The organism is Odoribacter sp. AF15-53 (assembly GCF_003479425.1).
Classification (GTDB): Bacteria; Bacteroidota; Bacteroidia; order Bacteroidales; family Marinifilaceae; genus Butyricimonas.
Genome location: NZ_QUHC01000001.1, coordinates 1,095,759 through 1,153,429, shown reverse-complemented (window position 1 = coordinate 1,153,429; position 57,671 = coordinate 1,095,759). Strand labels below are relative to the sequence as shown.

The 57,671-nt window shown below is 42.5% G+C and carries 48 protein-coding genes (1 of these 48 only partly in view); 29 read left to right on the top strand and 19 right to left on the bottom strand.

Annotation, left to right across the window (positions count from 1 at the left end; genetic code table 11):
• Positions 1–6: 6 nt before the first annotated feature.
• Complete coding sequence (locus DWW52_RS04660) at positions 7–1,143, bottom strand: restriction endonuclease subunit S (protein WP_118714244.1); 1,137 nt, start codon at positions 1,141–1,143, stop codon at positions 7–9.
• Positions 1,130–2,677 carry an N-6 DNA methylase gene (locus tag DWW52_RS04655; protein WP_118714243.1) on the bottom strand — a complete coding sequence of 516 codons (1,548 nt, stop codon included), beginning with the start codon at positions 2,675–2,677 and terminating at the stop codon, positions 1,130–1,132. The genes DWW52_RS04660 and DWW52_RS04655 overlap by 14 nt, the downstream gene beginning before the upstream one ends.
• A 485-nt stretch (positions 2,678–3,162) precedes the next feature.
• Here DWW52_RS04655 and DWW52_RS04650 point away from each other — a divergent pair, with 485 nt between their 5' ends.
• The 15 genes from DWW52_RS04650 to DWW52_RS04575 all read left to right on the top strand — a co-directional run bounded on the left by DWW52_RS04650 (position 3,163) and on the right by DWW52_RS04575 (position 23,925).
• A complete protein-coding gene (locus DWW52_RS04650; protein WP_118714242.1) occupies positions 3,163–3,369 on the top strand; it encodes a helix-turn-helix domain-containing protein in 207 nt (68 codons plus the stop codon).
• 66 nt (positions 3,370–3,435) lie between these two features.
• The gene (locus DWW52_RS04645) at positions 3,436–5,175 is read left to right on the top strand and encodes a DUF262 domain-containing protein (protein ID WP_118714241.1); all 1,740 of its coding nucleotides are present in this window, start codon (positions 3,436–3,438) and stop codon (positions 5,173–5,175) included.
• 696 nt (positions 5,176–5,871) lie between these two features.
• Positions 5,872–6,189, top strand: a complete 318-nt coding sequence (locus tag DWW52_RS04635; protein WP_008764677.1) for a helix-turn-helix domain-containing protein — start codon at positions 5,872–5,874, stop codon at positions 6,187–6,189.
• A complete protein-coding gene (locus DWW52_RS04630) occupies positions 6,182–7,282 on the top strand; it encodes a type II toxin-antitoxin system HipA family toxin (RefSeq protein ID WP_008764678.1) in 1,101 nt (366 codons plus the stop codon). Before DWW52_RS04635 ends, DWW52_RS04630 begins: the two co-directional genes overlap by 8 nt.
• A gap of 55 nt (positions 7,283–7,337) precedes the next feature.
• The gene (locus tag DWW52_RS04625) at positions 7,338–10,931 is read left to right on the top strand and encodes an ATP-dependent RecD-like DNA helicase (protein WP_008764679.1); all 3,594 of its coding nucleotides are present in this window, start codon (positions 7,338–7,340) and stop codon (positions 10,929–10,931) included.
• Positions 10,932–11,113: 182 nt separating this feature from the next.
• The gene (locus DWW52_RS04620) at positions 11,114–11,539 is read left to right on the top strand and encodes a hypothetical protein (RefSeq protein WP_022042444.1); all 426 of its coding nucleotides are present in this window, start codon (positions 11,114–11,116) and stop codon (positions 11,537–11,539) included.
• A 130-nt stretch (positions 11,540–11,669) separates the two neighbouring features.
• Entirely contained in the window at positions 11,670–11,990 is a 321-nt protein-coding gene (locus DWW52_RS04615; protein ID WP_008764680.1) for a helix-turn-helix domain-containing protein, read from the top strand.
• A gap of 120 nt (positions 11,991–12,110) precedes the next feature.
• Complete coding sequence (locus tag DWW52_RS04610) at positions 12,111–13,484, top strand: ATP-binding protein (protein WP_008764681.1); 1,374 nt, start codon at positions 12,111–12,113, stop codon at positions 13,482–13,484.
• A 29-nt stretch (positions 13,485–13,513) separates the two neighbouring features.
• Entirely contained in the window at positions 13,514–15,736 is a 2,223-nt protein-coding gene (locus tag DWW52_RS04605) for a hypothetical protein (protein WP_008764682.1), read from the top strand.
• 152 nt (positions 15,737–15,888) lie between these two features.
• The gene (locus tag DWW52_RS04600; RefSeq protein ID WP_032588293.1) at positions 15,889–16,152 is read left to right on the top strand and encodes a helix-turn-helix domain-containing protein; all 264 of its coding nucleotides are present in this window, start codon (positions 15,889–15,891) and stop codon (positions 16,150–16,152) included.
• A gap of 43 nt (positions 16,153–16,195) precedes the next feature.
• Positions 16,196–19,024, top strand: a complete 2,829-nt coding sequence (locus DWW52_RS04595; protein WP_008764685.1) for a type I restriction endonuclease subunit R — start codon at positions 16,196–16,198, stop codon at positions 19,022–19,024.
• A 13-nt stretch (positions 19,025–19,037) separates the two neighbouring features.
• Positions 19,038–19,742, top strand: a complete 705-nt coding sequence (locus tag DWW52_RS04590; RefSeq protein ID WP_008764686.1) for a GIY-YIG nuclease family protein — start codon at positions 19,038–19,040, stop codon at positions 19,740–19,742.
• Positions 19,743–19,746: 4 nt separating this feature from the next.
• A complete protein-coding gene (locus tag DWW52_RS04585; protein ID WP_008764687.1) occupies positions 19,747–21,300 on the top strand; it encodes a type I restriction-modification system subunit M in 1,554 nt (517 codons plus the stop codon).
• Between the two features lie 7 nt (positions 21,301–21,307).
• Positions 21,308–22,714, top strand: a complete 1,407-nt coding sequence (gene rhuM / locus DWW52_RS04580; RefSeq protein WP_199691951.1) for a RhuM family protein — start codon at positions 21,308–21,310, stop codon at positions 22,712–22,714.
• A gap of 5 nt (positions 22,715–22,719) precedes the next feature.
• The gene (locus DWW52_RS04575; protein ID WP_050443740.1) at positions 22,720–23,925 is read left to right on the top strand and encodes a restriction endonuclease subunit S; all 1,206 of its coding nucleotides are present in this window, start codon (positions 22,720–22,722) and stop codon (positions 23,923–23,925) included.
• Here DWW52_RS04575 and DWW52_RS04570 read toward each other — a convergent pair.
• Positions 23,918–24,571: a restriction endonuclease subunit S gene (locus DWW52_RS04570; protein WP_230589111.1), complete on the bottom strand. Its 654-nt coding sequence runs from the start codon at positions 24,569–24,571 to the stop codon at positions 23,918–23,920. The genes DWW52_RS04575 and DWW52_RS04570 overlap by 8 nt on opposite strands.
• On the opposite strand from DWW52_RS04570, the gene DWW52_RS04565 reads away from it, so the two are divergent.
• Positions 24,561–25,172: a restriction endonuclease subunit S gene (locus tag DWW52_RS04565; RefSeq protein WP_233556694.1), complete on the top strand. Its 612-nt coding sequence runs from the start codon at positions 24,561–24,563 to the stop codon at positions 25,170–25,172. The genes DWW52_RS04570 and DWW52_RS04565 overlap by 11 nt on opposite strands.
• On the opposite strand, the gene DWW52_RS04560 is transcribed toward DWW52_RS04565, so the two are convergent.
• Positions 25,165–26,316 (bottom strand): restriction endonuclease subunit S, encoded by a 1,152-nt coding sequence (locus DWW52_RS04560; protein WP_118714240.1) that lies wholly within the window; start codon positions 26,314–26,316, stop codon positions 25,165–25,167. The two genes, DWW52_RS04565 and DWW52_RS04560, sit on opposite strands and share 8 nt — an antisense overlap.
• Positions 26,317–26,374: 58 nt before the next feature.
• Here DWW52_RS04560 and DWW52_RS04555 point away from each other — a divergent pair, with 58 nt between their 5' ends.
• Together DWW52_RS04555 and DWW52_RS04550 are read left to right on the top strand one after the other, a co-directional pair.
• Positions 26,375–27,301 (top strand): site-specific integrase, encoded by a 927-nt coding sequence (locus tag DWW52_RS04555; RefSeq protein WP_008764693.1) that lies wholly within the window; start codon positions 26,375–26,377, stop codon positions 27,299–27,301.
• Positions 27,302–27,406: 105 nt separating this feature from the next.
• Positions 27,407–27,793 (top strand): hypothetical protein, encoded by a 387-nt coding sequence (locus DWW52_RS04550; protein WP_008764694.1) that lies wholly within the window; start codon positions 27,407–27,409, stop codon positions 27,791–27,793.
• 60 nt (positions 27,794–27,853) lie between these two features.
• On the opposite strand, the gene DWW52_RS04545 is transcribed toward DWW52_RS04550, so the two are convergent.
• From DWW52_RS04545 to mnmE, 9 genes are all read right to left on the bottom strand, one after another.
• Positions 27,854–28,381, bottom strand: coding sequence for a membrane protein (locus tag DWW52_RS04545; RefSeq protein WP_008764695.1), 528 nt, complete (start codon positions 28,379–28,381; stop codon positions 27,854–27,856).
• A gap of 4 nt (positions 28,382–28,385) precedes the next feature.
• Positions 28,386–29,597 (bottom strand): hypothetical protein, encoded by a 1,212-nt coding sequence (locus DWW52_RS04540; RefSeq protein ID WP_008764696.1) that lies wholly within the window; start codon positions 29,595–29,597, stop codon positions 28,386–28,388.
• Entirely contained in the window at positions 29,594–30,013 is a 420-nt protein-coding gene (locus tag DWW52_RS04535) for a hypothetical protein (RefSeq protein WP_008764697.1), read from the bottom strand. Before DWW52_RS04535 ends, DWW52_RS04540 begins: the two co-directional genes overlap by 4 nt.
• Positions 30,014–30,323: 310 nt before the next feature.
• Complete coding sequence (locus DWW52_RS04530; protein ID WP_008764699.1) at positions 30,324–31,394, bottom strand: AAA family ATPase; 1,071 nt, start codon at positions 31,392–31,394, stop codon at positions 30,324–30,326.
• Positions 31,395–31,396: 2 nt separating this feature from the next.
• Positions 31,397–31,771 carry a helix-turn-helix domain-containing protein gene (locus DWW52_RS04525; RefSeq protein WP_008764700.1) on the bottom strand — a complete coding sequence of 125 codons (375 nt, stop codon included), beginning with the start codon at positions 31,769–31,771 and terminating at the stop codon, positions 31,397–31,399.
• A 99-nt stretch (positions 31,772–31,870) separates the two neighbouring features.
• Positions 31,871–32,716: a hypothetical protein gene (locus DWW52_RS04520; RefSeq protein ID WP_008764701.1), complete on the bottom strand. Its 846-nt coding sequence runs from the start codon at positions 32,714–32,716 to the stop codon at positions 31,871–31,873.
• Positions 32,717–32,885: 169 nt separating this feature from the next.
• The gene (locus DWW52_RS04515; RefSeq protein ID WP_008764702.1) at positions 32,886–34,001 is read right to left on the bottom strand and encodes a site-specific integrase; all 1,116 of its coding nucleotides are present in this window, start codon (positions 33,999–34,001) and stop codon (positions 32,886–32,888) included.
• Between the two features lie 117 nt (positions 34,002–34,118).
• The gene (locus DWW52_RS04510; RefSeq protein ID WP_008764703.1) at positions 34,119–34,997 is read right to left on the bottom strand and encodes a helix-turn-helix domain-containing protein; all 879 of its coding nucleotides are present in this window, start codon (positions 34,995–34,997) and stop codon (positions 34,119–34,121) included.
• Positions 34,998–35,268: 271 nt separating this feature from the next.
• Positions 35,269–36,663, bottom strand: a complete 1,395-nt coding sequence (gene mnmE / locus DWW52_RS04505) for a tRNA uridine-5-carboxymethylaminomethyl(34) synthesis GTPase MnmE (protein ID WP_118714239.1) — start codon at positions 36,661–36,663, stop codon at positions 35,269–35,271.
• A 354-nt stretch (positions 36,664–37,017) separates the two neighbouring features.
• Between mnmE and DWW52_RS04500 the strand changes: the two genes are divergently transcribed.
• Positions 37,018–37,785: a LuxR C-terminal-related transcriptional regulator gene (locus DWW52_RS04500; RefSeq protein ID WP_118714238.1), complete on the top strand. Its 768-nt coding sequence runs from the start codon at positions 37,018–37,020 to the stop codon at positions 37,783–37,785.
• 111 nt (positions 37,786–37,896) lie between these two features.
• Positions 37,897–39,966, top strand: coding sequence for a UvrD-helicase domain-containing protein (locus tag DWW52_RS04495; protein ID WP_118714237.1), 2,070 nt, complete (start codon positions 37,897–37,899; stop codon positions 39,964–39,966).
• A 183-nt stretch (positions 39,967–40,149) separates the two neighbouring features.
• On the opposite strand, the gene DWW52_RS04490 is transcribed toward DWW52_RS04495, so the two are convergent.
• Both DWW52_RS04490 and DWW52_RS04485 read right to left on the bottom strand, forming a co-directional pair.
• Positions 40,150–41,100: a 3-oxoacyl-ACP synthase III family protein gene (locus tag DWW52_RS04490; protein WP_118714236.1), complete on the bottom strand. Its 951-nt coding sequence runs from the start codon at positions 41,098–41,100 to the stop codon at positions 40,150–40,152.
• Between the two features lie 16 nt (positions 41,101–41,116).
• The gene (locus tag DWW52_RS04485; protein WP_158582477.1) at positions 41,117–41,659 is read right to left on the bottom strand and encodes a TetR/AcrR family transcriptional regulator; all 543 of its coding nucleotides are present in this window, start codon (positions 41,657–41,659) and stop codon (positions 41,117–41,119) included.
• Positions 41,660–41,978: 319 nt separating this feature from the next.
• Between DWW52_RS04485 and DWW52_RS04480 the strand changes: the two genes are divergently transcribed.
• From DWW52_RS04480 to DWW52_RS04460, 5 genes are all read left to right on the top strand, one after another.
• Complete coding sequence (locus tag DWW52_RS04480) at positions 41,979–42,911, top strand: YitT family protein (protein WP_118714234.1); 933 nt, start codon at positions 41,979–41,981, stop codon at positions 42,909–42,911.
• Between the two features lie 548 nt (positions 42,912–43,459).
• On the top strand, positions 43,460–44,671 hold the full coding sequence (locus DWW52_RS04475; protein ID WP_118714233.1) for a hypothetical protein: 1,212 nt from the start codon (positions 43,460–43,462) through the stop codon (positions 44,669–44,671).
• Positions 44,664–45,149: an RNA polymerase sigma factor gene (locus DWW52_RS04470; RefSeq protein WP_118714232.1), complete on the top strand. Its 486-nt coding sequence runs from the start codon at positions 44,664–44,666 to the stop codon at positions 45,147–45,149. Before DWW52_RS04475 ends, DWW52_RS04470 begins: the two co-directional genes overlap by 8 nt.
• A gap of 12 nt (positions 45,150–45,161) precedes the next feature.
• On the top strand, positions 45,162–46,064 hold the full coding sequence (locus DWW52_RS04465; protein WP_118714231.1) for an anti-sigma factor: 903 nt from the start codon (positions 45,162–45,164) through the stop codon (positions 46,062–46,064).
• Between the two features lie 54 nt (positions 46,065–46,118).
• Positions 46,119–47,009 carry a hypothetical protein gene (locus DWW52_RS04460; RefSeq protein WP_148315327.1) on the top strand — a complete coding sequence of 297 codons (891 nt, stop codon included), beginning with the start codon at positions 46,119–46,121 and terminating at the stop codon, positions 47,007–47,009.
• Positions 47,010–47,179: 170 nt separating this feature from the next.
• Here DWW52_RS04460 and hydF read toward each other — a convergent pair whose 3' ends face one another.
• A complete protein-coding gene (gene hydF, locus DWW52_RS04455; protein WP_233556693.1) occupies positions 47,180–48,364 on the bottom strand; it encodes a [FeFe] hydrogenase H-cluster maturation GTPase HydF in 1,185 nt (394 codons plus the stop codon).
• A 285-nt stretch (positions 48,365–48,649) separates the two neighbouring features.
• Positions 48,650–49,801: a sigma-54 dependent transcriptional regulator gene (locus tag DWW52_RS04450; protein WP_118714228.1), complete on the bottom strand. Its 1,152-nt coding sequence runs from the start codon at positions 49,799–49,801 to the stop codon at positions 48,650–48,652.
• 313 nt (positions 49,802–50,114) lie between these two features.
• Between DWW52_RS04450 and DWW52_RS04445 the strand changes: the two genes are divergently transcribed.
• The 4 genes from DWW52_RS04445 (at position 50,115) to DWW52_RS04430 (ending at position 56,475) form a co-directional block, all read left to right on the top strand.
• The gene (locus DWW52_RS04445; protein WP_118714227.1) at positions 50,115–52,304 is read left to right on the top strand and encodes a patatin-like phospholipase family protein; all 2,190 of its coding nucleotides are present in this window, start codon (positions 50,115–50,117) and stop codon (positions 52,302–52,304) included.
• Between the two features lie 8 nt (positions 52,305–52,312).
• On the top strand, positions 52,313–53,302 hold the full coding sequence (locus tag DWW52_RS04440) for an FAD:protein FMN transferase (protein ID WP_233556692.1): 990 nt from the start codon (positions 52,313–52,315) through the stop codon (positions 53,300–53,302).
• Between the two features lie 35 nt (positions 53,303–53,337).
• Positions 53,338–55,239 (top strand): hypothetical protein, encoded by a 1,902-nt coding sequence (locus DWW52_RS04435; protein WP_118714319.1) that lies wholly within the window; start codon positions 53,338–53,340, stop codon positions 55,237–55,239.
• A gap of 102 nt (positions 55,240–55,341) precedes the next feature.
• On the top strand, positions 55,342–56,475 hold the full coding sequence (locus DWW52_RS04430) for a cation:proton antiporter (protein ID WP_118714226.1): 1,134 nt from the start codon (positions 55,342–55,344) through the stop codon (positions 56,473–56,475).
• A 136-nt stretch (positions 56,476–56,611) separates the two neighbouring features.
• On the opposite strand, the gene DWW52_RS04425 is transcribed toward DWW52_RS04430, so the two are convergent.
• On the bottom strand, positions 56,612–56,890 hold the full coding sequence (locus DWW52_RS04425; RefSeq protein WP_118714225.1) for a hypothetical protein: 279 nt from the start codon (positions 56,888–56,890) through the stop codon (positions 56,612–56,614).
• Between the two features lie 6 nt (positions 56,891–56,896).
• On the bottom strand, positions 56,897–57,671 hold the 3' portion of the coding sequence (locus tag DWW52_RS04420) for a penicillin-binding protein 1A (RefSeq protein WP_118714224.1). The gene runs 1,580 nt beyond the window's last position; 775 of the gene's 2,355 nt are visible here — the last part of the coding sequence; the start codon falls outside the window, past its right edge; the stop codon is at positions 56,897–56,899.

Here is a 57,671-nt window from a genome sequence, read left to right as displayed (position 1 = left end):
AGGTATTTATGAGTTCGCTGCTTTTTGTATCAATGCAGAACAAAGGGTTTTAAGTTTTTCTCTCGCCTCAGAAGCTATTTTCTTGGCTTCTTCCGAGCATTTATATAAATTCACAATAGAGTGTTGTATAGCAATGGATGGTATTGGGATTTTTACCCTGCATAATTCACTCCAATCAAAAGTTTCTCGTGCGCTTCCCCAAGAGTTGAATCGGGTATAGCGGTCAAACTCATTACGACTCAATAAAAGAAACAGATATTCTGGCATCAATTTATTATAGTCTTTACATCGGAAATTTATGTAAGAAGATGAAACTATATATGTTTGTTCTGTATCATTAATCGCTAATGATATTTTTCCACCGTTCCGTGATGTTACAGTTACATAACTAAATTCTCTCGGTTTTAATAATTTGTATGGAGTTAACGACACATCTTTCATATCAGCTTTGGTTGGTATAAGTTTCTTTAAGATTCCTATACCTCGTACATCTTCCAGTGTATACTTACCCTCGCTATTTCTTTCATCACAAAGTTCAATATAGTCATCACCAAGTTTGACTTCTTGACACTTATTTCTGCAATCAACGATAAATGCTTCACAAGCCTTGCCTAATGGTTCAATAAGTGCTTCGTTCTGCTCGGCAAGTGCTTTAAGCCCATTGTAAGTATCGATTAACTCTCTCTGTACATCAATATGGGGGAGAGGAATCAATAATTCGTGGAAAGATTTTTCTAGCAAATTACCCCTTATTGAACAATCTGTATGGAACCATGAGATGCGTCCAAACTCTTCTCGTGTTAATAGCATTTCTAAGTATTCGGGTAACAATTCTTTTATTTTGCTTTCTTTTATTCTGAATATATAGTATGCAGGAGATACAGCTATTGTTTTGGATGTATTATTATAAGCGATTGGAATTATTACATCTCGCCCAACATGCATAAGGTTACAAGCAAAATGATTTTGAGGTACAATTTTATACTTACTTTTATCTACCCCTGTCATATTCGCAACCGTGGGTATAAAGCCTTTTGCAATATTAACTCCACTTATTGCTATTGAAAGATTGGCTCCAACACGAGTTATATTTTCTTCAATATAATGACCAAGTTGTACCCATAAAGTTTTATTTGCACTCATATCCTAATTGTTTTAATGCATTGCGTAATGTTGTATCATTTTTTTTCTGACGTTTAAGTAGGTCTGATACTATAGATGCAGTTGCTGTTAAAACTTTATTATAGTCGATATCAGAATCACGGTCAACGAATTCAATGTAGCGACTTGGTATAAGAGAAAAATCATTCTCTTCAAGAGTCTTAATTCCCACTGAGCGGTACAATTCTGGTATAGCGTAGTTTGTGCCATCGGTGTCCTCTGCCTGCCATTTGAAGTATATTTCAGAAGCATGTTTAATCTGCTCGACTTTTAGTTCAACTTTCTTTTTCTGTTCTCCTTTTACAGGATTCTCAATCCATTGACGTAAGTCCATAAAGAGAATCTCATTTTCACGATTACGTAATTTACGCCCGTGCCATATACCACCCTTTTTATTTTGATTAAGAATCCATAAGGTTACAGATATATCTGTTGTATAGAAAAGTTCACGAGGAAGAACTATAATGGCTTCTATTTTATCATTTTCTATAAGTCTTTTACGAATATTTTGTGCATCTGTATCTCCCAATGCACCATTAGCAAGTAAAAAACCAGCTACACCCTTACCGGCTTTGAGCTTCGATAGTATGTGAAGAATCCATGCGTAATTAGCATTACTTTCAGGTGGTAAGGTGTAATCAGTCCAGCGAGGGTCGTTACTTAATGTACTGTCGTACCATTTTTTTAAGTTAAAGGGGGGATTGGCCATAATATAGTCAAACACCAATCCCTTGTGCATATCGTTTGTGAACGTAGAGGCATTCTTCTCTCCCAAATGGTGTGATATACCACGTACAGCTAGATTCATTTTAGCCAAACGATAGGTAGCGGGGTCACTTTCTTGGCCGTATACATTGACAGTTTTGATATCACCTTTCTTGGCCTCTACATATTTTGCACATTGCACAAACATACCTCCAGAACCACAACAAGGGTCGTAAAGTGTGCCATCGAATGGCTCAATAAAGGCTGCAATCAACTCTACTATATCGTGCGGTGTATAAAATTCGCCATCTTCTTTGGTAGCATTTACTGCAAAAGATTTCAAGAAGTATTCATACACGCGACCTATCAAGTCTTTCTCTTCGCCGAAGACTTTGTGAGAGATCTTATTAATCTCATCCACAACTTTTTTTATCACATTAGCTTCAAGATTAATAGATGAGAATAAGCCTAAACGTATGCAACCTCTGAGAGCATCACCACTATCATCAATTGCTTGAAGTGCATCATCTAATGTTACGTTGAGTTTGCTTGCCGGGACATTAATAAGTTTGCTCCAACGTGCGGCCTTTGGAACAAATGCAATATTTTGATAACGATTTGGACTATTTAAGAATGCTTCTATCGTAGCTTCGTCTTCGATACCGTTTTTTATACACTCTTTGCGCATACTATCTTGCGCATTTTCAAATTTCTCTCCAATAAAACGCAAGAAAACCAGCGTAAGGAGTAAATCACGTTTATCATTGAGTGTGGCATTACTACGTAGGTAGTCGCGACAATTAAATAATATAGATTCGAGATTGAGGTGTTTTTCCTCTTTTTTTTTTTTGTCTTTGCCATAAGGATTATTCTTTACTGTCTATAAGTTCTTTTGAGTCTACTTTTTTTATTCGATTCATGGGGTTTATTTATCGCTTTATTTTTTATTGCGTCAAATTGTTCACAAACATATAAAATTTTATGCTATATAAAGAAAAAGGAGAGGAAAAGTCTTCTTCTTAACTTTAAATAGTAGTTTGTTTATCTAAACATATTGGTGGTTGTGCATAATTAGGATGGCTCCCACTTTGTATGATTCTAAACCAAACGTATGTTTGTGTATCATCTTCCAATTCCCTCTCGGCTTCGCCGCATTCCCTTTATAAACAGAGATAGAGTTAAGTTACCTTGATTTATTATGTCAGAAGTTAGTCCTTCATATGGTCCAAAAGTATAAAATAATCCCGGATATTGAATATAATTCACTATATTTGCATTATAAAATCGTTTCAAATAATGAAGTTAAATAGAATAAAGGTAGTTCTTTTGGAAAAAGGTATTTCTCAAACATGGTTGGCGAAGAAACTCGACAAGAGTTTTAGCATGGTCAATGCATATGCTTGTAACCGGATTCAGCCTAATTTGAAAACCTTGCAACAGATTGCAGAGATATTACAAGTCGATTTGAAGGATTTGATAACCGATAAAAAAGATAGGTTATAATATAACATGTCTGTGCGATGGATCATATAGAGTTTAATTGATTAGATTATAAGAATAAGCAATAAGATGGCAAACTTAAATATAGAACAGAAAAAGGTAAAAAGCCTTTTTCAAGAATCAAAATACAATTTTCTCATACCTGACTACCAACGTCCATATGCGTGGGGTGAGGTGGAGTGTAAAACTTTGTGGGATGATTTGTTTTCATTCTCTTTCCCAAACGATGACTGCGACCAATTTATTGATGATGAAGAATATTTTCTTGGCCCTATAGTAACATTCAAGAATAAGAACCAAATGGAGGTGATTGATGGGCAACAACGTTTAACGACCATTATGCTTTTGTTAAGAGCTTTTTACAATAAGCTTGGTAGTATGAAAGACCCTCGCTCAAAACGGATGAAGGAAGATATTGAAAAATGTATTTGGAGAGCTAATGAATTTGGAGAGTTTGAAACATCCGCTTTAAAAATCAATTCACAGGTTGCTACGGATGAAGATAAAGAAGAGTTTATTTCGATATTGAAAGATGGACAAGGTATAGGTAAGAAAAGTCGTTACGCAAAGAATTTCAATTTTTTTGTTGAAAAGATTGATGTTTTTCTAAGTAATTATCCATCGTATTTTGCATATTTTCCAGCACGTGTGCTAAACAATTGTGTTCTTTTACCAATTGAGGCAGAGTCTCAAAATACAGCGTTGAGAATTTTCTCAACTTTGAATGATAGAGGAAAACCTCTTTCAGATGCTGATATTTTTAAGGCGCAACTTTATAAGTATTATTCATCGTTGGGTAAAAAAGATGAATTTATAGAAACGTGGAAAAGTCTAGATAAGATTACTAGTGAAGTGTTCCATCCAATTTACGGTACACCGTTAGATGAATTATTTACAAGATATATGTATTATGAACGTGCACTCGCAGAGATAAAATCATCAACAACAGAGGCTTTGCGTAAGTTTTATGAAGGAGATGGTAGCTATCCTCTTTTGCATCAGCCTAAGACATTGAATAATCTTGTAAGTCTTGCCAAATTTTGGCAAGATGTTAATAATCAAGAAGCGGAACGCTTCTCAGATAAAGTTCTAAAACGATTGTTTGTACTTAGTTATGCTCCCAATGGAATGTGGACGTATATTACTTCTGTGTATTTTATGTACCATCGTAATGAAAATGATGAAATAGAAGAGAATGCTTTTTGTCGTTTTTTGGATTGTATAACAGCATTCATATGGGCGTATGCTATAACTAATCCGGGTGTTAACTCTTTGCGTACTCCTGTGTATGCAGAAATGGTTAGAATAATCAAAGGTGAAGAAGTAACATTCTCTGACTTCAAATTTTCAGAAGAACGTTATCGTGCTCAAATAGCAAATTATGCATTCAATAATAGTCGTGCGATTACAAAATCAATGATTACTTGGTGGGCTTTTCAACATGATAATCAATCTTTATTATCATTAGAAACCCGGTTCGATATAGAACATATATATGCACGAAATAGACAGGATAAAGAAAAAGGGTTGTCAAATCCTCAGAATGTAGAAGTACTTGGAAATAAAGTTCTCCTTGAGAAAAAATTGAATATCAGAGCTTCCGATTATCGTTTTGTGGATAAAGTGAAGTATTATAAAGGATTTATTACTGCTAATGGTCAGGAAAAAAATGGTTCTCAAATTGTCGAATTGTCGGAGATAAGTAATTCGTATAGTGATTTTATTGAAACTGATATAATTAATCGTAATTCTAAAATAATTGATGCGTTTGTAGGTTTCCTTAGAACGAATCAATTATTGAAAGAATAAAATTATTGCTTTGATTATTATTCTATCTTTTAATATAACTTCCGATAATATACAGTATTGAGAATATGTCTCCTCAAGAAAAGCAAGAATAAAGAAAGACCAGCGGTTTGCAGATGTAGGTTGGGAGGTAATTATTTACCGATGCAGCATATTATGCCAATTGATTATCAATAGTTTACGGCTTAAAAGATAGACTGCTCAAAAATTTACTTGTTTTTCGCCGAAAATCGAAGATTTAACGTTTTTAACCTTAGTTTGTCTTCAAACGAAGGGAAAAAGAGAAAAATGGCTCTCTTTTGCTCCGAAACATCCGGTTCGCAAAGATAAGGCATATCGGTGATTATTTCGCCGATTCGAGTTGCAAAATCAGAGATGGTTTTACGGATTTTGGGGTTGGCTCTTGTGTCTTACAATGGCTCGAATCATGTCTGTTTTGTGAGCAGGATTTCTGTGTCTTTTGCAGCCAAAAAAAAGAAAGTCGGCAGATATAGTTCGGTTCGGCTTTGGCGAAGCCATTTTTTTTCTCTCCCTCTGTTAGCTTTACTTTAATGTACGTATATATGAATACGGAGATAAAGTAAAGTTGATTTTCATTTTGAGGTGCAAATAAATTCTGAATTTGGTGGTATATTCAGGAATAAGTCTTATTTTTGTATTGAATAATATTTTGTTTGTTGATTGGCAGATATGTAAACTATGAATAATATAATAGCTTTTAATGTTTCAAGTCCCAGTGATATTGCTTTGCAAATTGCAGCAAGAGTCAAGGTTCGGAGACTTGAATTGGACTTAACTCAAGAAGGATTGGCAGCAAGAGCAGGAGTCAAGTTTGCTACTTATCGCAGATTTGAGCAGACGGGAGAGATTTCATTAAGAGGATTGCTTCAAGTAGGCTTTGCTTTGAATGCGCTTTCTGATTTTGATGCTCTTTTTGCGCAGAAGCAATATCAGTCATTAGATGATGTATTGAATGAGCAAAGTGTTATACGTAAAAGAGGGAAGAAAAATGAATAGCATAAAGCGGATAGAGGTAATATATGATAATAGACTGGTTGGCAGATTGGCTTTAACCAAAGAGAGTTTATGTGCATTTGAATATTCGGCAGAGTGGCTCAATTCTGGTTTTTCTATATCTCCGTTTGAGTTACCATTGCGCAGTGGGGTATTTATAGCAAAACCTCGTCCGTTTGATGGTGGATTCGGTGTTTTTGATGATTGTTTGCCTGATGGGTGGGGATTGCTAATTCTTGATAGATACTTGCAGCGGAACGGGGTCAATCCACGAACACTGTCACTACTTGACCGTCTTGCGTTGGTCGGTTCTACTGGACGCGGTGCATTGGAATTTCGTCCAGACAAGAGTGTTGTATCAAAGCAAGAATACGCAGATTTTGAAAAATTGGCATTGGAGGCGGAACAGATTCTTGATAGCGACAATTATAACGGAGAGGGAATTGAGGAGTTCCAGTATAGAGGTGGTTCTCCGGGTGGAGCCCGCCCCAAAATCTTTACTCGTTATGATGGGAAAGAATGGTTGGTGAAGTTCCGGGCAAAGAGAGATTCCAAACATATTGGTGAGGATGAATACCGTTATTCGCTTCTTGCCAAAGAGTGTGGAATAGAGATGCCTAAAACACGACTTTTCGAAGATAAATATTTCGGAGTGGAGCGTTTTGACCGTACCTCAAACGGTAAATTACACGTTGTAAGCATTGCCGGACTTATCGGGGCAGACTATCGTTTGCCAAGCATAGACTACACTCACATATTTCAAGTATGCGCAACTTTGACGCATAGCGTGGCAGAAATGTGGAAAGTGTATCGTCTTATGGTATTCAACTACTTGATTGATAACAAAGATGACCACGCAAAGAATTTTGCTTTCATCTATCGTGATGGCAATTGGCATTTCGCTCCGGCATTCGATCTGTTGCCAAGTGATGGCATAAATGGCTTCCGTACGACTTCTATCAATGATCGCATTGAACCTACAAAAGAAGATTTATTTGCTGTGATGGTAAAAGTTGGGTTAAATGAAAAGGAGGCAGTGGAAATTTTTGAGGAAATACAAGGTATATTATCAATGACATTTGACCAGAGTTTCTAAATGACCTTGGCTTGATTTAATAATTGTTTATTGGAATCTATTTATATTATAACAAATGAAACATATTTCTATACGTGTTCCTTGGCACGATTCTAATTGGAATGGCCATGTATGCAAGAATCCTGCTTGTAATACATTTTGTAAGGTTCTCCCAAGAATATCCATGTCGCGGGATACTGCTGATTGCTTGCATGCTTCTGAGGATTGGAGTTTACTTCCACAGCATGAACGTCCCGTTTGTGCAAGCGAAAACGGTGGTTTTATGAATCAGCACTCATATAAACGGGAATTTAAGCACGTGTATGCGGGCAAAGGAGGGCGACATGACGTTTTAAAGCCAACAACAATTGAAATCCCTGCATATTCTGCTTTAGCTATTCCATTTAGATATATGTCTCTTGATTCTCAATCGTGGTTGAGTGATAGACATCCGGAGTTTCATGACGTGGAAAAATCCCCGTTCAATTCATCGTGGCTATATGGTGCAGAGCGTCAACTCGATATTCTGAAGTGGTTTCGTGGGAATATTGAAGCCAATGAGTCAATCTGTGTCTTTTATTGTAAAAACGGTAATCCTGTAGATGATGAAGGCCGCCGTATGATTGTCGGTATGGGAGAGGTAACCTCTGTGGCATCTATAAAATTATACGATACAGAGGCCGATTACACATATCCTTTATGGGAAATGGTTGTACAACATTCTATAAGGCAGGAATTACAGGACTCCAAAGGCTTTCTATTGCCATACAACCAATATCTGGAATTTGATGAGGACTATATTCAAAAGAAGACAGGATTAACAAAAGAGGAAGCCCTTGACGAAATTAAAATCTCTCTTGATAAGCTTGGAAATACAGAACGTATCTTCAATGAACTATCTTACGGTTGTGAATTCATTAGCAATCAATCAATGCTCATCATCCTTGAAAATGCAAGGCGGGCATTGGAGGCCGTTATGAAGCATGGATTAGTGGGAGGCGACTGGCAGTTACAATTACGCTGGATAAATGACAGCATAGCCAAGGTTAAGTCTTCGATTTCGCCATTCCCTTCATTTGCAGAATGCCTCAAAGCGATAGGCGTAAACTATTCATATCTGATAGAACGGGATATTCTGACTGCCGGATGTGGGAAAAAAGACAATCCGTGGAGATACTACAATGACTTAATGGCAGGGAAGCTACCTGTTCCCAATACAGTTTATTTTTCAGAACTACCCGCGTATAAGAAATCTTGGGAGTATCGTTCAGATGAAGGGAAAAGAGTGCTTGAGCTACTTTCCCGATTTGAACTCGATGCAGATATCATAGGGCAATATGCCAACAATGCTGAGACTTATGAAAAACTTTTGACTAATCCCTATATCATAAGCGAAAAATGTGCTCAGGATTACGATAATCGTGTGAACACACAAACTATCGACTTTGGTGTGATTCCTGATGTAGACATTCAAGGTGAAAACATTCCAACGGCACCGTTTGCTGTTCGTACTTTGATAGATGAACGCAGATTACGTTCCATGACTGTTGAACGTCTTTGCTCTGCTCTTGACGATGGAGACACGTTACTATCCATTGCCGAGTTGGAACAATATGTAAGTGATACTCTTTCTGATACAAATTCTTTATTACCAAACGACTATTTCTTAACCGTCCGAGGTTTTTTCTCCGATGAGTTGGTCTATCTCCCTGACGACAATCCTAAGGCACTACAGCTAAAAGAATACGCAGAAATGGAGCGTTGGTTGAGCAAACGATTATTGGCCAGAGCCAAAAGCTCTGTGCGTAATAAGTTGAACGTTGACTGGGAAACTCGTGCCATGTCATCATCACATTATGACAAAAATAACGAGAATAGTCGTGAAGCAACGAGACAGCAGATTGAAGCGTTGGAGATGATGACGGATAGAAAACTCTCTGTCTTAACAGGTGGTGCCGGTACCGGCAAAACAACCGTAGTAGAGACATTTCTTTCCTGCTCACAAATAAAAAACGAAGGCGTGCTTTTACTTGCCCCTACAGGAAAAGCGAGAGTTCGATTAGGCAAAATGGGTAAGGGTGTTGAAGCCCAAACCATTGCTCAGTTCCTCGTTCGTCAAGGTTTCTTTGATTGGGATAGAATGTTAGCTATTGACAATCCGAACGGAAGACAGTATGCCAATGCTGCCAATGTGATTATTGACGAATGTTCTATGCTGACAACGCGAGATTTGTATATTCTTTTAAAAGCGTTAGATCTCGCTAAGATTAATCGTCTTATATTGATTGGTGACCCTTGCCAACTTCCTCCGATAGGGGCAGGCAGACCATTTGCTGATTTGTGCTACCGCCTTCAAAACAAGGACACTGTTCCTGTATTAAATTCAGCAATCACATCGCTCGAAACGGTAGTACGTACAATTACTACCGGCGAATCTGATATTTTAACACTTGCATCATGGTTTAGTAGCAAGAAACCAAAGAAAGGGGCTGATGAAATATTCAATAAGATGGCTACCGGAGACCTTAATGGAGATTTGCAGGTAATGACTTGGACAGACGAAAGCGACCTTGAAAAGTGTCTGATGGAAGCATTATGTATTGAATTGGGGTGTACTGAAGATAATCTATCTGCCGTTCTTCAGCATCGGTTAGGTATTGACTCCATCAAATCGCTTGCGGCAAATCCTAACACGATTGAGTCTGTGCAAGTCCTCACCCCTGTCCTGAATCCTATCTGGGGGTCATTGCATCTTAATGAATGTGTTCAGAAATGGATAGGAACATACGACAAGGAATTTATACAATTCTCAACACAGAAGATTTATCCCAAAGATAAGATAATGCAACTTAAAAATGAGAAAGTGGAAGCATACCCATCCCATCAAAAATATCAGTTATCTAACGGTCAAATTGGTTTTGTGCGATCTATTTATAAAGGATATGCGAATTTGATTTACGCCGGTATTCCCAATGAATCTTTCGGTAAAAGAGGCGTGTCTGGAGAAGATAGTGAAACTCCAATAGAACTTGCATATTCTATCACGATTCATAAAAGCCAGGGTAGCGATTTCAACACTGTGGTGCTGGTATTGCCTAAGTTTGGTCGCATTCTCACACGTGAGTTAATTTACACTGCATTGACGAGAGCTAAAAAGAAACTGATTCTACTCATACAAGATAATGTCTATTGGCTTTGGGAAAAAACGAAGCCTCAAGCCTCTATTCTTGCGCAAAGAAATTCAAATATGTTCGAACAACTTGTGGCAAGAGAAAATAAGTCCTCAATCCCTTATGTTGAAGGCCTGATACATCGGACAAAAAATCCCAACCTTATGGTTCGTAGTAAGTCAGAGGTAATTATCGCAAACGAACTTATCTCTGCCGACATCAAGTTTAAATATGAAGAAATGTTTAATAGAGATGGACATCAATGCCTTCCCGACTTCACTTTTGTAGACCTTTCTGATGAGATTATTATCTGGGAACATCTGGGTATGCTTACAGTTCCAGAATATAAGACTTCATGGGAAAAGAAATTGAAATTCTATAATTCTATAGGTTTCATAGAAGGTGAAAACCTTTTCACGACTCATGACCATGAAAATGGGTCTATTGACACTACTGAAATCATGAAGGTAATTGACAAGATTAAAAATCTTGTAGAATAAATACCAAGAACAGAAATAACTATGAGTGGAGGATATTTTAATCGGCATATGATTGCCTTCGGAGAGATAGCTAATTCTATCGAGCGTGATATTGCGAGAACTTTACAACCAAAGCCGGGAAGATACATAAAGATTATTGGACTATTTACGAGAAAGATAGCTTTGGCTCATACCATAGCTATATGAGTTTTGCCAGTTATGAAGATGCGGAATCTTTTCTTCTGACAGATAAAACTATCGTCAAGGCAGAACAAAAATATTCAGAGCAGCATTTTTTCGTAGATGGAGTAATATTCCAATCAACAATGCGATATATGTCTGGCACTTCTGACGGTGAACGAATTCCGGTATTATACTCAATTCATCATTGTTATTATGGCCGCTATCCAGATGATGCTGATGTATTGGAACTGTCAGATGAAACGATAAATGTAATGAAGGAGGCATATCGGCAAATTCGTATAGCAGAGATATATGCAACTCGCGTAGATTGGATGATGAGTGGCAATGATAGCGAAGAGAATTTTCGTGAGCGTATAAAGGAAGATTTGGCAGAGTTTGAAAAGGAATATGCGTCTAAAGACTGGATTTTTTTCGATGTTGACTGAAAAATGTCAGATATTGTATGTGTAATATATCATTAAGTAAATCAAAATCGCCATCTTTGCATATTATATGATAGATTGACTATGGTAAAGTTATCGGCACGGTCGCTTTGCACCTTAAATAGATAAAGATATGACAAAGAATACAATGGGAACCAAACTGCCTCGAAAATTGGTGCAGAAGATGTCGATTGTAGGAGAACAGATTGAATTGGCTCGCCTACGAAGGAATCTGAGTGTGGCTCAGATTGCAGAACGTGCCACCTGTTCTCTGTTGACTGTGTCCCGAATAGAAAAAGGCGCACCGACAGTTGCAATCGGAATTTATTTGCGAGTGCTGTATGCCTTGCAGCTTGACGATGATATTCTGTGGTTGGCCAAAGAAGACAAACTGGGAAAAGCTTTGCAGGATTTGAGTTTGAAGACAAGGAGGCGAGCTTCGAAAAAGGTATAGATGCGTATGTTCTTCCATAATATAAGTTGCCTTTTGTTCTGGTGGGATAAAAAACATGGTTTTAAATTTTGTGTTATGCTGCAAAAACATTATGTTTGTATTACATAATAAATAAGGCGTATGAAATTCGTTGATAGAATAGATGAAGCGGCACGACTGAAAGATGCTCTTGCGAGAGAGAAATCCTCGTTAGTCGTGATGTACGGTCGCAGACGGCTGGGTAAGTCAACGCTCATTAAAAGGGTGTTGTCAGAAAATGATGTTTACTTCCTTGCCGACCGTTCCGAAGGTCAGCATCAGAGAATATTGCTTGCAAAAGTGATTGCACAAGTGTTCCCGGATTTCGACAAACTGACATATCCGGATTGGGAATCTATGTTTCGCGCGGTCAATTATCGAACAGACAAGCGTTTTACTTTATGCTTGGATGAGTTTCCGTATCTTGTAGAGCAATCTTCTGAGCTGCCGTCTGTGCTGCAAAAACTGGTTGATGAAAAGCAGTTGAAGTATAATCTTGTGCTTTGTGGTTCGTCACAAAATATGATGTATGGGCTGTTTCTTGATTCTACTGCACCTCTCTATGGTCGTGCTGATGAGATCATGAAACTTGCACTGATACGTTTGCCATATATTCAAGAGGCTTTGAGCCTTGATGCGATGAATGCCATTGAAGAATATGCTGTTTGGGGAGGTGTGCCGCGTTATTGGGAACTAAGGGAAAACCAAAATTCACTTAATGATGCTTTGTGGCACAATATCCTTTCTGTAAATGGAACTCTTTACGAAGAACCGATAAAATTGTTTCAGGACGATGTAAAGGATATTGTCAAGACTTCGACGATAATGTCTTATATCGGTACTGGCGCAAATCGGCTTTCTGAGATTGCCGCAAGATGCAATGAGCCGGCAACCAATCTGTCGCGTCCGTTGAAGAAGCTTATTGATCTCGGATTTTTGGCGAAAGATGTTCCGTTCGGGATTGATGAAAAGAATGCGAAAAAGAGCCTCTACAAGATAGCTGATCCGTTTATGGCATTTTATTATCAGTTTGTCGTACCTAATCGTTCGTTTATTGAACTTGGCCGTCGTTTACCCATAGAACAGGCTTTGACTGCTCATTTCTCGGAGTATGTGAGTATGCAATGGGAAAAATTATGTCGGGATGCCGTAACAGGAAATCTTGTCAATGGAGTGGTTTACGGCAAGGCAAAACGCTGGTGGGGTTCTGTTATCAATGAGGATAAGAAGCCGGAACAGGTCGAATTCGATGTGATGGCTGAATCGCTTGATAAAAAGTATCTGCTGGTTGGTGAATGTAAATGGACAACTCAAGAGAATGGTAAACAGTTAACAACTGAACTCCTCCGCAAGGCTAATTTGCTGCCGTTTGCCAAGAAATACACCATAGTTCCGATGCTGTTTCTTAAGAATGCTCCAAAAGATGAGGCAGGAAATACTATGTTGCCGGAAGATGTTGTCAGATTAAGTTACTAATGTTTAATTAGCTTTACTGTATAAATTTTATGCCTGAAACACTGAATTATCAAAATCGTGCCATAGCTTATAGTGTGCTTGCACATATCTATGATAAAGGGACATTAGCTCATGGTCCATTAGATATTTTTATTCCTATAGTAAAAAATGCACTATCTGAACTATATCCATTAGGAGTGGTGAAGGGAAATAGCATGAAAGAAATTACTGATGCTATTGAGAAAAAGTTTTCATTGGTCATTCCTATATCCGTCTTAAATAATATTTTAAAAGTTATTGCTTCAGAAATAAATAAGACGAATGGTCGTGAGGACATGCGGATATTTAATGATGGCTCATTTTGGATTGATAAATTTATATTTGAAGACTACTCTGAATTGATACAAAAAGGTAAAGAGGATGTGGCGAAAGTTGTGCATATGTTTAAAACTTTTTGTAAAGCGTATAATGTAGGTACTACAAATAATGACGTTGATTTATTTAAGTTTGTAGAACAAAATCGTAGTGAGATATCATATTATTTGGCAAATGGTAGTAGTGAAGCTACGATAGATTCTTCTCACAATGTTCTTATAGCGCAATTTATTGATACATTTAAACAAGTCCCTGAGATTTTTGAAAAGATTCGTGATATTTATTTGGGTTCAATGCTTTCATGTTATTTGGACTATCAGCCGTCTGATGCCAATATGAATGTTGAACTATTATTAGATACAAATTTCATTATTAGCCTCTTGGATTTAAATACTCCAGAATCAACCGAAACTTGTAATACTCTTATAGACGTAAGCCGAAAATTAGGTTATAAGTTTACAGTTCTGAAAGATACAATAGAGGAGATTCAGGCATTGTTGTTATTTAAATCTACAAATTTAAGCAGTGCAATTATTGCTAAAAATATAAATCGTGAAGATATTTATAATGCTTGCGATAGAAGACACTTATCTAGCACGGATTTAAATAGAATATCGGATAATTTAGAGGATACACTTGTTAATCACTTCAAATTCCATGTTATACCACAAACAAAACAATGGCAAGGAAAGGCGAAATTTAGCAAGGAATTTTCTATAATTCGCAAATATAGAAATACGGACAAAGCAGCCTTGCATGATGCTATGGCTTTGGTTTATGTTAGGGAGAAGCGAGGGGAAAAGTATATCCAAGAGTTTGGTAAAGTTAACTGTTGGTTTGTCAATAATGCGATAAGTCATGATAATGATTATTCGGATACAGAGTATAAGGATTTATATAGCTGCAAGAAGCATCAGCCAGAAATTATTAAAGTAGATGACTTGTTAAATATTCTTTGGTTGAGTAATCCGACAATTGATATTACTAGTGATGATGTTGCTACAATGGGGATAACATCTTTAGTTTCATATACTTTAAATTCATCTTTGCCTAAAGCAAGGATTATTAAAGAATTAGATGATAATATCCAAAAATATCGCGAAATCTATAAAATTACGGATAGGGATGTTGTTAACTTATCAACTCGTATCGCAAGCAGGCAAATAAAAGATGTGCAAGAGCTTAATGAACTTGCACATAAAGATGAGGCTGCATTTGCGGCAAGGGTCAAAGATGAATCTATGCGGCAGGAGCAAATTGAGGTAAATCGTGCCCAAAAATTTGATAATCTATTTCAAATGCTTCAAGGTGAGATAAAAGAAATTAAGGATAATCAAGTAAAAATGCAACAAAAGTATAATGAACGTATGCACGAACTTGAAAGCAAAGAAGCCGAGTTAAAAAATAGTGAAAAAATTATATACCAAGAAAATGAAGTTCTAAAAGCAGACAAAGATCAACTTGTTTCAGAGAAAGAAGGTATAAAAAAGGAAAAGGAGATATTTGAGATGAAAATCAAGAATTTATGGGAGCAAGAAAATAAACAACGAGCAGAACAAAAAGAAAAAATTCTTGATTATGAAATTGCAAAATCAAAAACTCGTTCTACAACTTTATTTGTAGTTGGTTTGTTCATAATGATTATTACGTTAGGGGCAATGTCTTATTACTATTTTGTTGCTGCAGATGATACAGTACAAGTGATTAATGATTTTTGTAATTTCAAACCCATTTCTTTTGTGATAACGTTCATTCTTGCACTATTTAATTACTTTACTATTTCAAATTTTTATAATTGGCATTACAATCCTTCATTCGTTGTCAACAAAAAGAAGTTGGTGAAAATTCCTGATTGTTATAAACCAATTAGTTTTGAAGACTATATGCATGAAAAATAGTGCTAGGGTAATGATTCCAACTTAATGATCAAAAATAGTATGGCGATTTAAATTTAGTTACTTGTCAATAAACAACCTGAAAGTTGTGCCGTCTCAATTATTTATAGTACTTTTGCCTACAAAATAGGGCAAAGGTATTTTTGATGCATATAATGGCAGAAGAAAAGATAGGCAACGCATTGGAAGTAAAAGAGGAAACGGTGGAATGCAAAAGCAAAGATTGGGTTTGCCATTCGCAGGCTATAGCAGCAATCATGTCGAACCGAATGGGAGAACTTAGCATGACACAACGAGCGTTGGCCGAGAAGATGAATTGCACTCAGCAATATGTTTCCAAGGTGTTGAAAGGTCGCGAGAATTTGTCATTGGAAACCTTGTGCAAGATAGAAAATGCATTAGGTATCAAAATATTGTAAGCCGGAATAAATAAGTAATAATACCATAATAGGGCACAAGAATATGTCAATACAGAGCGAAGCGGCATTGGAAGCTGGACTTATAGCCACACTTCGGCAAATGGGCTACGAATATGTCCAGATTACTGAAGAAGACAATCTTTATGCCAATTTCAAACGGCAGTTGGAAATTCACAACAAGAAACAATTGGCGGAAGTTGGTCGTAACTCATTTACGGATGAAGAGTTTGAGAAGATAGTGATATATCTTGAAGGTGGTACTCGCTTTGAAAAGGCAAAGAAACTTCGTGACCTATATCCTCTTGATACTGCTAACGGACAGCGCATTTGGGTAGAATTCCTTAATCGTACCCAATGGTGTCAGAACGAGTTTCAGGTGTCGAATCAGATTACGGTGGAGGGACGAAAGAAGTGTCGCTATGATGTGACGATTCTTATCAATGGCCTCCCTCTGGTTCAGATTGAATTGAAGCGTCGGGGTGTAGAACTCAAGCAGGCATACAATCAGATACAACGCTATCATAAGACATCCTTTCATGGGCTGTTCGACTATATTCAGCTATTTGTTATCTCCAATGGCGTAAACACTCGTTATTTTGCCAATAATCCCAATGGTGGATATAAATTCACGTTCAACTGGACGGATGCGGCAAATATGCCATTCAATGAACTGGATAAGTTTGCTGTATTTTTCTTGGAAAAGTGTACGCTCGGTAAGATTATCGGAAAATATATCGTATTGCATGAAGGGGATAAATGCTTGATGGTACTTCGCCCATACCAGTTCTATGCTGTAGAAAAGATATTGGATCGGGTACAGAACTCCAACGATAACGGTTATATCTGGCATACTACAGGCGCAGGAAAAACCTTGACTTCATTCAAGACAGCACAGCTTGTTTCGGAGTTGGATGATGTAGATAAGGTCATGTTCGTTGTTGACCGTCATGACCTTGACACACAAACGCAGTCGGAATATGAAGCCTTTGAACCGGGAGCTGTTGACGGTACGGACAATACGGATGAACTGGTAAAACGGCTGCATAGTAACTCCAAGATTATCATTACCACTATTCAGAAACTCAATGCTGCCGTAAGTAAGACATGGTACAGCAGCAAGATAGATTCGATACGCCACTCCCGTATCGTGATGATATTTGATGAGTGTCACCGCAGTCACTTCGGGGAGAGTCATAAGAAGATTATGCAATTCTTCGATAATGCCCAGATATTCGGATTTACTGGAACTCCTATTTTTACAGAGAATGCAGTTGATGGGCATACGACCAAAGAGGTGTTCGGCAACTGTCTACATCGTTATCTGATTAAAGATGCCATTGCCGATGAAAATGTTCTCGGTTTCCTTGTAGAATATTATCATGGCAGTGAGGAAGTGCAGAACGGCAGTGCCAATCGCATGACGGAAATCGCCAAATTCATCCTTAATAATTTCAATAAGTCAACATTTGACGGAGAGTTCGATGCATTGTTTGCTGTACAGTCCGTACCGATGCTTATCCGTTATTACAAGATATTCAAGGAACTGAATCCCAAGATTCGTATAGGTGCAGTTTTTACTTATGCAGCCAATGGAAGTCAAGATGATGATCTGACAGGAATGGGTACAGGTTCTTATCTGAATGACAGTGCCGGTGAGGTTGATGAACTGCAAGCCATCATGGATGACTACAATGAAATGTTCGGGACATCGTTTACGACAGAGAACTTCCGTGCATATTATGATGACATTAACCTGCGTATGAAAAAGAAGCGAGCTGATATGAAGCCGCTTGATCTTTGTCTGGTCGTCGGAATGTTCCTTACCGGTTTTGACAGCAAGAAACTCAATACGCTTTATGTAGACAAGAATATGGAATACCACGGCTTGTTGCAGGCATTCAGCCGGACAAACCGTGTGCTGAATGAAAAGAAACGCTTCGGAAAGATTGTGTGTTTCCGTGATTTGAAAAGCAATGTTGATACCGCTATCAAATTGTTCAGCAACAGTAACAATCCGGAAGAAATAGTGCGACCTCCGTTTGAAGAAGTCAAACAGGAATACAAGGAGCTTGCTACCAATTTTTTGAAGAAATATCCGGATACAAATTGCATAGACCTTTTGCAGAGTGAAAAAGCTAAGAAAGAGTTTGTTTTGGCGTTCCGTGATATTATCCGTAAACATGCTGAAATACAGATATACGAGGATTATAATGAAGAGTCTGATGATCTCGGCATGACGGAACAGCAATTTATGGATTTCAGAAGTAAGTATCTTGATATCCATGATACTTTTGCACTCGTTGATCCAGCACCGTCACCCAAACCGGATGATGATACAGATGTTCCGGATGACGGAGACCTCGGTGATGTGGATTTCTGCCTTGAACTCCTACATAGCGACATTATCAATGTGGCATATATCCTTGAACTCATTGCAGAACTTGACCCATATAGTGCCGATTACGCAGAACGCCGTCAGAATATCATTGATACGATGATTAAAGACGCAGAAATGCGCAGCAAAGCCAAACTTATCGATGGTTTCATTCAAAAGAATGTGGATGACGATAAGGAAAACTTCATGATTCAGCGAGGTAAAGCTGACGGTACAAGCGATTTGGAAGAACGGTTGAACCACTATATTGCCGTTGAGCGAGAAAATGCCGTCAACTCATTGGCTAAGGAAGAGGAAATATCGTCATCGGTATTGAATCACTTCCTCAAAGAATATGACTACCTGCAAAAAGAGCAGCCGGAAATCATACAAAAAGCATTGAAAGAGAAGCATCTCGGATTGATAAAGACGAGAAAGGCGTTGACGAGGATTTTAGACAGATTGCGTAATATCATACGCACTTTCAGTTGGGATTAAAAGAAATACTGATATGGTAAAGACAAATGAACCCGGATATGTGTATATCTTGACTAATCCAAGTTTTCGTGAGGATTGGGTCAAGATCGGTAAAAGTGCGCGGCCTGTAGATATACGTTCCAAGGAACTTGACAACACGGCTGTTCTGTTGCCTTTTGAGATTTATGCAACCATTCAGACGGTCAAATATAACGATGTTGAAAAGCATGTACACAAGACTATTGATCGGTTGACGGATTTGCGTATTCGTCAGAATCGGGAGTTTTTCAATGTACCGCCTCAAATAGCTTTGGATATATTCAATGACATAGCCAAGATGATTGATGATGCGGTTGTTACGGTCTATGTAGATAATAAACCGGTTTGTCATAACGAAAAAGATTCATTGCCTGTCGTGCAGAAACGAACCGTAAAGCGAGGACGTTTCAAATTCAGCATGGTCGGTATTAAAATAGGGGAATGTGTTACCTTTATTCCTACGGATACGGAAGTCAAGGTAGCAAGCGATGATTCCGTTGAATACGAAGGTCGTATTTATAAATTGTCCCCTTTTGTCGGTACGTTTATGCCGGAAGAGAAACGAAATACATCGGGTGCATATCAAGGGGCAAAATATTTCTCATATAAAGGGAAAGTGCTGGATGACCTGAGAAGTATAATAGAGAGCAATATACCATTGCCGGAAAGTGATGTAATACAAGATAATATAGAGCAATAAAGATATGAGCGAAGAACTGCAACAGAAACTCCGTGACCAGCTTTGGGAGGTCGCAAACCGTTTGCGTGGCAATATGTCGGCAAGCGATTTTATGTATTTTACCTTGGGATTCATCTTCTACAAATACCTGTCGGAGAAGATAGAAACATACGCTAACAGTGCGTTGGATGATGATGAAGTTACATTCAAGGAATTATGGGAAATGACCGATTCGGATGCACCGGAATTGCAGGAAGAGGTTAAGAACCAGTGCTTGGAAAATATAGGCTACTTCATTGAACCGAAGTTCTTGTTTTCGTCCGTAATTGAGGCTATCAAGCGGAAAGAAAATGTTCTTCCTATGTTGGAACGCTCGTTGAAGCGTATAGAAGACAGCACTTTGGGACAGGATAGTGAAGAGGATTTTGGTGGATTGTTCTCGGACATTGATTTGGCTTCGCCTAAATTGGGAAAAACAGCAGATGATAAAAACACGCTCGTCAGCAATGTGCTTCTTGCATTGGACGATATTGACTTTGGTGTAGAGGCCTCGCAAGAAATTGATATTTTGGGCGATGCTTACGAATATATGATTAGCCAGTTTGCAGCCGGCGCAGGCAAGAAAGCCGGAGAGTTCTATACTCCGCAAGAGGTCAGCCGTATATTGGCGGAGATTGTTACTCTTGGGCATAACCGTTTGCGTAATGTTTATGATCCTACTTGTGGTAGTGGTTCGCTATTGCTCCGTGCGGCAAGTATCGGTAAGGCAGCATATATCTACGGACAAGAGAAAAATCCGACTACCTACAATCTTGCTCGAATGAATATGTTGCTACATGGCATCCGGTTCAGCAGCTTCAAAATAGAGAATGGTGATACGCTTGAATGGGATGCATTCGATGATATGCAGTTCGATGCAGTGGTTGCAAATCCTCCGTTCTCTGCCGAATGGAGTGCAGCCGATAAATTCAACAACGACGACCGTTTTAGTAAAGCAGGTCGACTTGCGCCTAAGAAAACGGCCGATTATGCTTTTATCCTGCATATGGTCTATCATCTCAATGAAGGTGGTACGATGGCTTGCGTTGCTCCGCATGGAGTATTGTTTCGAGGGAATGCAGAGGGCGTTATACGCCGTTTCCTGATAGAGAAGAAAAACTATATTGATGCCATTATCGGGCTGCCTGCCAATATTTTCTATGGTACAAGCATTCCGACCTGTATTCTCGTATTGAAGAAATGCCGTAAGGAAGACGATAATATCCTGTTCATTGATGCCAGCAAAGAGTTTGAAAAGGTCAAGACCCAAAACAAACTCCGCCCTCAGCATATCCAGAAGATTGTAGAAACCTACCGCGACCGCAAGGAGATTGAAAAGTACAGTCACCTCGCTACTTTACAGGAGGTCGCCGAAAATGACTATAACCTGAATATTTCTCGTTATGTCGATACTTTTGAGGAAGAAGAGCCTATCGACATCAAAGCAGTCATGGCTGAAATAACGGAATTGGAAGCCAAGCGAGCCGAACTGGATAAGGAGATAGAGATCTATTTGAAAGAATTGGGGCTGGTTGAATAATTACACTATGGCAGAGATAGACAACATCCCTGAAATGCGTCCATCATTCGACAATATACGCCGTCAGGATGGGGGCGGAAACGAATACTGGAGTTCACGTGACCTTTGCGCTGCTATGGGCTATTCGGCTTATTGGAAATTCCAAAGAGTCATAGACAAAGCTATCAAGGTGGCAGGTGAAAAAGGAATGAATGTTGACGACCATTTCAACCAAACGGTTGATATGGTAAGAATTGGAAGCGGCTCATTCCGTAAGGTCAATATTTTCCGTCTGTCTCGTATGGCATGTATGATTGTTGCCGAAAATGCCGATGTCAAAAAAGTGTTGGTACAACAAGCTCGCGATTATTTTACTCGAACAATTTCGACAAACGAATTGATGCAAAATTCGTTGAATTCTAACATTTTGCTGTATAAAACAGCGCAAGGCGAAGTGCGAATAGAAGTGATATTCAACAGTGAAACATTTTGGATGTCACAAAAGCGTATGGCCGATTTGTTCGGGGTGGATGTACGGACTGTCAACTATCATCTTGGTCAGATTTACGAAACAGGTGAGCTTACTAAAGAGGCAACTATCCGAAAAATTGGGATAATTCAATCAGAGGGAAAACGGGATGTGGAGCGTACACCGCTGTTCTATAATTTGGATGCCATTATTGCAGTAGGTTATCGTGTCAATAGCTATCAGGCCACTCAGTTCCGTATCTGGGCTACATCTGTATTGAAGGAGTTTATTATTAAAGGATATGTGCTTGATGATGAACGCTTGAAGCAGGGAAAACACTTTGGCAAAGATTATTTTGATGATTTGCTGGAGCGCATTCGTGAGATACGCACATCAGAACGCAGATACTACCAAAAGATAACAGACATCTATGCTGAATGCAGTGCCGATTACGATCCGAAATCGGATTGTACCAAATTGTTTTTCAAGATGGTGCAAAACATGATGCACTTGGCTGTAACTCATCGTACCGCTGCCGAAATAGTGTATGAACGTGCCGACTCGGAAATGCCACACATGGGATTGACCACTTGGAAGAAAGCTCCCGATGGCAGAGTCCAGAAGTCTGATACGATTGTGGCAAAGAACTACTTGTCAGACAAAGAGGTTTTAGAACTCAACGGCATAACTAACGCATTTCTTGAATTTGCAGAGCAGCGTGCCCAACGCCATATTATTACAACGATGGCAGACTGGAAGCAGCGTCTTGAACAGTTTCTTGCTACAATGGACTATCAAGCACAAGATTCAGCCGGTAAAGTTTCTCAAGAAGAAGCACGAGAGAAGGCGTATGGTGAGTATGAAAAATATAAAGTGATTCAAGACCGCTCGTTTATCTCTGATTTCGACCGGTTTAATGATGGTGACAAATTGTTGCCGTTTGATATCAATCCCGATAAAGAATAATGATTATGGCAGATAATAACGAAAATAAAGTCCTCAATGTTCCCCATTTGAGATTTCCAGAGTTCAGTGGGGAGTGGGAGACAAAATCAATAAACGATTTAGCAGATGTAATAGGCGGTGGTACACCCGATACAACAGTAAAATCATATTGGGATGGAGGAATACAATGGTTTACGCCTTCTGAGATAGGTAAAAATAAATTCGTTGATGCAAGTCTGCGTACCATAACAGAAGACGGACTAAACAATTCCAGTGCAAAGCTTTTGCCTCCCAATACGATACTTTTAAGTTCTCGTGCCACAATTGGAGAATGTTCATTATCTCTCAGAGAATGTGCTACAAACCAAGGTTTTCAATCTCTTGTATCTAAAAAATGCAATGTAGATTTTCTCTACTACCTAATACAAACAAAAAAGAAAGATTTAATAAGGAAGTCTTGCGGCTCAACCTTTTTAGAAATTTCCGCAAATGAAGTTCGTAAAATTCAAGTATCTGTTCCATCTGATGTTGAGCAACAAAAGATTGCTGGGTTATTATCGTTGATAGATAAACGCATTGCTACCCAAAACAAAATCATTGAAAAATATGAATCCTTAATTCAGGCAATTATTTATCAGAAAAAGGCGGCTGGAATACGCAAGGGTGATTGGCAGAAAACGGAATTAAGCAACGTTCTGAAAGAACGAATCGAAAAGAATACAAATGGTTACATCATTTGTTCCGTATCTGTAAGCCAAGGTGTTATTAATCAGATTGAATATCTTGGACGTTCTTTTGCAGCAAAAGAAACGCTTCATTATAATGTCGTTAAATATGGCGATATTGTTTACACGAAAAGCCCTACCGGAGATTTTCCGTATGGTATAGTGAAACGCAGCTATATTAAAGATGATGTTGCGGTTTCACCCCTGTACGGTGTCTATATGCCGGTAAATGACTACATCGGGGTTATTCTGCACTTCTATTTCATGCAGCCAAGCAACGCTTTCAATTATTTGCATCCACTTATACAGAAAGGGGCAAAGAATACCATCAACATTACTAACGAACGTTTCTTGAAAAACTCTATCCCTCTCCCCAAAACAGAGAATGAAGCAATCTATATTGCGAATACCTTGATAAGCATTCAGAAAAAGATTGATATGGAGAAAAAAATGTTGTGGTCATATGAAAAGGAGAAACAATATTTGCTTAGTAAGATGTTTATATAAACAACTTGCTTAAGAGGTGATTTTTCTGTTTACAAAGCAACTTGGCTATGCTCTTTTCAACGGCAAGTTTATCTGAATAGGTTTTGAGGGCTGAGTATATCTTCCTCTGCCTTTCTACTGTTGGAAAAGAAAACCCTTTCTTCATAAAGTCATTCTTTTGCAGATTAAAGCGTGTACTGCCTTGTGCCAGCGGAAAAACCACCTTTCTAAACGACTTTGTTGAAACATAAAATGCTAAGAACGGAGGGAAAATCTTATTGTCATCTATAATATGGATACCAAAGCAGAAACTATTTAGGTATAATGGATAAGTGTCTCCCAAATACACAGCTCCTATTCCAACTTCCTCTGCCGTTTCAGATGACAAAGTAAAAAGAATGTCACCATAATGGACAACTGATTGCTGTTCAGCTCCATTGATTTTGACTAAACCGACATTAGTCGCATTAATGATTTGATTCTGATAGACATTCATATATGTTATGTACGGACAGCCTTCACCAAAATCCTCTGCACTTTTACCTGATAAGCCGGAATACGATTTTCCAAAATCACTAAAGGCCAATTCAACTTTATGTTGTTCTGATTCTATCAAAGTATCACACATTGCCTGAATTAAGGATGAAATTTCAGTTATGTCCGCCATTGTTGAAATGTTGTTGTGCAATCAAAATGGTGAATCATTCAAATTGAGGGATGTTGGTTGTTTTGTAAGAGGATTAACCTATGCAAATGAAGATGTTACAGAAAATAAAGCCGCCACTACTGTAATACGAGCAAATAATTTGAATTACGGCAACAATGTAGACAAAGATGAAGTTGTTTACGTTAATAAAACACCAACTACAAGCCAAATCCTGCGAAAAGGTGATATTGTTATTTGTATGGCTAATGGTTCTTCTTCTCTTGTAGGGAAAAACTCATATTATCCATTCAATGATGGACAATCTACGATAGGTGCATTTTGCGGTATCTACCGCACATCATATCCATTTGTAAAATGGTTAATGCAATCACAGAGATACAAGAGGCTGGTGTATCAATCACTGCAAGGGGGAAATGGAGCTATTGCAAATCTCAATGGCGATGACATATTAAATATGAGTTTTCCTCTGATAGAGAATGGGAAATCCCAATCAATCATTTTTGCCATTGATGCGATAGAGAAATCGTTAATGGTAAACAAAAGTTTGCAAAGATTGTACTACACACAAAAATCTTATTTGCTGAAACAGATGTTCATATAAACATAGTATTCAATAAATAAGACTTTTGACTGGATAAGCAAAATTGTACTTTGGCTTCATTATGAAGTTTTGCATCAATAGCATTTACTATTGTAAGGATGCGCATTTGCTCTTGTGCTGACGGAAGTAGAATCGGCATATCCAACCATTCATCCACATTGATAGATCTTCCATCACGTATGCCGTATGTTACAAGTTTAAGAGACTTTATAAACGGCTTTGATGTGAAAAAATGAGACAGATAGCCATACACCACTAAATCGTTGGGACGCAGTATTGTATATGCTGGACTACATATTCCTGTTGTATCAGAGAAAGCAAAACCTCCTTGAAAAGAACGAAGATGTACAACATAATCACCTTTACGGACAATCTTATATCCACTGATACTTTCTTGTTCAAATTTGATGTCTATGTTTATATTGCTACGCTCAATCATACCTAACTCTTGACTGGCAGAAAGAACATTTTTGTAAGCAAGTTTTTTATTCTTCTCATTGACCACTTCAAAAAGTTGACAGAAAGAATAAGTCTTGCCATTTGTTGATGAATAGAGTTTATCAACAATGGCGGACTTTAGTTTCTTCAAATCCTCAATGATTTTGTTTTGGGTCGCGATTCGTTCTTCGATTAAGTTGAGAAATTTTGCAATTTTCTCTTGCTCTAAGAGACTTTGAGGTAGGCAATGCCTTGTCTCAAAAAAATCTTGAATACCAACATTTAACAATCCATGATTCCTTGCTCCTTCAACTGCGATTTCAGAAATACCTTGATGCCATTTTGAAGTTTCAAAATAGTGAGTTAAAAAATCCGATGAGACATGACTATACGGTTTAAAGCAAATGTATAGAGAGGATAATGTACCTTGCTCATAACAGTCAAGTCGCTTTATTGCACCCCACGGATATTCTGAAGAATAGCTTTTATTATAGGCAAAATCTCCTTTATGTAATAAATAGTAATTCGACATATTCTCACTTGCAATGACTTTATTGAAGAATGAAATTTGGTCAACCAAGCCATATTGTGCGGAAATTGTTAGTGGCAGTTTGCAAAGATTGTTTTTATTTTTCCTTTTAACTCGCTCTACAAAATCTGATAACACAGACTCCTTCCATTCATCTGTAAACTCTGGAAATCTCAAAAGGGGAACATTACCTATTATATTTCTCTAATTATTAGAACCAATTAAATTCAAAATTATGATTCAGAAGACAATTAGAGAAATTTCGGACGCATGGCGAGAGAACAAGCGACCGTATGTGAAACAATCGACATTGGCAGCCTACATGTTGATTCTTGAAAATCACATTTTGCCAAAGTTTGGTGAGAGTAACGAACTTCATGAAAATGATGTACAAGGCTTTGTGCTTGAAAAGTTGGAAGGCGGATTGAGCATGAAATCTGTTAAGGACATTCTTATTGTCCTAAAGATGGTTATGAAATTCGGGGTGAAAAACGAATGGATGAACTATTACGAATGGGATATTAAGTACCCAACAGACGTTGCTGGTAAAAAGTTGGAGGTCTTGTCCGTGGCAAATCATAAAAAGATTCTGAACTATATTCAGAGCCACTTTTCCTTTCCGGGACTTGGTATCTATATCAGCCTTAGTACCGGTCTGCGTATAGGGGAGATCTGTGCTTTGAAATGGAGCGACATCAATGTATATGACGGGATTCTAACCGTTAACCGGACGATAGAACGCATCTATATCATAGAAGGAGAGAGAAAACATACAGAGCTGGTCATCAACACGCCAAAGACAAAAAACTCTTGCCGTGAAATCCCGATAAACAAAGAATTGCTTACTATGTTAAAGCCTTTGAAAAAAGTAATTAATGACGATTATTACATTCTTACTAATGATGAGCGTCCGACAGAGCCACGCACATATCGCAACTACTATAAAAGGCTTATGGAGAAACTTGATATTCCCAAGCTGAAGTATCATGGACTCCGTCATAGTTTTGCGACTCGTTGTATAGAGGTCGGTTGTGATTATAAGACTGTTAGTGTGCTACTGGGGCATTCAAATATCTCAACTACACTGGACTTATATGTTCATCCAAATATGGAACAGAAAAAGCGATGCATATCTAAGGTGTTCAAGTCACTGGGTAAATAAAGTTATGTATAGAGCGAGGAAATTAATGCTGTAATTTCTTCGCTCTCAATTGTTCTGTGATTCAGAATTATGTTGTATATTTGAATGTTATTAAAAATATTACTTATGAGAAAGGGTTTGATATTCTTCTTGGGAATTGTTACTGGGTGTGTATTAACAATTGCAGTACTTTTTGTTATAGGTATTACCAATTCAAATGCTAACGAATCGGATATTACGATTGCCGAGCAACAGACGGTATTTACTACCGCAACAAAATTTGAAGTTTTTCAGGTTCTTGGGGATGGTGCTTTGGCCAATTGCGAGGAGAAAGGGTATTCAACTTCATTTTTTACTGGGCCGGTCGTCTATATTGTGACAGATGGTCAGAATCTGTTTTATGATGATCAGGTAATTGAAGTACCTAAAGGTAAAAAGGCTATGCAAATAGGAACATTTCGTTATGAGACCAAACTTGGTGAAAAAGTAGTTCCTGTAATAAAGTTTCAATAACATAGGCATATTATAAAAGTCTCAACTGGTAGCAATCTCTATCCGATTGAGACTTTTCGTTTATTTACCTCTATCCAAAAACTTCTGTACTATTAACGCTATACCAATTCCTAAAACGGCAATGAGAATACAGCAGATAACTGCTTTCCAAATCAATCCGGAATGCAAAATCTCTGCATTAGCCACTATCATGCACACGAAAAAAGAAGATAGAACAACTACAATGATAATCAAAATGTAGAATGCCGTATCTGGGATGGGGATGGCATTGTCGGCTTTCTTCATTCTCCGCTCGGTTTCCTTACATTTGCTCTCAATCTGGCTGAGAAAATTGCATAGAAGGGTCGCACCAAATTCTACTGCTAAATTCTGCATTTCTTTAGAAATGATAGGTTTGCACTCACGTATAGAGCCGGACAGATTTTCAACTTCTGTTCTCAACTTGAACACGTTATCATTCAGGCTGGCAAGTTCCTTTGCGTTGATATCGAGTAACCGTTTCTCTTCCTCCAGATATTCATTCTTGGGAGTGTTTTTTATGGATTCCGCTTCATTCATTTCTGCGGAAAAATCAAATTTCGTCTTCATGTGCTTATCGTTTTAATCCTATTTTCGTTTTCTTTCCTAACGAACGACTGGCAGCACGAGCGCATCTGCGAGCCCATTGCAAATCGTCTTCGTCCTTGTCTCTCCACGGAAGGTCGCTTTGTGAACCTCCGCCACTTCCTCCGGTTGTTACATTGGGAGTATCTATCAGTCCGACAAATATAGCTACCGCCATATCGGTAAGTTCCTGACAGTTGGCAACAGCCCTGTAATCAAACTCGTCATTGAAACAGTCGAGCACTTTTTCCGAAATATAGAACTTGTGTTCCTTGTCTTCATGATTGAGGGTATAGGGAATCATATCGTGACGATATGTGAGATATTGGGTATAGTCAATAGGAGCAACCTTATGTATCGCTATCTGTTGAACGGCTTGGGGAGCATTATTTCTAATGACGGTAGCTGGCTGATGGTGCAGTTTCTTCCATGTCGCAGGAAGTTTCGAGACCATTAGATTCCTGCCGATTCCCAATTCTGAAGCCTTGTATTTGGTGTTTCCATTCATGAGAGCATATCCACGGAGAAGACCTTTCTTGTCCTCCCTTTCATGGACGGTATAACCTTTCCGTATAAGAGCATTCTTGTACTCATCCCATGACCATGATGGCATTGCTTTCAACACCTCCATACAGTCCCGGTTCACTTGTGGAATGTTGCGATTTCGGATTTGTGCCGCAGTCGTCCAGCCTCGTTTCTTTGCCACTCGTTCGGCAGCACGTTGCGCCCGAAGATGAATGTTGTGGTCATTGTTGATGTTGCCGTTCTCATCCAGACGGCAGACCGCAGCATGTAGATGGGGAACTTCGCCTTTGGATTCCGTATGAAGCCAAACCGAGTACTTGCTGCCTGCCAAATTGGTCGGATAGGAACGGACTTTTCCATCCTTGCCGGTAATCACCTGTTTGTCGAACTCCTCGGCGAAATCTTGCCAAAGATTTTGCCAATCTTCGATGTCATAGAATTGGGTATGTTCGGGCGATGGACTCAGCTCGATTCTGATAACGGAGTTCTTTATCGGTCGATGCTGGGATAGGGTCAACTGCATGGAGTTCCATATCCCCATAGCATCCGGTTCTGAGGACAACAGATTGTCCAATACCCGATAGATTTTCTCCGGATGCTTCTTATGCTGTGATTCGCCGGTAATGTAACGGAGGTCGTTTATGCCGTGCGATATGGCTTTGGCTTTCGCAATCATTCTTCTTCGGATTTAGGGGTGGACGGAATTTTGTTCTTCTCTTTTACAGCATTCAGGAACTGGCAGATATTTTCAGCCACATTACCTAATTCTTTCAGCCAGCCCACCATAAACGGAACCTGATTGAACATTGCCATGCGCTGCTTTGTGGACATTCCGTGTAGGGCGGAGGTGTATTTTACGAGGTCTGACCGACAATCGTCCAGATTCTGTAACAGTACCGCTTCTTCTTTCGTGAGCCTTGCTTTTGGCTTGAAGTTATACGCACGTGATAATATGTAGTCACTTACAGTCATGCCGCATTGTCCGGCCAGTGATTTTATATGCTCCTTCTGAGTAAGAGTGACTTTAGCTCCGATAAAGACACTTCTGGTTTCTTTCGAGGAGTCCGATGTATTTTCAATATCTTCTTTCATTTGAATCGTTTTATAATGGTTGACTAGGTGCGAGCTTGCGAGTACCGCACCGGCGAGGGAACTGAGCAGGCGAGAGCGACAATGTACAACCGTAACGCAGTGAGGTTATACCTTGGCATATCTCGCAACAGTTACCTGTTGATGCTTCACGGCAAGCCACATCGGTTGCGTATAGTGAGCTGGCACTCGGATAGGAAACATAGGATGATACTAGCCTCTAAAAGAGGGGATATGAATATCTCACATGATGTCTTCCTCCGACTTTGCTTTATTCTTATATATACGCCCCAACAATAAAGTAAAGTTGAAATCAATAATGGTATTCTGGATTGAAGGCATAATCTTTCCCTTCTTTTATAACCATTTGTTTGTCGCTGAGCAATGTTGCGACCTTTACCGCCTTGTTATAACCGAGTTTTATACCCTGTAATCCGTAACCCTCTTTCAAGCGTTCTATATAATCATCGTAATTGTTGATGTTGCCATTGGCAAAAACGGCATCCAATGCTGGACGATGTACATTCTTTGGAATCTCCTTGTCCGGATCGAACGGTCCTTTGGTTGGTCGTCCGGTCTTCTTCTCTTTGGGCAGATAGGACTCTACCGGTTCGGGCATGGCTTCCTCGTTTATGCGGAAGGCGAAAGGCTCAAACTCACTGTCACGGATATGGACGGCTTCGACCACGCTTACAGCTTTGTCCTCTTTGTCCACTTCGACCTGCATGATGGTTTCCGCTTTATTGTTGAGTTCCGTGCCGATGTGACCACGGGCATGTTCATCATTCTTGTTCTGATGCAAGATGGTATGGATATGGATTTGCCTGTCATCCGTCCACTGCATGAATTTGGAGATGATATCGGTAGATTCACCAGGAGAATTGATGTCATACAGGAAATCACGGATGCCATCAATTACCACCAGTCCCAAATCTGGTATCGTGCCAATGGCCTGTTCGACTATCGCCAGACGTAGTTTAGGGGAAAACTTGCGCAGAGCCAGCATGATCAGATTGTCCGGATTCTTGTATTCCGGTAGGTCGGCCAAACGTAAGATGCGTTTCAATACCAGTTGGCAATGATACCGCCCCTGCTCTGTGTCTATGTATAGAATCTTCCGTTTATTTTCAGGAAATGTAGACCGATAATGAAGAACGGTGCTGCCACTCAATGCCGATGCGACAATGGCCGAAATGTTGAAAGTTTTCTTACTTTTGGCTTTCCCGATGGAAGCACTGAAGTTTCCCAATGTTCCGATAACAGTATCGTCCACCATCAGAACCACTGGGGAGTGTTCGTATGTACTCGTTACGCTTATTGTAGACTCCGCTATGTAAGCGGTCAACTCTTCCGGAGAAAGAATAATAGTGTCTGTCTTTTCCATCGCTACCAGTTTTTAGGGTTCGGTTTACGGCGATGGGAGGCGAGCAAGGACTCATTCTCATCCTCGAAACTTTGCGGAGCCGGATTCTTCCGGGAAGATTCCAGCCATCTATCCAGTTCGTCACGATAGATGTAGAGATGCTTCCCTTGTTTTATAACTGGAATATCGTCCTTTTTGACCTTGTAATAAAAGGTCGACAACGGCATTTTAAGATAGTTGCAAGCCTCCTGTACGGTCATGGGGACGTGCGTGTCCTCTTTGGTTTCGTACTGCTTGGAAAGTTTCTCTGTAAGCAGGTTTTCCATACTTGCGATTCTGTCGCATAGTTCGCCTACCACAGTCGGCAGGTCGTTGAATGTCAGTTGGTCTTTTTTCATATTATGACTATTTTAATCGTTTAACATGCTGCGAACCAACTCAATGAAACCTTGCAGAACAATACAGATCGGATTAATTATTTCGTCTGCATACTTTTTCTATTGCGAGTCATCATTATCTGCATCTAAATGGAAACGATAATCGCCTTTATCGGGCACATCAATGGGAATCTGGCTTGAGACATTATCCCGTAAATTAAGTTTAAGATATTCAAGGGTTGCGTTTGCAAGTTCGTATGGAAATGATTTCTTGATAAAAACGGCTCTTTTCGCTAAGGGCACTCCCAAGCGTTCACCGATATTCCATGCCAAATGGCGAAGCCCCGGCGACCTCAGCGAATTGTCTATATTGGAACGAATCGGTTTATATGACTCAGGTTGATCGTAAGTCATATACTCTATATTGGAAATGAGGGTGGCAATATCCTCTTTGGAGAGATAGGGGGCAGTCTTGACGGTTACATATTCCCGAATCGCATCCATGATTTCCACTTGCCTTTCAATCTCTTTCTTTTTTAGTTCCACCAATATGGAATCATATTTATTCAAATGAGAATCTTGCGGACAATCAGAGTTTACAGTATCTTGATTCAACTGTTGGGACGGAGGACACCCCTGTTCAGCCAAACCCATCGGTCGCTCGATGGGCAGTATTTCAGTAGCATCCATAGATTCTATGGCGTTCTCTGATTTTACAATAGGGGTAGATGGCTCGCCAAAAGAGAAGTTGATAGGATTTTTTGTCAGCCATTTATAGAAAAATTTGTGCAGGAGTCCGCACAATATGATAGCTATTACCAGTCCAAGGATGACAGGAGTCGTTATGCGCATGATATTGATGTCATGGCAAAGGAAAAGATAAGTATCTATGGCCGCATAAATGATAACGGACAGTGCGAGGATAAAACTTATCTTTTTAGTCTGAATTTGTTTTTTATTCGTCATGGTCTGCAAGTATTTGGAATCGTTTCGCGCTAAAGATATAATCGATATTCCAGATAGTTGCAATAAAGAGACTGATAGTTACCACGTATCATGCTAAATATCACGGTCAGAGTATGATTTTTCACCTAAAATCATACTCTGACCGCAGAAATCGAGGACAAAGCAGCTGTCAGTCTTGCCGTGTCAGGGTGATTTTCTTGCTGGCTTCACGTTTGTTGGCATCCACGACTTTGATATACCTTTGAGTGGTGGTGATACTCTTGTGCGCCATAATGCTCTGTATGGTGCGGATGTCCGTCCCGGCAGCTGCTTGTAGCGTCGCAAATGTTCTACGATACGAGTGAAATGTTATGTTCTTGGTAATTCCGGCAGAACGAATCCATTCTTTCATCGGTATTTGCGTCCAACTGCGCATAAGCCCCTTGAATACCAAACCTTTCTTTTCAGAATTATAGCCAATCAATCCCAAAGCTTCTTCACTAATGGGAATGATGTCTTCCGCCTTGTTCTTTTGCGTAATGATGTGTACGCATTTCCCACCGGCAGAATAGTCCACGATGTCTTTCCAACATAGCGAGAGAATGTCACTGATGCGCAAGCTGGTCATACAGGAAAACAGCGATGCCGTTTTCAGAATAGGTTTCTTGCAAGGTGTCTCAGCCAATTTGTACAATTCCTCAACTGACAGGGCCTCTTTCATTACATCTTCTGTCTCTATCTTTTCCAAGAAATCATTGACATTGGTCTTTATCATTCCATTACGATAGAGTATTTTCAGGAAACCTCTGAAAGTAGACCAGTATCCTGATGCGGAGTTCCGTGTGATACGTCCGTTACGCCTTAGCTTCTTGGCACTCAGCAGATATTCCCGAAACTTGTTACAGAGGTCGATGTCAATCTCTTCAAAGGTGCATTTACCATGTACGAAGTTACTGAAATGCAGATAGACAAACTCCCATTTCTGGTCATGCTTACGGAGCTGCTTGCGATAATACTCCAGAAAGTCTGCCTTGAGTTTGTACTTGTCAAAGAAGTCATACCGTTCATTGACTACTGACTCGAACCTGCGGCAACGGATGGCTTCGGCTTTCTCGGTCATTACCTCGTTGAAATTCTGTTCACGTTTGTTTCTCGGATTGGCATAGATATAAATACCAAGCGATTCATGGCGGATAACTTTCATTGTCTCTTTGTCTCGATATCCCGGATAATAATCCAGATAGAAAGACATCATCCTGCCTTTTAGCGGACGTGTCCTTAATGTCACGGTCTTGCATTCATGCATAATGTTATATTTTTATGGTTATTATTAATTCGTCGGCGAAACTCTATAATGTAATCATGCAGATTACCTACAGCAGGGATTAATTTTTGAATAATTTACGGATAGTCATAAATTAGACTATTTGCGGACACCCATTATCCGGTCAAACTCCACTTTCAGGAATCTGACGAACCGTCCGTTCTTCTCACGGTTGATCTGATGGAATTGCAGAATACCGTAAACCGAATCACGAGAGAGCTTGAATTTCTCCATTGCCTCCTTGACGGTGTAGTATTCCGCCTTGCTCTCCTGTTCGGAACTCTTCGAGAGGTCGAAGTGGAGCTTTGAGTAGAATATCTGCCCATGCTCTTTCTTGGAGGGAATGTTGTTCCGATACACCTGCGAACGGATAGCGACACGTGTCATGCCGTACTTCTCCTGAATCTCTTCCGGTGTGTACCATTCAGTAAGGTCGGAATCCACCTCGTATTTGGCAAAGGCTGCATCGATATGTTTCTTGCTGTAATAGTTGAACTGGCGTATTCTCACCTTCGGCACTTTATGTTGCCGTGTGTAAGTCCACACCCATTTGGCGTTGACCTTATATTTTTCCGCAATCTCTTCGGCTGTGTAATACTCAGAGATGTCGAAGTCCTCTTTGGGCAAGACACGCTCGTAAGGTTTGGTTTTCATCATCAGTTCAATGTCCGCACGGCGGATGAGCGACTTCTTGCCGCTGATGCGCGAAGCCCGAAGTTTCGATTCCTTTACCAATTTATATATGTATTGCCGAGTTACGCCCATCAACTTTGCAGCTTGGGCAAAAGAGAAGAAATCCTGCCCCTCGGCGGCTTGTCGAGATTGCAATATTTCTTGCGACCGTTTCAACTGCCGCTTACGTTCCCGAATGCGTTCCTTGTAGCCAAGATTGGAACATTGGTGGCTACAATAACAAGTCGTTGTCTTTTGAGCTATAAATGGTTTTCCACACCATTGGCAAATCTTTCTTACTTCCATATTTTCCTTGTTTACATTGGCGGTAATTTCGCCTTATTTCTCCCGATTTTTGTCAACACATGTAAACCACTGTCAACACACGTCAACTAATGCGTCACTGTGACATTCGGACTAACCGTGAACTTCCGTCGCGGTAGAAATATGATAGAAAAATATAGATAAAAACCGTTATTCCCAAATACGGACTGGGAAGTACTAAAATATAGAAGTCGCTGATATACAGCGACTTTATTCTAAATGATTGTAGTTGGTTACGACTGTTTCTAAGCTATCACTTGCCGATGCAAAAATTCTTAAATATATTCCCCAGTACCTCATCCGTCGTGATCTGGCCCGTGATTTCCCCGAGGTAATGCAGGCATTCCCGGATGTCTTGGGATATGAATTCCCCGCTTAGGTGGGAATCCAAGCCTGCGATGACGCGTTCGATGGCAGAGCGGGCGTGGGTGAGGGCCTCGTAATGGCGGGTGTTGCTGACGATGACATCACCGGAGGTTAGGGCTTCCATGTTGACGGCCGAGACGAGCTGATCCACTAGGTGCGGGATGTTATGCCCCGTCTTCGCAGAGATCGGGAGGATGAATTCACCGGAGGAGAGAGGGGCGATAGTTGATAAAAGCGTGTCGGGTGAATCGGATTGGTCGGTTTTGTTGAGTAGAATGAGCAGGCGAGTGTCGGGGGAGATGTGTTCTTTTACTTGGGTGTAATAGGGGAGGAATTGGTTGATTTCCTTGGTTGCATCAATCAGCAAAAGCACGATACGGGCTTGTTCGATCTTGGAAAAGGTACGTTCGATACCCATGTTTTCCACTTTATCGTCGGTGTGGCGGATACCTGCCGTGTCGATGAAGCGGAAGGTAATCCCCTGGAGGTTTATGGTATCCTCGATCACGTCGCGGGTGGTTCCCTCGATATCGGAAACGATGGCCCGGTCTTCTTTCAGGAGGGCATTCAGCAAGGTGCTTTTTCCCACGTTGGTATTCCCGACGATAGCCACGGGGATACCGTTCTTGATGACGTTGCCGAGAGAGAAGGAATCACACAAGCGAGAAATCAACGTGTCGATTCCCACGGCGATAGAATGTAATTCCGACCGATCGGCAAATTCAACATCTTCTTCCGAGAAATCAAGTTCCAGTTCGAGCAGGGAGGTGATGTGTAGTAGTTCTACTCGCAGTTTCATCAACTCGTCCGAGAAACCGCCTCGCATTTGGCTTAATGCCATTTTGTGGGCGGTGGCCGAGGAGGAGGCGATCAAGTCGGCAACGGCTTCCGCCTGCGAAAGATCCATTTTGCCATTCAAGAAGGCTCGTTGCGTGAACTCACCGGGTGCGGCTAACCTGGCTCCGGAGTTGATCAATAACTGTAAGATGCGTTGCTGGATATACGTGGAGCCGTGACAGGATATCTCGATTGAATCCTCGCCCGTGAAAGAGTGGGGGGCACGGAACACGGTTACCAGCACCTCGTCAACGAGTTCCTCGCTGTCCACGATCTTGCCGAAATGAACGGTGTTCGGACGGGCGTTCACCAATCTCTTGCCGGAGGGAGAGACAAAAAGCCGGTCACAAACTTCGATACATCCTTTTCCCGATAAACGGATCACGGCGATAGCCCCCATTCCGGGAGCGGTAGCGATGGCACAAATTACAGTCTGGTCGTTCATAGGTATTCCTTTTGGGCAAAGGTATATTATTTCCGATTCTCTTGAAACGGAAATTTAGAATTTAAAATTTAGAATTTAGAATTTAATCCTGTAAGCGGGAGGAGGGGATGTTTGTCGCTTTTATTGAAAAGTTATTTTTAGGGTGATATAAAGCATGTGATAATCAATAGATAATCTTACATCTATTCGTTATGTCTTCGTTATACTATCGTTATAACAGGGTTATAAGGAACGAAGGTATAACGAAGATATATCCTAGAGATAACGAATAGATGTAAGCGATAGTATGGAGGAATTATTGATTTTTAGGGACGATCATATTTGTGAGAACCCGATTACGCGTATATTTGTATTATGATTTCAAAGAAGATTACTCCCGAAGAATTGTGGGCAAGACAAGGAATAACGAGTCTTGACGTGGATTATCATTATTGGGACCGGAAAAGGGAATTGGTGCAACAAATGTCTCGTGTGAGCCAGAGTTGCCTGTTCGTGGTCGACGTGTTCAAGAAACGATATGATTTTGCTTCCGAGAATTTCTCCCGTCTTTTCGGGTACGCTCCCGAATGGATAGAAGCGATCAGGGAGCAGGGGGATTGGCTGGAGGAGAGGATTCACCCGGACGACCGGAAGCAGTTGGTGGAATACCAGGTCGATCACGGGCAGTTTATATACTCGCTTCCCGTCGGGTGTAGGAATGATTACCAGCAGGTGTTCCAGTTCCGGGTGCTTAACACGTGCGGGGAATACGTGAATGTGGTCAGCCGTCATCAGGTTTTCCAAACGGACAAGAATGGTAGGGCGTGGATGATCATGGGGGTTATGGATATCTCTCCCGATCAGGTGCCGGGGGAGAGGGTGAAGCGTACGGTTGTAAACCGGAAGACCGGGGAGATCGTTAAATCGGCCACGTGTCTGTCGATGGTGAAACCGTTAACCGATCGGGAAAAGGAAGTTTTGTTGTTGATTCGCCAAGGGTTTCTGAGTAAGGAGATCGCTGATAAATTGCAGGTTAGTATTTATACCGTGAATAATCATCGGAAGAGTATACTGGCGAAATTGCAGGTTGATAATGCCATTGAAGCGATAAATCTGGCTAACGATTCCGGAATATTGTTTTGATCCCGGGATTCCTTTCCGGGGAATAGCTATAAATAGCTATTTACCGCACCAGGTGATTGACGTAATTTTGTCTCTTCTATACAGGCTTTTTACGTGATAAATGATTACTTTATGGTGTTTAATAAAACGGAGCAACAGGAACGGGAGTATTTGGAACAGGTTACGCGTGTTATCAAGGAGGCTATTCAAGGGGTGGACTCGTCGGTGAAAGATCATGTTGACACGTTACGGGAATACAAGGATTATTTGTGGTCGAATAAAGACATTGATCCTCACGAGATTCGTTCCATGCGGGAGAGTATACTGAATCATTTTGCCATTGGCGAGAGTGTTATTGATAAGCGGGCTCGGTTGGAGAAAATACTGGATATCCCTTATTTCGGGCGGGTTGATTTCCGGGAATACGGGGCGGGCGCGGGAGTGGTACCCGTGTATATCGGGATACATTCTTTTTATGATTCCCGAAGGAAAATGAATTTGATTTACGATTGGCGAGCGCCCGTTTCGAGTATGTTTTATGATTACGAGTTGGGGGCGGCTTCTTACGATTCTCCGGCGGGCAGGACGGAGGGGGAGATTTCCCTGAAACGACAGTATCGAGTTCGTGGCGGGAAGATGGAGTACATGATAGAGAGTTCCCTGGCGGTTCACGATGAGGTTCTTCAAAAGGAGTTAAGTGCCAACACGGACGATAAGATGAAGAATATCGTGGCGACGATCCAGCGGGAACAGAATCGTATTATCCGGGACGAGGAGGCCCGGGTGCTTGTTATACAGGGCGTGGCCGGATCGGGAAAGACTTCGATCGCTCTCCACCGGGTGGCTTACCTGTTGTACGCGCACAAGGGGGAAATCAGCTCGAAGGATATCCTGATTATTTCGCCTAACAAGGTTTTTGCCGACTATATATCGAACGTTCTGCCCGAATTGGGGGAAGAGGCGATCCCGGAAACGAGTATGGAACTGGTTCTTTCCGGGGTGCTTGATCACAAATACAGGTACCAGACATTTTTCGAGCAGGTGGCGGAGTTGCTGGGTAGACCGACAGCGGGATTTATTGAACGTGTTCGCTATAAGTCGACCTTTGATTTTGTCGCGCAACTCGATCGTTTTATTCTTCACGTGGAGAATACTTATTTCCGTCCGGAGGATGTGAAGCTCATGAGGCTTGTTACGTTACCCGGCGAGTATGTCGCCGAACAGTTCCGGAGGTTCCACCGTTACCCGATGCGCCAGCGTTTTGAGGTGATGACGGATTATATCGTGGAGGAAGTGGGGGTGCGCTACCGGGTGAGGTTGACTACTGCCGAACGGAATGCGCTTAGGAATAAGATTCGGGATATGTTCGCGGGGAATAATGACTTGCAGGTTTACAAGGACTTTTTCGAGTGGCTTGGAATGCCGGGGATGTTCAAGTTGAGGAAAAATCGCACGGTCGAGTATTCCGATCTGGCCCCGTTGGCTTATCTCCACGTGGCTCTGGAAGGGCAAAAGTCTTATTCTCGGGTGAAGCATTTGTTGATTGATGAGATGCAGGATTATTCGGTCGTGCAGTACAAGGTGATCTTGAAGTTGTTTGCTTGTAAAATGACGGTTCTGGGGGATGCCAACCAGTCGGTGAACCCGTATGGAAGTTTAACTTCGGATATGATTCGCAAAGCGCTTGTCGCGGGGGAGGTGATGAAGTTGTGCAAAAGTTATCGTTCGACTTGCGAGATTACCGAGTTTGCCCAGAGAATACAGGCGAATGACGAGCTTGAGGTGGTTGAACGGCACGGGGATAAACCGAGAGTGCTTCATTTCGGGAGCGAGGAGGAGGAGATCGGGGGAATCGTGGAATTGATAGCGGGGTTTAGGCTATCCGGTTATAAATCTCTTGGCATTGTCTGTAAAGATGAAGGTTTGGCAAAAGGGCTTTACGATAGGCTCAAAGAGCGGGAGCAAGAGGTTCATTTTCTTTCGAGCCAGAGTAATGCATTTATAAAAGGCGTTGTTGTCACTTTTGCTCATATGGCGAAGGGGTTGGAGTTTGATGAAGTGATCATTCCTCACGTGAATAGCGGGACTTACAAAAGCGATATAGACCGGGGTATGCTTTATGTTGCGGCAACTAGGGCTATGCATTGTTTGACATTGACTTATCACGGTCGAAGGACGGGGTTGTTAAATGTTGATTTGTAGGGAGAGGTGTGGTGATTCTTACGTGGATGTTTATTCGGGGAAGAGGATTGGGCGAGAGATAAAGAGGAGTGTTTATAATATTACTCCACGTGTGATGACTACCTCCTCCGGCTCCCCCTTACACGGGGGGAGTGTTGGTTACTAAAACGTGTAGGGAAGAGTCGGAGAGGTTATTTCAATTTATCAGAATTGCAGTAGGGCGGCCCCACAGGAGTAGCCTCCACCGAAGACCGAGAGGGCGACAAGATCGCCTTGTTGTACGCGGTCAAGGTTTTGAGAGAGGGCGATGGCACAACTGGGGCATCCCGTGTTCCCGACTTCTTCGATATTCGAAAGCATGTGATCTTCCGGGAAATCTATCTGGCGGGCAACCGTGGACATGATCCGTTTGTTGGCCTGGTGGGGGGCGATGTATTTCAGGTCGCTTAACTGTTTCCCCTGGCTACTGGTGACGGCACTTAATCCTTCGATCATGTAGTGGCAGGCGTTGATAAACACGTCGCGACCTTCCGGCATCCCGATTCCCCCGTGGTGAGGACGGAGGTAGACGGCGGTATCCGCTTTACCGATATGTCCGAGTCCCCGGGTGAAAATACTCAGTATTTTAGCCGGTTTCTCTCCCTCGGGTGAGGCTGAGATGGCAATGGCCACGGCCCCGTCACCCCAGAGGTGACCGCTTTGGGAACAAGTCTCGTTGCTGTATTCGGTGTTGTGTTCGGAGGCGATGACGAGGGCTTTCGTGGCCTTGTGCATGGCGAAATATCCCTCGACGATTTCCATGGCGTTGATGAACGAGGAACAGGCGGCCGAAACGCTGAGGCATTGGGCTGCCCGTATTTTGAATCGGCGTTGTATGGCATGAGCGGCCGTGGCAACGGTGTCATGCGGGGAATAGGTGGCGGCAACGATCAGGTCAACCTCTTCTATCGGGAAGGGGAGTTTGTCGTTCAATCGCTCAACAGCCTCTAGTGCCATGGTGTTGGTGTTTTCACCTTTCCCGGCTTTGCTTCTGTTGCGGATTCCCGTGCGGGAGTATATCCACTCGTCGTCCAAACCGTTTACCTCTTTGAAGTAAGAGTTCGGAACCCGGGTTTCCGGGATGTAATGGGCAAAGGCATTGATATATAATTCCATATATAGTGTGTTTAGTTTATTTCTTGATAATACCGTGAAATAATATGTTTATGTACTCGTTGATTACTTGTGGTCTGGGTTGATGCTCATGTTGGCGAATAAAGCCGAATTCAAGGCTTTTAAAAACGGATTGTAACGAGTTTGCCAAACGGCGGGGTTGCTTGATCGAGAAGATTCCCTGGCTGACCCCATCTTTCAGGATCGAGTAGAGGAGTTCTATTTCTTGCCTGTCGATGTTTTGTCTCAAAATTTCAATCTTACTGTTGTTGTGTAAAAAGGTTTCTTTGATAGATTGACTACCGCCCATTAATTCCGCGATTAAATTGAACCGTTCCTTTATATATAATTTCAACCGTTTGTCGGCTGGCAAGGCCGTCCTGACTGCCTGTTCTAGTTTTTGTTCGATCAACTCTATTTTCTGGTTGACGATGTGGTTAAATATATCTTCCTTACTGTTAAAATGCGTGTACAACGTACGTCTACTGATTTTAGCGGCCTTGGCTATATCTTTCATCGTTGTTCCGTAGAAACTCATTTCAACGAACAATTTTTGTGCCACGGTGACTATTTTTTCTTTTGTAATTCGTAGGGTTGTCCTCATTTTAATTTCACAATTTGGAAAAAGTGTGCAATTATAATTATTTTCCGTGGATATACAAAATCGGTGCCGCAAGTTATCCTGAAATGTTAAAAAATATGTTCGATGTGGGGCTCGAAAATTGGAGGTTGACGGGGGTACGCTTGGCAAGTTGACTCGAAGGGCTAAAAGCGTTTGCCCTGGGGAAGGATGTTGTGATTTTTCCTCGGAAACATGACTTTTGTCATGTTTTTCGGGTGGGACGGGATGTATATTCGCGGCCGAATTTAAATCAGACGAGATGGTAAATATACTTTTGAAAGAAAAACCGTTTACCCGGGAGTGGTTCAAGACTTATGCCTTGTTAATCGGGGGTGCTTTTGTTTTGGCGTTAGGGTATAGCTGCTTTATGGCGCCCTATAAAATTGTTCCGGGAGGGATATATGGTATCACGATTGTCTTGCAACACAAGTGGGGTTTCCCGATCGGTATAGCGGCGTTGTGTTTTAATTTGCCATTGAGCTTGTTGGGAATGAAGGTGTTGGGCTCCGGGTTTGGGGTGAAGACATTCATCTGTTTTATCTTGGTGGCCGTTTTTTCCGATAGCCTTCCGGCGATCCTGTTGACATTGATGGGGGAACCTATCCCGACGGACCCGATGGTTGCGCTTGACCCGTTCAAGTTAGGGGACGAGGTGTTATTGGCTTGTGTCTTCGGTGGGGTCGTTATGGGTACCGGGGTCGGGATGATCCTGAAAACGAGGGCTTCCAGCGGGGGGACGGACGTGCTGTCTAATATCCTGCACAAGTGGACGCGTCGTCCGCTCGGTCAGTTGCAGATGTTGGTGGATTCCTGTATCGTGATTTTCGGTTTCCTGATGTTTCAGGATTGGAAAGTGCCGATGTATTCGTGGCTGTCGATTTTCCTGATGGGGAAGACGATCGACATGATTCTGCAAGGATTTAATAATGAAAAGAGTTTCTTCATTATTTCCGATAAGGTGGAGGAGATTCGCGCTTATATATTGAATGAATTGCATCGCGGTGGTTCTATCGTCCCGATACAAGGGATGTATAATCGCTTGGAGAAGGAGATGATCATGACGATGGTTAACCGTCGGCAAATGGCGACTTTGCAACAGGCTATTTACAAGATTGATCCTAATGCTTTCGTGACGATCTTTGAGGCTAGCCAGATTTTAGGGAAGGGGTTTAAGAAATTGGATGACGAGTAGGGGGGCTCGGAATGAAGAAATAACTACCCCCTCCGGCTCCCCCTTACACAGGGGGAGAGTTGATTACCAAGCGTTTTTTTCTCCTTACACGGGGGGAGAGTTGATTACCAAGCGTTTTTTTCTCCTTACACAGGGGGAGAGTTGATTACTAAGCGTTTTTCTTCCTTACACGGAGGGATGTGTTGATTACCTAGCGTTTTCAGGTATTTTCTAGTGTGATGCGCCGTACACTCACGGGTGGTTCGCTGGTGCTTCACTGTTTTTTGGGGCTAGAGGTTAAGGTAAAATCAAGTGGAAGTTGATGTCGCGGCCAGTTAACTTTCAATCAACTTTCAGTTAACTTTCAATTAACTTACTAGTGAGACACTGGAGAGACACTACCGGGATATGGGCGAATAACTGGTTCGGGACTTCTTGTTTGCCCGGGTTTGTTATAGTGTTAAAATTAAGGTTTATTAAATTGTTGGTCGTGAGGTTGTCATGTTTTGAATTATTTCTTGTAACTTTTGGCACTATTTGTTCGTCCCATAATAAACAATAATAGCGGTATGTTGAAAACATTAGTAATTGCATGTATATTTGGTTGTTCCTGCTGGTGTGATTTGCAGGCGCAAAGTCGGGTCGCCCGTATTTACGGGGAGGTTACGACGGTGATGAACAAGAAAGTGTGTGGGTATATCACGTGGGGAAAAAGTCTTTACTGGACGGATATTTTCACCGCGGGAAAGATCGAGAACCCTTATATGCGGTACCGGGAGGTCATGGGGAATGTTCGTTTTAGTGACGGGCAACGGGATATGCCCGTGGAACACGAGTTTTCCTGCCGTTTCGGGAATATCAGGAGTATCCGGGCCATTCGGGCTGACCGGATCGAACTGGGGGTGAGAGGCGGTAACCTGATCGAGTTGGACCGGGGACGGTCGGCGGTGATCGGTAACACGTTGTCCGTGGAGAGGAATGACGGGAAGACGGTGAACCTGATGTGGGATCATATCAGCGAGATTATTTTCATGGCGGCTCCCGATTCGATAGCGGAACCGAAGGATCAGCCGATCACGGGGATCGTGGAGACTCCTTACGGTATATACAAGGGTATCGTGCAGTGGGACATGGACGAGAATTCGTTGGAGGCGTTGGTGGACGGTCGGTTGGATGGTAGCGTGGTTTCCGTGGCTTTCAAGAATATCCGGAGTATTGAATCATTAGGCAATTCTTCCCGGGTGACGTTGAATAGTGGGCGGGAACTTAATATGTGGGGCGAGAATGACGTGAACGCTACCAATCGCGGGATCGCGGTGAACATGCCTTCTATCGGTCAGGTGATCGTGAGATGGGCGGAATTCAAGGCTTTCAAGTCATTGCCGATCGAGCAGGTGAAGCTTTTGTCTTATGACGATTTCGCCGGCCCGGTACGTTTGACGGGCGTGGTGGAGACTCGTGACGGGCGTGTGCTGAGAGGCGTGTTGGCGTACGATTTGGACGAGGCGATGGATTTCGAGTTGTTGGACGGGCGAAACGGTAATTTGTCTTACCGTATACCCTTCAAGTATATCCGGGAGATTGAACCGAAAAACTATAAATACACGTGGATCAAGTTGGCGGGAGGGAGTGAACTGGTGTTGGGAGGAGAGTGTGACGTGACTTCGGCCAATGACGGGGTACTCGTGTTTCGGGCGGGAGAAGAGGTCGTTTATGTGCGTTGGCGTGACGTGAAACGAATATCATTATGGACGAAAGAAAGCGATAAACTGAATGACTAGAGTGGAATATAATCGTGCCGTGGATCATTTCGCTGATGACGTGTACCGTTTTATTCATAAAATGTGCAGGTCAAAGGAGATGGCCGAAGACGTGGTGCAGGATAGTTTCATGAAGCTCTGGGAGGAAGTCGCTCGTATCGAGTACGGGAAAGCGAAATCGTTTCTTTTTAGCACGGCTTACCACAGGATGATTGATATATTGCGGCGGGAAGCGAAGTCGGGGGATATCGAGGAGGTGGCCGATCGTGTGGAGGATTCCCCGTCGAGGTACACGGGGTTGCAGGAGGTGCTGGATTTCGCCTTGGAGAAGTTGCCGCCGATACAGAAGACGGTGATCCTTTTGCGGGATTACGAGGCGTATTCCTACGAGGAGATCGCGGGGATCACGGGACTGAACGAGTCGCAGGTGAAAGTGTATATCTTTCGGGCGAGGGCATTTATGAAGGCGTATATCCGTCGACCGGATGTTGTTGTTTAAGCGGGAGGAGATATGATAACGAGAGAGAATTACGAGATTTATTTGATAGATTACCTGGAGGGGATTTTGCCAGAGAGGGAACGGGCAGAGGTGGAAGCTTTTCTGTTGGTTCATCCTGATATGCGGGAGTTGCTGGACGGGATGGACGAGGTGCGTCTGGAGGCTCCGACGGATGTTTTTGATCGGAAGGAACGGCTGAAGCGGGAGGTGACAGGGCAGGAAATGGAGTATTTCGCGATAGCGGCGGCCGAGAAGGTGATCACGGATGACGAGCGGGCTTGGGTGGCGGAGAACGTGGAGGCGGCCGGGTTCGTGAAGGAAGTGGAGCTTTATGCCAAGTTGAAGGTTACACCCGATTTGAACTGTCGTTTTGAGGGAAAGACGGGATTGTATCGGAAGCCCAAGGGTATACTTTTTATAAAGCATTACGCGGCCGTGGCGGCTGTCGTGGCGTTGGCGATCGTGGTGGCTATTTACACGACGAGGAGGGAGGAGTTTGCCGTGGAAGAGTTGCCTGTCACGGTGGTGAAAACTGAAATGCTTCCCTTGCCGGAGGTCCCCGAACAGGTCCCGGTCGTGGAACCCGTGATGAAAGTTGTGCCGCGGGTGGAACGAAAATCGGAAGAGGCGACCGAGGTGGTCGTTGAGCGAGTGATCCCGGTGGACGCGATCGAGTTGAAGAAACAGGTGAATGTACCCGTGGAGATCATGGCCCCGCAACCCAGCGAGATTCTGGTTTCTCCGTACGAGGGTGTGCGGTTGCGTTTGAACGTGAAGGAACCTCGTGAACGTTCCTTGGAGATTATTACCCAGATGGAAGATTCGGACAATATCGTGAATAACTTGATTGATGTGGGAAGAAATGTATTGGGACGGATCAGGAACCGGGATAAAAAAGATATCGGTTGCCTGTAACTAATCGGGTTTCCCGAACGTCATGTAGAAAAGAAAAAAACTAAAGATAACAATATGAAAACAGTAGCAGCTTTTATAACATTAATGGTGTGTGTGTTGTCGGCTTCGGCCCAGAAAGATAGCGTGATCGTTAATGACGGGTGGCGAAAAGATACGATCCGGGAGAAAAAACAGGTCGTTGATACGATTGATAAGGATACGGAAATGATTATTTGGGATAATAACGTGCGCGAGGGACAGGTGCAGACGGTCAGTATTCCTTCTCCTTTCGGGTTTCATCCGATAAATCCTAGACCGCGATCTAACAAATTCCGGGGGCATTGGAACGGGTTTTATTTCGGTTTCGTGAATTTCGGTAAAACGAATTATTCCAAGTACGGGGGCGATAAATTCATGGAATTGGATTGGGCAAGTTCTTTCACGATGCAGTTTAATTTTATGAAGTTTAGTTTTGGATTGAATCCTCGGCAGAGTTTCGGGATATTCACGGGAATGGGATTGGATTATTCCCGGTTGTGTTTGGACGGAGATATCACGGTGCGGCGGGCCAAGGGAGAGATGTTACATGCTGTGCCTTTGTCCGAGTGGGGAATTACAGACGTGAAACGTAGCACGTTCAAGACCTTGTACCTGACGATTCCTTTGATGTTGGAAAAACAGTTCCCGGCTACCAAGCGGAGAAGAGCGTACGTGTCAACGGGTATCATCGGGGGAATTCGTCTTCACTCTAAGACGAAGGTGGTTTATACCAGCGACAAGGGACATAAGCGGAAAATGAAGGAATCCGGTAGTTACGGTATGGTTCCGTTCAAGGCGGACTACACGCTTCGCGTCGGGTATCGGGGGGTATGTATCTGGGGAAATTATTCATTGACGGAGATGTTTAACAAGAACAGGGCCCCGGAATTACGGCCTTTCGCGGTGGGATTCGGGTTTACGATTTAATCGCCGCGAGCGGCGAGTTACAGGTTACAAGTTTGCAGGTTACAAGTTGTTCCTGCCCACAAAGGGCACTCGCTAATTTTAGATTTCAACTCTCCCCCTGGGTAAGGGGGAGCCGGAGGGGGTAGAAACCTGTAACTTGTAACCTGCAAACCTGTAACTTGCCGCAGGCATTATTTAAAGATTTCAATTGCCCTTTTGAAGATTCCGTGCAGGTAGGCGATAGTCATGCCGTAGTTGCTGACGGGGATTCCGGCGTCGATGGCGGGTTGCAAGCGGTTTTTGAGTTGTTTCCCGGTAATCATGCAGCCCCCGCATTGGATGACCATGGCGTAATCGGTGATCGGGCGAGTGATGGCATCCAGTCCGGCAATGAAGTCAAATTGGAAGTTCTTTCCGGTATGTTCTTGTAACCAGCGAGGGATTTTATGGCGGCCGATGTCTTCGCAAGAGACGTGGTGAGAACATGATTCGAGCATGAGTATACGGTCACCCTCCCGTAGTTCTTCAATTTTTGGTGTCCCGTTCAGGTAGGCCGGGAAATTTCCTTTGTGGCGGGCCAGCACGATGCTGAAACTCGTGAGAGGAATTTCGGGGGGAATGATGGCGGCTACTTTTTTAAATACTTGACTGTCGGCTATGGCCACACGAGGGCGAATGCCCGTTTTTTCGAGAAACGGGGTGATCTCTTCGGGTTGTAGCACGATCGAGGTGCAATGATTGTCGAGAATGTCCCGGATCATTTGCACTTGGGGCAGGATTAGGCGTCCTGCAGGTGCTTCCGAGTCAATCGGGGTAATCAGTAGCACGATATCGCCCGGCGAGAGTAGGTCGCCGATAAGAGATTTCGGGGTATTATCCTTGTTCCACACGCTTTTCAAGGCTTCCAAGATGGCGGTCGTGTTGTCTTCCCGGGTTGAGAAATCAATGACCGGACAATTATAGGTTTTCGATAAATCGTCTTTTAGCGAGGTTTGCAAGGGCATTTCGTCCCGTTTGTTGTGGATGATCAGGAACGGGATTTTCAGTTTTTTGAAACGTTCTGCCAGTTCTTTTTCATATTCCCCGAATTGATTGTCGGTGATGACCAGCAGGGCGATGTCAGCCTGAGAGATCGCGTTACGTGTTTTTTCCACACGCATTTGTCCCAAGGCTCCGGTATCATCAATTCCTGCCGTGTCGATAAATATAACGGACGCGAAGTCCGGGATTTCATAGCTTCTTTTCACGAGGTCGGTTGTTGTTCCGGCAACATCCGAAACGATGGATATGTCCTGACCTGTCAGGGCGTTGATCAGGGAACTTTTCCCGCTGTTTCTCCGTCCTAGTAATATGATGTGTAGTTTGTTGTCTTTCATGATAGGATCGCCTTTGGCGAGTTACAAGTTACAGGTTATATTTGCCTTCGGCAAGTTGCAAGTTAATGCTATGACACAAAGCCCGGCTCATTTCTTGATTTTTTGATTTCGGATTAAGTGATTTCCTCGCACAATTCTCATGTTCTTTTTTCATTCTAAATTCTACATTGTTTAGAATCGCCTTCGGCAAGTTACAGGTTCAGGAAATAGGTGTTGTAAGTTATGGTAACAACTTGTAACTTGTAACTTGTAACCTGCAAACCTGTAACTTGCCGAAGGCAACTCTCAACGATACATTCTTACGTCTTCTCCCGTGATCGTATTCCCGCAGAGAATGACTAATCGCTCTACGACGTTACGTAGTTCACGAATATTACCCGTCCATTCGCACTCTTTTAAAGCCGAGATAGCATCGGGAGATAAACTCTTGGGAGCGATACCCATATCCGTGCATACTTGTGTCAGGAAATGGGAGGCTAGGGCCTCGATGTCCTCCAAGCGTTGGTTTAGGGGTGGCACGTCAATAATGATCACGCTTAACCTGTGATAGAGGTCTTCCCGGAAATTTCCTTTTTTGATTTCCTCTTTCAGGTTCTTGTTGGTGGCGGCAATGACTCGCACGTCCACGTTGATATCAGCATCCCCGCCGACACGGGTTATTTTTTGCTCTTGTAAAGCCCTTAATACTTTTGCTTGGGCGCTTAAGCTCATGTCGCCGATCTCGTCGAGAAAGAGCGTTCCCCCGGTGGCGAGTTCGAATTTACCTTTCTTTTGTTTGATGGCCGAGGTAAAGGAACCTTTTTCGTGTCCGAATAGTTCACTTTCAATTAGTTCGGAAGGGATGGCGGCACAATTGACCTCCACGAAAGCGTTATCTTTGCGATGACTCAATTCGTGCAATTGGTGAGCAACCAGTTCTTTCCCGGAGCCGTTCGGTCCGGTGATCAGGATACGGGCGTCCGAAACGGCCACTTTGTCGATCATGGAACGCACGTGGTTGATCGCCTCCGACTCACCGATCATGTCATATTTTTTACTGACCTTGTTTTTCAGGGTTTTGGTCTCGTGGATCAGTTGGTGTTTGTCGGTCGCGTTCTTTATCGTGATCAGGAGCCGGTTCAGATCCAGCGGTTTTTCGATGAAATCGTAAGCTCCTTTGCGGATAGCTTCTATCGCGGTATCAATGGTCCCGTGACCGGAAATCATGATGACCGGGGTGTCGGTCGAGAATTCTTTTATGCGTTCCAATACCTCGATACCTTCCATTTTCGGCATTTTTATATCACAAAAGACGATATCGGGTTTTTCAGATTTAACAGAGACAAGGCCTTCCAGGCCATTTTCTGCCAGAACGACGTCATGTCCCTCGTATTGTAGAATATCCTTCATCGAGTTGCGGATACTTCTCTCATCATCAATCACTAATATTTTCGTCATACTACATTTTTTAGTCCCACCGCAAATTTAGCTAAATAATTTAGAAAAAGAAATGTATATAAGAGTTCATAAAGTTTATAAGGTTTATAAAGTTTATAAGGTTCATGGACCCCTGCGGGGCGCTTGGTCAACGGCAGCGTGAGCTGCCGACAAACTCGGTCCGAAGGACACCCGTAACTTTATAAACCTTATAAACCTTATGAACTAATTTCTTTGCTAATATCCGGGGAAATTTGTATTTTTGGATGATTTAGAACGAGAAGAATGGTATCTTTTTTGATTCTAAATTCTGAAATTTAAAATTCTGAAATATATGAAGCGAGTTTTAGTGTTTCTTCTTGTTTTATTTTTAGTGTTAGATGGTCAGGCTCAACGAAAAAAAGTAGGATTGGTGTTAAGTGGCGGGGGTGCGAAAGGCGTGGCGCATATCGGGGTGTTGAAGGTGTTGGAGGAGGCCGGGATACCGATTGATTACATAGCGGGCACGAGTATGGGGTCTATCGTGGGCGCTTTGTACGCTATCGGGTATGATTCTCACATTATGGACAGTCTCGTGAGGGCTCAGGATTGGATGTTCCTGTTAAGTGATAAGGTGTATCGTTATAATCTTCCGTTCTCGGAGAAGGAGGAAACGGAGAAATACCTGGTTTCCGTGCCGATAAAGAATAATCGGGAATTGAAAATCCCGTCCGGTTTTATTAGCGGGCAGAATATTTACAATCTGTTTTCCGATTTGACGATCGGTTATCATGATTCATTGGATTTTAAGAAGTTACCTATTCCTTTCGCTTGCGTGGCCAGTAATCTGGTGGACGGTAAGGAGGTTATACAGGATTGTGGCGTGCTGCCTTTGGCCATGCGTGCGAGTATGGCTATCCCCGGGGCTTTCGCTCCCGTGAAGAGAGACGGGATGGTGCTGGTTGACGGGGGAATCTCCAATAATTTCCCGGTAGATATAGCCAAAGCCATGGGTGCCGATATTATTATCGGGGTGGACGTGCAGGCGGAGTTGAAGGATGCTGCCGGGTTGGAGTCCGTGATGGGGATTATTGATCAGATGACCTCTTTTCTGGGGATTCAGAAATACGAGGAGAACAAGAAAATGGTGAATATTTATATCAAGCCGGATGTTTATCCTTACTCGGCCGCCAGTTTCTCTTCAAGCGCGATCGACACGTTGATCATGCGAGGTGAGGAAGTTGCCCGAAGCCAGTGGGACGAGTTGATGAAGTTGAAGAAAGAGTTGGGAATCCCGGAAAATCAAGCTCCTAAAAGAGTTATAGATGACATAATTCTTGTAAACGATACGGTGATGATCGAGCACGTGCATTTGTCCGGTATAAACGAGCGGGACGAGAAGTGGTTGAGGAAGAAGATCCGGATCAAGGATTACAGCCGGATCACGTTGGACGATTTGCACGAGGCGATAGCCGAGTTGTACGGGATCGGGGCATTTTCGAGCGTGAGTTACAAGCTTAGCGGGGGACCGGTATATAATTTGGAATTGATCTTGAAGCAGAAATCTATGAGTTCGTTGAATCTCGGTTTCCGTTTTGATTCAGAGGAAATGGCGGCAATTTTACTGAATACCACGATTACCCACAAGGATTTGCGTGGGTCGCGTCTCTCGTTGACCGGACGTTTGAGCATGAATCCTTACGTGAAGTTGAATTACTCGTTGGGAAATACTTTCTTGCGGCGCTTTGAGTTGGGCTACATGTTCAAATATAATAATCTGGATATTTACACGAAAGGTAAAAAGACTGATAACGTGGATTACGGGGTTCATCGGGTGAATTTGGGTGTTTCCGATATCTATTTCCGTAATTTTAAAATGCAACTGGGGGCTCGCTACGAGTACTATAATTACGAGTCATTCCTGTTTTCGGACAAGGATCATAATATAACGGTGAAGCCGGAAGGTTTCTTTAGTTATTACGGTTTGGCTCATTTGGAGACTTTTGACAAACGATATTACCCGACGCGGGGTGTGTCACTGAAGGTGGATTATTCGCTCTACACGGATAACCTGATCACGTATAATGACGGGGCCCCGTTTTCGGCGATCGGTCTGGATTTCGAGAGCGTGTTGTCTATCACCCGGCGGGTGAAGTTTATCCCTTCAATATACGGGCGTGTTTTGATCGGGCATGATGTTCCCTATCCTTATTTGAATTGCATGGGTGGGGATGTTGCCGGGAGATACGTGGATCAGCAATTGCCTTTCTTGGGAATCCAGCATTTGGAAATCTTTGATAATTCGGTGGTGGTGGCCAAGATCGCGTTACGTTATAATATAGGGCGTAATCATTACGTGTCGTTGGCCGGGAATTATGCCAAGCAGGAAGCGAATTTCTTTGATATATTCGGGGGGCAAGATATTTTCGGCGGGGGAGTGGGATATTCCTACGATAGTATCGTGGGCCCGATTGATTTCATGTTCAGCCTCTCGGACTGGTCGAAGAAATTAGGTTTTTATTTTAATTTGGGATATTATTTTTAATTGATGATATGAAAAAGTTGGGGATAGTGGTTTGCGTGTTGACTTTGGTGGTAGGATGTCAGCGTGATGTGTATCGTTTCACGGAAGGAGGCGTGTACGGGACGACGTATCATGTCTCGTACCGGAGTGACACGGATTACGATGCCGAGATCCGGCAGGAAATGGAGCGAGTGAATCAATCGTTGTCGATGTTCAACAAGAATTCCGTGATTTCCAAGTGGAACCGGGGAGAGAGCGATCAGGTGGATTCGCTTTTTATCGCGATGTACACGAAGGCGAAAGAGGTGAATCAAGTGACCGGGGGAGCGTTCGATATCACGGTAGCCCCGTTGGTGAATGTCTGGGGGTTTGGGTTTAAGAACGAGAAACTCCCCTCGGCAGAGAAAGTCGATTCTTTATTGCGATACGTGGGAATGGATAAGGTGCAACTGGATGGAGACCGGGTCATAAAACAGGTGGAAGGTATCCAGATGGATGCCAGTTCTATCGCCAAGGGGCAAGGGGTTGATCTCGTTGCCGAGTTCTTTGACCGGAACGGGGTACATGATTACATGATCGAGATCGGGGGAGAGGTCCGGGTGAGAGGTGAAAGTAATAAACAACGCCCTTGGCATATCGGGATTGACAAACCGATTGACGACGCCACGGCCGCCAACCGGGAACTGCAACTCGTGTTGGCGTTGCGGGAAGGAGCCCTTGCAACTTCCGGTAATTACCGTCGTTTTTACGTGGTGGATGGAAAAAAATATTCGCACACGATAAACCCTAAGACGGGTTATCCTGTCCAACAAGATATATTGGGTGCTTCCGTGTATGCCCCCACTTGTATGGAAGCGGACGCGTATGCCACGGCTTTTATGGTTTTAGGGACAAAAGAAGCGAAAAGAATAGTGGAAGAAAATCCTCATATTGATGCTTGTTTTATTTATCAGAATGAACAGGGGGAACGTGAGGTTTGGATTTCCGATAGATTGAAAACATTAATATACGAAGAGTAATTTTATTGGAGAAGAAGCGTGTGATAATTCGTTGTATGATATTGATTCTGGCATGGGTACTACTCGTGGAAAGTCGAGCTGATGCAAGACCTTTATCAGAAGACGTGCGTGGAAAGAACGAGTTGGAGTGGGAAGAGTGGCGTGATACCTTGAAGCAGAGTAACGTGGTTTTCCAGCCGGACAGCCTGATCCGGGACACGCTCCAGTATGAGTATTCCAAGATTAAAGAGGTGGCTTTTCGCCGGAAATGGACGAAAGAGTTGTACAAGATGATTTTCGTGAATCCCCGGAAGTTTAATATTGATATTGTCGAGACGGAGAATAGTGAGGATCGCTATAAACCTTACCGGGGAAAGACGATCCGGGATATTTACGTGAAGGTGTTGCCTCCTTTCGGGACGAGCGTGAATGACACGGTTCCTTTGCAGGATAGTTTGCAGTGGTTTTTGAATATGGCTAATTCCGTGCATCAGAAGTCTGCCGATAGAGTGATTAAGAAGCAGTTGACGGTAAGGCCGGGCATGAAAGTCGATCCTTTCGAGTTGGTACAGAACGAGCAGTTGTTGAAGGAGATGTCGAACGTGGATGATGCTTTGATTGGTATCGAGAAGGTGGCTAGTGACACGAACCAGGTTGATCTGGTGATTATTTGCAAGGACGAGTTTTCATGGACGGGAGAGGTGTGGAGTAATTTCTTGAATGCCGTGGATCTGGGACTTGAAACTAAGAACTTGTTCCGGTTGGGGCATCGGCTCCATTACCAGGCGAGTTTCCGGGGAAGCAAGGAGCAGAAATGGGGGAATCTCGTGGAGTATAAGGCCGCCAACTTACTGGGGTCGCACATGGATTTTTACGGGCAATACGAGAATACCCACGAGCAGGAAATTTTGCGTTTGGAACTGGATAAAGAGTTTATTACCTACAAGACGAAATGGGCGGGAGGCGCGGCTTATAGCCGGGTGTATTCATCGAAGACGCTCGTGGACCGGGATATTAACAAGCCCGTGGAGCTGTTTAATTACCGGTTGTGGGATTTCTGGGGGGGTACTTCTTTTTACTTGCCGGAGAAATATAGTTATAACCGGATTTTTTACCTGACGGGACGGTACACGGGTACCAGTTTTGTCGATCGTCCGGAGGTATCGAGCGATTCCAATCATTATTATTATGACCGGAATCGCATCATGGGAGCTTTGACTTTCACGAAGATCAAGTATTTTAAAACGAACTTGGTTTATGATTTCGGACGTACCGAGGATATACCTTCCGGCTTGTCCGGGACGTTGCTTTTCGGGTACGAGAAGAGTGATTTCACGGAATACGGGTATCTCGGAACCGAGTGGCGCTATTCTTGGTTCAATAAATACACGGAGAGATTCTATTCCTGGTACGCGGCTTACGGTACTTTTCTGAACGGTTACACGGCGGAAAGCGGGGTGCTGAAACTGGGATCGCAATATATCAGTCCCTTGTATGATCTGTCTCGACATCGGTTGCGCTTTTATTGCAATGCCGATTATATTCTGGGGACGAAGCGGAACCCGGATGATTATATTTATTTCGAGGACGCGAGTATCCGGGGATTTGATTCCGACACGGTCCGGGGAACCCAACGCCTTTCGGCTTCGGTGTCGACAACGCTTTTTTTGCCTTATATCAAGAGAGGATTCCGGGCCTCGATCACGACTTTCGTGGATTGGGGTGTGCTGGCCCGGGATGAGAAATCAATACTTAAAAGTCAATCCTATTGGGGGGTGGGTTTTAGTTTGAACCTACGGAATGATAATCTGATATTGAAGAACGTGAGCATACGATTTGCTTTTTACCCGAAAGCTCCGCCTGATATTCATCGTGTTGAAGTGAACGTTTCGAGTCGACGGAAAAGTGGATTTTATGATTACCGTGTTTACAAACCTGACGCGATTAAATACGAGTAGATCAATGTTTTTGGTATACACTTTTTAACTAGATTCATTTTAAATAGTGTATGGAGAATTGCTCGAAAATGCCTATCTTTGCGGTGAATTAATTAGAATCGGATGAAGAAGGTTTTTTTATTTTCTATATTCTTACTTTGCGGTTTATTTTTTTCTCAAATACTTCCTTCTGCTATGGGAAGTTCGTATGGAGTACTCGCATCGGTAAGTAAGTGGCTCATGTTTATTTGTCTTGCTTTTATCATGATTAACGTGGGGCGGGAATTCGAGCTGGATAAGGCTAAGTGGCGTTCGTACACGACAGACTATTTTATTGCCATGGCGACGGCAGCCGTCCCCTGGCTTTTTATCGCTTGTTATTATATATTCTTTCTGGATACCGGACTTTCGTGGGAAAATAATCTGTTGATCAGCCGGTTTGCGGCTCCCACCTCGGCGGGAATCCTGTTCACGATGCTTGCTGCCGCCGGGTTGAAGAGGGAATGGATTTACAAGAAAACGCAGGTCTTGGCGATATTTGATGATCTGGACACGATTCTGTTGATGATCCCGTTGCAGATATTGATGATCGGTTTCAAGTGGCAGTTATTTGTCATTATTCTTGTTGTTTGCATACTTCTGATCTTCGGGTGGAAACGTCTGAGTTCGTTGAATCTGCCGCAATCGTGGCGGGCGATTCTGCTCTATTCCGTTTGTATCGTTGCCGCTTTCGAGAGTGTATATTTAATCTCTAAAGCTTTCATGGGACAGGATGGAGCGATTCATATCGAGGTGCTGTTGCCGGCATTCGTGCTGGGTATGGTGATGAAAACCGTGCATAATCATTCTCGGGAAGAGGAGAGAGCCTCTAGTTTTATATCTTATCTTTTTATGTTTTTAGTCGGGTTGAGTACCCCTATTTTCATCGGGTTGGAGACCGGAGGGGATGGAATGCCCGGTTGGGGAATGTTGATATTCCACGTGGTGATCGTGACGATCCTGTCGAATCTGGGGAAGATGTTCCCGTTGTTCTTCTACCGGGATCGCAAGATTCAGGAGCGACTGGCTCTTTCTATCGGGATGTTTACCCGGGGAGAAGTCGGTGCCGGAATCATCGTGATTGCCATGGGGTACCAGTTGGGAGGTCCTGCCTTGATTATTTCAATCTTGAGCTTGGTGCTGAATCTGGTTCTTACCGGGTTCTTCGTGGTTGCGGTGAAACGCATATCCCAGAGCGTGTACGGGGTGAAAGAATAAGAGGTGCCCAAGGCACCTCTTATTCTTTCAGTTGCAGGTTACAAGTTTGCAAGTTACAGGTTGCTACCGCCGTTTAACGTGCGCTGGTAAATAACTTGTAACTTGCCGCAGGCAAATGTAACTTGTAACCTGTAACTTAAAACTTGCCTCTAGCAAGTTTTAACTTCTTCACAAGGGCATATATTCTCCACCAGAGGTAAGCGATGATCAACACGGATAATGAATAAGTGATCCAATCATCCATTTTCAGGAAACGTCGGAACATGAGCGGAACGGCTTGAACTGTATTCCACGGGTTGAAGCCTTGCCACGTGTAGCGTATTTCGGCCGGGGAGGCTATTATGGATATAATGCTAAAGGCGATAGCCAGTATAATAAGCGAGAGAATAAGTGTTGTCTTGTCGATCGTTTTCATGATAGCTTATTTTTTGTCTTTCTTTTTGAAGAAGTCACCGATTTTCCGGAAGAATCCTTTCTTTTTAGGCGTGTCGGATTGAACATCAGTAGCTTCGTGTTTTACTTTTTCTAACTTCTGATTGGTCAACTTTTCAAGAATATTTATATTTTCTTTAAAAGTAGGAACTTCCAGTTCTTTTTGCGCGTACGACGGGGGAACGGGGAATGACAGGTTGGCCCAATAACCGTATGTACCGCTTTTTAAACATTCCTGCATGAATAGCCCGAAAATGGGAAGGGCCATGTTAGCCCCTTGTCCTAGTGCAGTGGAATTAAAATGTACACGGGAATTGTTTGCCCCGACTCTTATACCCACGACGATACGGGGATTATACCCGATAAACCACCCGTCGGCTTGATTCTGTGTTGTCCCGGTCTTTCCGGCCAGGGCGACATTTAACCCGTAATTATTGATGAGTCTCTTTCCGGTACCTTCTTGAATAACGGCGGAAAGAATGGACGACATGATGTGTGCCTGATCTGCCGGGATCACCCGTTCCCGTCGCGGGGGATCGGCCTCGTAAATAATACGGCCTTCCCGGTCTTTTATCGAAGTCAGGTAATAAGGGGTGGTTGATACCCCGTTGTTGGCATAACATAGATAGGGAAGGATCATTTCCCGAAGAGGAATATTCGCGGCTCCCAAGGCTATTGAAGGTACGGTGGGCAAATCGCTTTTGATTCCCAGACGGTGGGCGTGAGAGATTGTCGTGTCGATCCCGGTTTGTAGCAGGACCTCG

Bases quoted from the DNA above. Each gene is read 5' to 3' on its own strand.
- DWW52_RS04660 (WP_118714244.1), bottom strand. From the start codon at position 1,143: ATGAGTGCAAATAAAACTTTATGGGTACAACTTGGTCATTATATTGAA.
- DWW52_RS04650 (WP_118714242.1), top strand. From the start codon at position 3,163: ATGAAGTTAAATAGAATAAAGGTAGTTCTTTTGGAAAAAGGTATTTCT.
- DWW52_RS04645 (WP_118714241.1), top strand. From the start codon at position 3,436: ATGGCAAACTTAAATATAGAACAGAAAAAGGTAAAAAGCCTTTTTCAA.
- DWW52_RS04635 (WP_008764677.1), top strand. From the start codon at position 5,872: ATGAATAATATAATAGCTTTTAATGTTTCAAGTCCCAGTGATATTGCT.
- DWW52_RS04630 (WP_008764678.1), top strand. From the start codon at position 6,182: ATGAATAGCATAAAGCGGATAGAGGTAATATATGATAATAGACTGGTT.
- DWW52_RS04625 (WP_008764679.1), top strand. From the start codon at position 7,338: ATGAAACATATTTCTATACGTGTTCCTTGGCACGATTCTAATTGGAAT.
- DWW52_RS04620 (WP_022042444.1), top strand. From the start codon at position 11,114: ATGAGTTTTGCCAGTTATGAAGATGCGGAATCTTTTCTTCTGACAGAT.
- DWW52_RS04615 (WP_008764680.1), top strand. From the start codon at position 11,670: ATGACAAAGAATACAATGGGAACCAAACTGCCTCGAAAATTGGTGCAG.
- DWW52_RS04610 (WP_008764681.1), top strand. From the start codon at position 12,111: ATGAAATTCGTTGATAGAATAGATGAAGCGGCACGACTGAAAGATGCT.
- DWW52_RS04605 (WP_008764682.1), top strand. From the start codon at position 13,514: ATGCCTGAAACACTGAATTATCAAAATCGTGCCATAGCTTATAGTGTG.
- DWW52_RS04600 (WP_032588293.1), top strand. From the start codon at position 15,889: ATGGCAGAAGAAAAGATAGGCAACGCATTGGAAGTAAAAGAGGAAACG.
- DWW52_RS04595 (WP_008764685.1), top strand. From the start codon at position 16,196: ATGTCAATACAGAGCGAAGCGGCATTGGAAGCTGGACTTATAGCCACA.
- DWW52_RS04590 (WP_008764686.1), top strand. From the start codon at position 19,038: ATGGTAAAGACAAATGAACCCGGATATGTGTATATCTTGACTAATCCA.
- DWW52_RS04585 (WP_008764687.1), top strand. From the start codon at position 19,747: ATGAGCGAAGAACTGCAACAGAAACTCCGTGACCAGCTTTGGGAGGTC.
- rhuM (WP_199691951.1), top strand. From the start codon at position 21,308: ATGGCAGAGATAGACAACATCCCTGAAATGCGTCCATCATTCGACAAT.
- DWW52_RS04575 (WP_050443740.1), top strand. From the start codon at position 22,720: ATGGCAGATAATAACGAAAATAAAGTCCTCAATGTTCCCCATTTGAGA.
- DWW52_RS04565 (WP_233556694.1), top strand. From the start codon at position 24,561: ATGTCCGCCATTGTTGAAATGTTGTTGTGCAATCAAAATGGTGAATCA.
- DWW52_RS04570 (WP_230589111.1), bottom strand. From the start codon at position 24,571: ATGGCGGACATAACTGAAATTTCATCCTTAATTCAGGCAATGTGTGAT.
- DWW52_RS04555 (WP_008764693.1), top strand. From the start codon at position 26,375: ATGATTCAGAAGACAATTAGAGAAATTTCGGACGCATGGCGAGAGAAC.
- DWW52_RS04550 (WP_008764694.1), top strand. From the start codon at position 27,407: ATGAGAAAGGGTTTGATATTCTTCTTGGGAATTGTTACTGGGTGTGTA.
- DWW52_RS04545 (WP_008764695.1), bottom strand. From the start codon at position 28,381: ATGAAGACGAAATTTGATTTTTCCGCAGAAATGAATGAAGCGGAATCC.
- DWW52_RS04540 (WP_008764696.1), bottom strand. From the start codon at position 29,597: ATGATTGCGAAAGCCAAAGCCATATCGCACGGCATAAACGACCTCCGT.
- DWW52_RS04535 (WP_008764697.1), bottom strand. From the start codon at position 30,013: ATGAAAGAAGATATTGAAAATACATCGGACTCCTCGAAAGAAACCAGA.
- DWW52_RS04530 (WP_008764699.1), bottom strand. From the start codon at position 31,394: ATGGAAAAGACAGACACTATTATTCTTTCTCCGGAAGAGTTGACCGCT.
- DWW52_RS04525 (WP_008764700.1), bottom strand. From the start codon at position 31,771: ATGAAAAAAGACCAACTGACATTCAACGACCTGCCGACTGTGGTAGGC.
- DWW52_RS04520 (WP_008764701.1), bottom strand. From the start codon at position 32,716: ATGACGAATAAAAAACAAATTCAGACTAAAAAGATAAGTTTTATCCTC.
- DWW52_RS04515 (WP_008764702.1), bottom strand. From the start codon at position 34,001: ATGCATGAATGCAAGACCGTGACATTAAGGACACGTCCGCTAAAAGGC.
- DWW52_RS04510 (WP_008764703.1), bottom strand. From the start codon at position 34,997: ATGGAAGTAAGAAAGATTTGCCAATGGTGTGGAAAACCATTTATAGCT.
- mnmE (WP_118714239.1), bottom strand. From the start codon at position 36,663: ATGAACGACCAGACTGTAATTTGTGCCATCGCTACCGCTCCCGGAATG.
- DWW52_RS04500 (WP_118714238.1), top strand. From the start codon at position 37,018: ATGATTTCAAAGAAGATTACTCCCGAAGAATTGTGGGCAAGACAAGGA.
- DWW52_RS04495 (WP_118714237.1), top strand. From the start codon at position 37,897: ATGGTGTTTAATAAAACGGAGCAACAGGAACGGGAGTATTTGGAACAG.
- DWW52_RS04490 (WP_118714236.1), bottom strand. From the start codon at position 41,100: ATGGAATTATATATCAATGCCTTTGCCCATTACATCCCGGAAACCCGG.
- DWW52_RS04480 (WP_118714234.1), top strand. From the start codon at position 41,979: ATGGTAAATATACTTTTGAAAGAAAAACCGTTTACCCGGGAGTGGTTC.
- DWW52_RS04475 (WP_118714233.1), top strand. From the start codon at position 43,460: ATGTTGAAAACATTAGTAATTGCATGTATATTTGGTTGTTCCTGCTGG.
- DWW52_RS04470 (WP_118714232.1), top strand. From the start codon at position 44,664: ATGACTAGAGTGGAATATAATCGTGCCGTGGATCATTTCGCTGATGAC.
- DWW52_RS04465 (WP_118714231.1), top strand. From the start codon at position 45,162: ATGATAACGAGAGAGAATTACGAGATTTATTTGATAGATTACCTGGAG.
- DWW52_RS04460 (WP_148315327.1), top strand. From the start codon at position 46,119: ATGAAAACAGTAGCAGCTTTTATAACATTAATGGTGTGTGTGTTGTCG.
- hydF (WP_233556693.1), bottom strand. From the start codon at position 48,364: ATGAAAGACAACAAACTACACATCATATTACTAGGACGGAGAAACAGC.
- DWW52_RS04450 (WP_118714228.1), bottom strand. From the start codon at position 49,801: ATGACGAAAATATTAGTGATTGATGATGAGAGAAGTATCCGCAACTCG.
- DWW52_RS04445 (WP_118714227.1), top strand. From the start codon at position 50,115: ATGAAGCGAGTTTTAGTGTTTCTTCTTGTTTTATTTTTAGTGTTAGAT.
- DWW52_RS04440 (WP_233556692.1), top strand. From the start codon at position 52,313: ATGAAAAAGTTGGGGATAGTGGTTTGCGTGTTGACTTTGGTGGTAGGA.
- DWW52_RS04435 (WP_118714319.1), top strand. From the start codon at position 53,338: ATGATATTGATTCTGGCATGGGTACTACTCGTGGAAAGTCGAGCTGAT.
- DWW52_RS04430 (WP_118714226.1), top strand. From the start codon at position 55,342: ATGAAGAAGGTTTTTTTATTTTCTATATTCTTACTTTGCGGTTTATTT.
- DWW52_RS04425 (WP_118714225.1), bottom strand. From the start codon at position 56,890: ATGAAAACGATCGACAAGACAACACTTATTCTCTCGCTTATTATACTG.